Origin of the sequence: Escherichia sp. WS547, from assembly GCF_046486065.1 — a bacterium.
GTDB lineage: Bacteria > Pseudomonadota > Gammaproteobacteria > Enterobacterales > Enterobacteriaceae > Escherichia > Escherichia coli.
Genome location: NZ_JBJQMA010000020.1, coordinates 1 through 55,902, shown reverse-complemented (window position 1 = coordinate 55,902; position 55,902 = coordinate 1). Strand labels below are relative to the sequence as shown.

60 protein-coding genes, 1 tRNA gene and 5 pseudogenes (1 of these 66 only partly in view) are annotated in these 55,902 nt (G+C 51.5%); 25 read left to right on the top strand and 41 right to left on the bottom strand.

The annotated features are described in order from the left end of the window. The 17 genes and pseudogenes from ACJHWK_RS17405 to ACJHWK_RS17325 form a co-directional block, all read right to left on the bottom strand. A protein-coding gene (locus ACJHWK_RS17405) for a polysaccharide biosynthesis/export family protein (protein WP_001332993.1) crosses the window boundary here: on the bottom strand, positions 1–502 show its beginning. It extends 1,175 nt beyond the left edge of the window; 502 of the gene's 1,677 nt are visible here — the first part of the coding sequence; the start codon lies at positions 500–502; its stop codon lies off the left edge, out of view. Between the two features lie 23 nt (positions 503–525). Then, positions 526–1,674, bottom strand: coding sequence for a capsule polysaccharide export inner-membrane protein KpsE (locus tag ACJHWK_RS17400; RefSeq protein WP_000905920.1), 1,149 nt, complete (start codon positions 1,672–1,674; stop codon positions 526–528). Between the two features lie 71 nt (positions 1,675–1,745). Continuing rightward, positions 1,746–2,729 carry an SIS domain-containing protein gene (locus tag ACJHWK_RS17395; protein ID WP_001298261.1) on the bottom strand — a complete coding sequence of 328 codons (984 nt, stop codon included), beginning with the start codon at positions 2,727–2,729 and terminating at the stop codon, positions 1,746–1,748. A gap of 810 nt (positions 2,730–3,539) precedes the next feature. Further along, positions 3,540–3,722 (bottom strand): annotated as a pseudogene (locus ACJHWK_RS17390) (IS110 family transposase); the annotation flags it as partial. 329 nt (positions 3,723–4,051) lie between these two features. Then, complete coding sequence (locus tag ACJHWK_RS17385; protein WP_032292312.1) at positions 4,052–4,897, bottom strand: DUF4942 domain-containing protein; 846 nt, start codon at positions 4,895–4,897, stop codon at positions 4,052–4,054. A gap of 81 nt (positions 4,898–4,978) precedes the next feature. Then, entirely contained in the window at positions 4,979–5,176 is a 198-nt protein-coding gene (locus ACJHWK_RS17380; RefSeq protein ID WP_023563519.1) for a DUF957 domain-containing protein, read from the bottom strand. 48 nt (positions 5,177–5,224) lie between these two features. Further along, positions 5,225–5,401, bottom strand: a pseudogene (locus tag ACJHWK_RS17375) (DUF5983 family protein); the annotation flags it as partial. Continuing rightward, positions 5,398–5,775 carry a TA system toxin CbtA family protein gene (locus ACJHWK_RS17370; RefSeq protein WP_000854692.1) on the bottom strand — a complete coding sequence of 126 codons (378 nt, stop codon included), beginning with the start codon at positions 5,773–5,775 and terminating at the stop codon, positions 5,398–5,400. The pseudogene ACJHWK_RS17375 and the gene ACJHWK_RS17370, both read right to left, overlap by 4 nt. A 46-nt stretch (positions 5,776–5,821) precedes the next feature. Next, the gene (gene cbeA / locus ACJHWK_RS17365; RefSeq protein WP_001605875.1) at positions 5,822–6,196 is read right to left on the bottom strand and encodes a type IV toxin-antitoxin system cytoskeleton bundling-enhancing antitoxin CbeA; all 375 of its coding nucleotides are present in this window, start codon (positions 6,194–6,196) and stop codon (positions 5,822–5,824) included. Between the two features lie 73 nt (positions 6,197–6,269). Further along, positions 6,270–6,491 carry a DUF987 domain-containing protein gene (locus ACJHWK_RS17360; protein WP_000692346.1) on the bottom strand — a complete coding sequence of 74 codons (222 nt, stop codon included), beginning with the start codon at positions 6,489–6,491 and terminating at the stop codon, positions 6,270–6,272. Between the two features lie 68 nt (positions 6,492–6,559). Then, positions 6,560–7,036 (bottom strand): RadC family protein, encoded by a 477-nt coding sequence (gene radC / locus ACJHWK_RS17355; RefSeq protein ID WP_001186725.1) that lies wholly within the window; start codon positions 7,034–7,036, stop codon positions 6,560–6,562. A 15-nt stretch (positions 7,037–7,051) separates the two neighbouring features. Further along, positions 7,052–7,537 carry an antirestriction protein gene (locus ACJHWK_RS17350; protein ID WP_000214392.1) on the bottom strand — a complete coding sequence of 162 codons (486 nt, stop codon included), beginning with the start codon at positions 7,535–7,537 and terminating at the stop codon, positions 7,052–7,054. A 91-nt stretch (positions 7,538–7,628) separates the two neighbouring features. Continuing rightward, complete coding sequence (locus ACJHWK_RS17345; protein ID WP_001234717.1) at positions 7,629–8,447, bottom strand: DUF932 domain-containing protein; 819 nt, start codon at positions 8,445–8,447, stop codon at positions 7,629–7,631. Between the two features lie 117 nt (positions 8,448–8,564). Next, positions 8,565–8,760: pseudogene (locus ACJHWK_RS17340) on the bottom strand (DUF905 family protein). A 70-nt stretch (positions 8,761–8,830) separates the two neighbouring features. After that, positions 8,831–11,677, bottom strand: a complete 2,847-nt coding sequence (locus ACJHWK_RS17335) for an Ag43/Cah family autotransporter adhesin (protein ID WP_112082941.1) — start codon at positions 11,675–11,677, stop codon at positions 8,831–8,833. 371 nt (positions 11,678–12,048) lie between these two features. Beyond that, positions 12,049–12,921, bottom strand: coding sequence for a GTPase family protein (locus tag ACJHWK_RS17330; RefSeq protein ID WP_112082942.1), 873 nt, complete (start codon positions 12,919–12,921; stop codon positions 12,049–12,051). Between the two features lie 84 nt (positions 12,922–13,005). Beyond that, complete coding sequence (locus ACJHWK_RS17325; protein ID WP_000250236.1) at positions 13,006–13,923, bottom strand: hypothetical protein; 918 nt, start codon at positions 13,921–13,923, stop codon at positions 13,006–13,008. Between the two features lie 1,097 nt (positions 13,924–15,020). Between ACJHWK_RS17325 and ACJHWK_RS17320 the strand changes: the two genes are divergently transcribed. Next, positions 15,021–15,218 carry a hypothetical protein gene (locus ACJHWK_RS17320; protein ID WP_001333284.1) on the top strand — a complete coding sequence of 66 codons (198 nt, stop codon included), beginning with the start codon at positions 15,021–15,023 and terminating at the stop codon, positions 15,216–15,218. Here the strand turns inward: ACJHWK_RS17320 and ACJHWK_RS17315 are convergent. After that, positions 15,124–15,726 (bottom strand): hypothetical protein, encoded by a 603-nt coding sequence (locus ACJHWK_RS17315; RefSeq protein ID WP_000813449.1) that lies wholly within the window; start codon positions 15,724–15,726, stop codon positions 15,124–15,126. The genes ACJHWK_RS17320 and ACJHWK_RS17315 overlap by 95 nt on opposite strands. A 94-nt stretch (positions 15,727–15,820) precedes the next feature. After that, complete coding sequence (locus ACJHWK_RS17310; protein WP_000235226.1) at positions 15,821–16,027, bottom strand: helix-turn-helix transcriptional regulator; 207 nt, start codon at positions 16,025–16,027, stop codon at positions 15,821–15,823. A gap of 140 nt (positions 16,028–16,167) precedes the next feature. On the opposite strand from ACJHWK_RS17310, the gene ACJHWK_RS17305 reads away from it, so the two are divergent. From ACJHWK_RS17305 to tnpC, 8 genes and pseudogenes are all read left to right on the top strand, one after another. Beyond that, positions 16,168–16,434, top strand: coding sequence for a hypothetical protein (locus ACJHWK_RS17305; RefSeq protein ID WP_112082944.1), 267 nt, complete (start codon positions 16,168–16,170; stop codon positions 16,432–16,434). 300 nt (positions 16,435–16,734) lie between these two features. Beyond that, positions 16,735–16,908: pseudogene (locus ACJHWK_RS17300) on the top strand (Hha/YmoA family nucleoid-associated regulatory protein); the annotation flags it as partial. Positions 16,909–17,773: 865 nt separating this feature from the next. Then, on the top strand, positions 17,774–18,343 hold the full coding sequence (locus tag ACJHWK_RS17295) for an inovirus Gp2 family protein (RefSeq protein ID WP_001825896.1): 570 nt from the start codon (positions 17,774–17,776) through the stop codon (positions 18,341–18,343). A gap of 259 nt (positions 18,344–18,602) precedes the next feature. Next, positions 18,603–19,004 carry a putative zinc ribbon protein gene (locus ACJHWK_RS17290; RefSeq protein WP_000270986.1) on the top strand — a complete coding sequence of 134 codons (402 nt, stop codon included), beginning with the start codon at positions 18,603–18,605 and terminating at the stop codon, positions 19,002–19,004. After that, complete coding sequence (locus tag ACJHWK_RS17285; RefSeq protein WP_001586600.1) at positions 18,992–19,426, top strand: zinc-ribbon domain-containing protein; 435 nt, start codon at positions 18,992–18,994, stop codon at positions 19,424–19,426. Before ACJHWK_RS17290 ends, ACJHWK_RS17285 begins: the two co-directional genes overlap by 13 nt. Before the next feature lie 354 nt (positions 19,427–19,780). After that, positions 19,781–20,161, top strand: coding sequence for an IS66-like element accessory protein TnpA (tnpA, locus tag ACJHWK_RS17280; protein WP_001171554.1), 381 nt, complete (start codon positions 19,781–19,783; stop codon positions 20,159–20,161). After that, positions 20,158–20,505, top strand: coding sequence for an IS66 family insertion sequence element accessory protein TnpB (gene tnpB, locus ACJHWK_RS17275; RefSeq protein ID WP_001556208.1), 348 nt, complete (start codon positions 20,158–20,160; stop codon positions 20,503–20,505). The genes tnpA and tnpB overlap by 4 nt, the downstream gene beginning before the upstream one ends. Positions 20,506–20,554: 49 nt before the next feature. Next, positions 20,555–21,940, top strand: coding sequence for an IS66 family transposase (gene tnpC / locus ACJHWK_RS17270; RefSeq protein WP_032204298.1), 1,386 nt, complete (start codon positions 20,555–20,557; stop codon positions 21,938–21,940). A 10-nt stretch (positions 21,941–21,950) separates the two neighbouring features. Here tnpC and ACJHWK_RS17265 read toward each other — a convergent pair. The 4 genes and pseudogenes from ACJHWK_RS17265 to ACJHWK_RS17250 all read right to left on the bottom strand — a co-directional run. Next, positions 21,951–22,201 (bottom strand): annotated as a pseudogene (locus ACJHWK_RS17265) (IS110 family transposase); the annotation flags it as partial. 568 nt (positions 22,202–22,769) lie between these two features. Next, the gene (locus ACJHWK_RS17260) at positions 22,770–24,035 is read right to left on the bottom strand and encodes a tyrosine-type recombinase/integrase (RefSeq protein ID WP_001697401.1); all 1,266 of its coding nucleotides are present in this window, start codon (positions 24,033–24,035) and stop codon (positions 22,770–22,772) included. Between the two features lie 196 nt (positions 24,036–24,231). Continuing rightward, positions 24,232–24,307 (bottom strand) — tRNA-Phe (locus ACJHWK_RS17255). A gap of 105 nt (positions 24,308–24,412) precedes the next feature. After that, complete coding sequence (locus ACJHWK_RS17250) at positions 24,413–25,120, bottom strand: DUF554 domain-containing protein (RefSeq protein ID WP_000234514.1); 708 nt, start codon at positions 25,118–25,120, stop codon at positions 24,413–24,415. 152 nt (positions 25,121–25,272) lie between these two features. On the opposite strand from ACJHWK_RS17250, the gene yqgH reads away from it, so the two are divergent. Beyond that, positions 25,273–25,356 (top strand): protein YqgH, encoded by an 84-nt coding sequence (gene yqgH, locus ACJHWK_RS17245; RefSeq protein WP_211180506.1) that lies wholly within the window; start codon positions 25,273–25,275, stop codon positions 25,354–25,356. Between the two features lie 161 nt (positions 25,357–25,517). Further along, positions 25,518–27,653, top strand: a complete 2,136-nt coding sequence (gene speC / locus ACJHWK_RS17240) for an ornithine decarboxylase (RefSeq protein WP_001333295.1) — start codon at positions 25,518–25,520, stop codon at positions 27,651–27,653. Positions 27,654–27,702: 49 nt separating this feature from the next. On the opposite strand, the gene nupG is transcribed toward speC, so the two are convergent. From nupG to mutY, 4 genes are all read right to left on the bottom strand, one after another. Further along, positions 27,703–28,959, bottom strand: coding sequence for a nucleoside permease NupG (nupG, locus tag ACJHWK_RS17235; RefSeq protein WP_001299430.1), 1,257 nt, complete (start codon positions 28,957–28,959; stop codon positions 27,703–27,705). Between the two features lie 201 nt (positions 28,960–29,160). After that, entirely contained in the window at positions 29,161–30,240 is a 1,080-nt protein-coding gene (gene mltC / locus ACJHWK_RS17230) for a membrane-bound lytic murein transglycosylase MltC (RefSeq protein WP_000760323.1), read from the bottom strand. Positions 30,241–30,304: 64 nt separating this feature from the next. Next, positions 30,305–30,580 (bottom strand): oxidative damage protection protein, encoded by a 276-nt coding sequence (locus tag ACJHWK_RS17225; RefSeq protein ID WP_000091700.1) that lies wholly within the window; start codon positions 30,578–30,580, stop codon positions 30,305–30,307. Between the two features lie 27 nt (positions 30,581–30,607). Then, positions 30,608–31,660: an A/G-specific adenine glycosylase gene (mutY, locus tag ACJHWK_RS17220; RefSeq protein ID WP_047663900.1), complete on the bottom strand. Its 1,053-nt coding sequence runs from the start codon at positions 31,658–31,660 to the stop codon at positions 30,608–30,610. A gap of 160 nt (positions 31,661–31,820) precedes the next feature. On the opposite strand from mutY, the gene trmB reads away from it, so the two are divergent. The 5 genes from trmB (at position 31,821) to ACJHWK_RS17195 (ending at position 36,115) form a co-directional block, all read left to right on the top strand. Then, a complete protein-coding gene (trmB, locus tag ACJHWK_RS17215) occupies positions 31,821–32,540 on the top strand; it encodes a tRNA (guanosine(46)-N7)-methyltransferase TrmB (RefSeq protein WP_000786911.1) in 720 nt (239 codons plus the stop codon). Then, entirely contained in the window at positions 32,540–32,866 is a 327-nt protein-coding gene (locus tag ACJHWK_RS17210; RefSeq protein WP_001107564.1) for a YggL family protein, read from the top strand. Before trmB ends, ACJHWK_RS17210 begins: the two co-directional genes overlap by 1 nt. Before the next feature lie 183 nt (positions 32,867–33,049). Then, entirely contained in the window at positions 33,050–33,769 is a 720-nt protein-coding gene (locus tag ACJHWK_RS17205; protein WP_000984796.1) for a DUF2884 domain-containing protein, read from the top strand. A 175-nt stretch (positions 33,770–33,944) separates the two neighbouring features. Further along, positions 33,945–34,991: an L-asparaginase 2 gene (gene ansB / locus ACJHWK_RS17200; RefSeq protein ID WP_000394131.1), complete on the top strand. Its 1,047-nt coding sequence runs from the start codon at positions 33,945–33,947 to the stop codon at positions 34,989–34,991. A gap of 116 nt (positions 34,992–35,107) precedes the next feature. Beyond that, complete coding sequence (locus ACJHWK_RS17195) at positions 35,108–36,115, top strand: DUF1202 family protein (protein WP_000745217.1); 1,008 nt, start codon at positions 35,108–35,110, stop codon at positions 36,113–36,115. Between the two features lie 154 nt (positions 36,116–36,269). Here ACJHWK_RS17195 and hemW read toward each other — a convergent pair whose 3' ends face one another. From hemW to yggS, 5 genes are read right to left on the bottom strand one after another with little or no spacing between them, the layout of a single operon-like run. Further along, a complete protein-coding gene (gene hemW / locus ACJHWK_RS17190; protein WP_000239928.1) occupies positions 36,270–37,406 on the bottom strand; it encodes a radical SAM family heme chaperone HemW in 1,137 nt (378 codons plus the stop codon). After that, positions 37,399–37,992 (bottom strand): XTP/dITP diphosphatase, encoded by a 594-nt coding sequence (locus tag ACJHWK_RS17185; RefSeq protein ID WP_001174735.1) that lies wholly within the window; start codon positions 37,990–37,992, stop codon positions 37,399–37,401. The genes hemW and ACJHWK_RS17185 overlap by 8 nt, the downstream gene beginning before the upstream one ends. Before the next feature lie 7 nt (positions 37,993–37,999). Continuing rightward, positions 38,000–38,290 carry a DUF167 family protein YggU gene (gene yggU / locus ACJHWK_RS17180; RefSeq protein ID WP_001277222.1) on the bottom strand — a complete coding sequence of 97 codons (291 nt, stop codon included), beginning with the start codon at positions 38,288–38,290 and terminating at the stop codon, positions 38,000–38,002. Beyond that, positions 38,287–38,853 (bottom strand): osmotic shock tolerance protein YggT, encoded by a 567-nt coding sequence (gene yggT / locus ACJHWK_RS17175; RefSeq protein WP_001094831.1) that lies wholly within the window; start codon positions 38,851–38,853, stop codon positions 38,287–38,289. The genes yggU and yggT overlap by 4 nt, the downstream gene beginning before the upstream one ends. Positions 38,854–38,870: 17 nt before the next feature. Continuing rightward, the gene (yggS, locus tag ACJHWK_RS17170) at positions 38,871–39,575 is read right to left on the bottom strand and encodes a pyridoxal phosphate homeostasis protein (RefSeq protein WP_000997795.1); all 705 of its coding nucleotides are present in this window, start codon (positions 39,573–39,575) and stop codon (positions 38,871–38,873) included. Positions 39,576–39,592: 17 nt separating this feature from the next. On the opposite strand from yggS, the gene ACJHWK_RS17165 reads away from it, so the two are divergent. After that, positions 39,593–40,573 (top strand): PilT/PilU family type 4a pilus ATPase, encoded by a 981-nt coding sequence (locus ACJHWK_RS17165; protein ID WP_001295381.1) that lies wholly within the window; start codon positions 39,593–39,595, stop codon positions 40,571–40,573. Positions 40,574–40,621: 48 nt separating this feature from the next. Further along, on the top strand, positions 40,622–40,750 hold the full coding sequence (locus ACJHWK_RS17160; protein WP_001278270.1) for a hypothetical protein: 129 nt from the start codon (positions 40,622–40,624) through the stop codon (positions 40,748–40,750). 6 nt (positions 40,751–40,756) lie between these two features. Here ACJHWK_RS17160 and ruvX read toward each other — a convergent pair whose 3' ends face one another. The 8 genes from ruvX to metK form a co-directional block, all read right to left on the bottom strand. Beyond that, a complete protein-coding gene (gene ruvX / locus ACJHWK_RS17155; RefSeq protein WP_000017106.1) occupies positions 40,757–41,173 on the bottom strand; it encodes a Holliday junction resolvase RuvX in 417 nt (138 codons plus the stop codon). Continuing rightward, positions 41,173–41,736: a YqgE/AlgH family protein gene (locus tag ACJHWK_RS17150; RefSeq protein ID WP_001053178.1), complete on the bottom strand. Its 564-nt coding sequence runs from the start codon at positions 41,734–41,736 to the stop codon at positions 41,173–41,175. The genes ruvX and ACJHWK_RS17150 overlap by 1 nt, the downstream gene beginning before the upstream one ends. Positions 41,737–41,844: 108 nt before the next feature. Further along, positions 41,845–42,795 carry a glutathione synthase gene (gshB, locus tag ACJHWK_RS17145; protein WP_000593273.1) on the bottom strand — a complete coding sequence of 317 codons (951 nt, stop codon included), beginning with the start codon at positions 42,793–42,795 and terminating at the stop codon, positions 41,845–41,847. 12 nt (positions 42,796–42,807) lie between these two features. Continuing rightward, positions 42,808–43,539 (bottom strand): 16S rRNA (uracil(1498)-N(3))-methyltransferase, encoded by a 732-nt coding sequence (rsmE, locus tag ACJHWK_RS17140; protein ID WP_410234874.1) that lies wholly within the window; start codon positions 43,537–43,539, stop codon positions 42,808–42,810. Between the two features lie 79 nt (positions 43,540–43,618). Then, positions 43,619–44,326, bottom strand: coding sequence for a deoxyribonuclease I (gene endA, locus ACJHWK_RS17135; protein ID WP_000286500.1), 708 nt, complete (start codon positions 44,324–44,326; stop codon positions 43,619–43,621). A 94-nt stretch (positions 44,327–44,420) separates the two neighbouring features. After that, positions 44,421–44,918, bottom strand: coding sequence for a SprT family zinc-dependent metalloprotease (locus ACJHWK_RS17130; protein ID WP_001300769.1), 498 nt, complete (start codon positions 44,916–44,918; stop codon positions 44,421–44,423). 76 nt (positions 44,919–44,994) lie between these two features. Continuing rightward, the gene (gene galP / locus ACJHWK_RS17125; protein WP_001112301.1) at positions 44,995–46,389 is read right to left on the bottom strand and encodes a galactose/proton symporter; all 1,395 of its coding nucleotides are present in this window, start codon (positions 46,387–46,389) and stop codon (positions 44,995–44,997) included. 423 nt (positions 46,390–46,812) lie between these two features. Beyond that, complete coding sequence (gene metK / locus ACJHWK_RS17120; protein WP_001062128.1) at positions 46,813–47,967, bottom strand: methionine adenosyltransferase; 1,155 nt, start codon at positions 47,965–47,967, stop codon at positions 46,813–46,815. A 55-nt stretch (positions 47,968–48,022) separates the two neighbouring features. Between metK and yqgD the strand changes: the two genes are divergently transcribed. From yqgD to speB, 6 genes are all read left to right on the top strand, one after another. Beyond that, entirely contained in the window at positions 48,023–48,274 is a 252-nt protein-coding gene (gene yqgD, locus ACJHWK_RS17115; protein WP_001326496.1) for a protein YqgD, read from the top strand. Between the two features lie 110 nt (positions 48,275–48,384). Continuing rightward, on the top strand, positions 48,385–48,528 hold the full coding sequence (yqgG, locus tag ACJHWK_RS17110; protein ID WP_001297404.1) for a protein YqgG: 144 nt from the start codon (positions 48,385–48,387) through the stop codon (positions 48,526–48,528). Between the two features lie 93 nt (positions 48,529–48,621). Next, complete coding sequence (gene yqgB / locus ACJHWK_RS17105) at positions 48,622–48,753, top strand: acid stress response protein YqgB (protein WP_001297406.1); 132 nt, start codon at positions 48,622–48,624, stop codon at positions 48,751–48,753. A gap of 8 nt (positions 48,754–48,761) precedes the next feature. Then, positions 48,762–50,738: a biosynthetic arginine decarboxylase gene (gene speA, locus ACJHWK_RS17100; RefSeq protein ID WP_001295380.1), complete on the top strand. Its 1,977-nt coding sequence runs from the start codon at positions 48,762–48,764 to the stop codon at positions 50,736–50,738. Between the two features lie 145 nt (positions 50,739–50,883). Further along, entirely contained in the window at positions 50,884–51,615 is a 732-nt protein-coding gene (locus tag ACJHWK_RS17095) for a hypothetical protein (RefSeq protein ID WP_001521252.1), read from the top strand. 135 nt (positions 51,616–51,750) lie between these two features. Further along, complete coding sequence (gene speB, locus ACJHWK_RS17090; protein WP_000105566.1) at positions 51,751–52,671, top strand: agmatinase; 921 nt, start codon at positions 51,751–51,753, stop codon at positions 52,669–52,671. Between the two features lie 47 nt (positions 52,672–52,718). Here speB and loiP read toward each other — a convergent pair whose 3' ends face one another. Next, positions 52,719–53,477: a metalloprotease LoiP gene (loiP, locus tag ACJHWK_RS17085; RefSeq protein WP_001297457.1), complete on the bottom strand. Its 759-nt coding sequence runs from the start codon at positions 53,475–53,477 to the stop codon at positions 52,719–52,721. Positions 53,478–53,754: 277 nt separating this feature from the next. Between loiP and tkt the strand changes: the two genes are divergently transcribed. Continuing rightward, on the top strand, positions 53,755–55,746 hold the full coding sequence (tkt, locus tag ACJHWK_RS17080; protein ID WP_170886444.1) for a transketolase: 1,992 nt from the start codon (positions 53,755–53,757) through the stop codon (positions 55,744–55,746). Positions 55,747–55,902: the final 156 nt, after the last annotated feature.

Sequence of the window (55,902 nt, the reverse complement as noted above, 5' to 3'; positions counted from 1 at the left end):
TTACTGGCTGCGCCTGTAATAAGGAGGCGTAGACGTTGACGTTGGACTGGTATACTTCCTTCACTTTGGATGTGACCAGGGCATTTAACTGACTATTACTGACGCCAGCAACTTTCACCGGACCAACGTTCGGCAGGAAAATATTACCTTTAGGATCAATCTGTAACGCACCATCAAAGGTGAACGCACCCCATAAGCGGACCTGAATGCTATCGCCCGGATTCAGAATATAATCAGGGTTGAATCCTACCGTCGCACCGCTATCCGCGCTGGTGCCGTTGAAAAGTTGAGCACCAAACATACGGCTCATGACCACCGGCGGTGCGGGCGGCGGGGTATTGTCGAAGCCGCTCATGTTTTGCGTATCCGACTGTTGCCCGTTCAGAATACCGGTAAGCGGCGCGGCTCCTGTCAGGTTTGGGTCAGCGTTAATATCAATGGCCGCGCTGGCCTGCGCCGCGTGACAGGCGGCAATCAGTAAAATTGATTTAAATAATTTCATCACAAACTCATTCAGCGACAGCGTTAGTCTCGGTGATCTTCAATAACAGCCAGCAACAGTTTCAGGGTGCCGAACAGCAGGCAGCACACCAGTAACCAGCAGGCGATCAAATAAGGGATATTTGGAAAAGAGGATTCCTGCGGCAACTGTGGCGAACTGATCACTGACAGCACCTTGAGCTTACGAGCCGCTTCTACACGGGTCTTTTCAATGGAGGTCAGGGTCAGTTTGTACAGCTCGGTGTTGAACTCTACTTTTGATTTGATTTCTTCAAAATCCACCGCCATACGGTTTAGCTTGTCACCCTGCGGCGCTGTGATTTTGCTTTTTTCTTCGTCAATTTGTGCCTGCAATGACTGAATCGCATTACGCGCACTCACAACTTGCGGGGCGTCCTCACGCAGATACGTCAGCAAGTTCCGCAGGTCCGCTTCCATCTGGATCTTCTGGCCCATCAGCGTATTCACTAACGTGCTCGCCGCCTGTGCCTGTGCCTGTGGATCCAGAACGTTGTTGTTGTCCTGATAAGAGAGCAATTCCGCTTTGCTGGCGTCCAGACGCTGGCGTGCCTTTTCCATCTCCGTTTCTGCAAAGGCAAGCTGGTCACGCGCGATGCGATGTGACATCTCATTGATAAAGCGCTCTGACTCTTTCAGCACGGTCTGGTTAAACTTAAGCGCAAACTCCGGGCTAAAGCCCTGCGTCTGAATATTCAGTAATCCGGTTTTATCGTCATACGAGACGTTGATACGGTCCTTGTAGTACTTCAGGAAGCCTTCTGCGGTTTCATCCTTGCTAAGATGATTAAGAAAATCGAGCCCGCTGTGGCTAAACGCTTCACGAAAATTTAGTTGCTTATCCAGCGCCGCCAGCATATCCGGCGAGTTGATGTACTCTTTCAGATACAACGCATCTTCTGCGGAACTGGGGTTAGAGGCACCCAGAAGCAGACCAAAATTCAGGCTGCCGCTGTTTAAATCATCCGAGCGTTTAATGGCGACTTTCGACTCGCTCATATAGCGAGGCTGGCTGAAGATAGCCAGATAGATCAGCAGCACCGCCATCGGTGCCAGAATGATGATTTTCGCCAGGTGTTTTTGGATATCTGCCAGTGAGATGGCAGACAGACGAGCACGCATCCAGGATACGGCAGACTTCACTTTTATCAACATGTAACGATTATCAAAGTTTCAGTGGGGCGCAAACTCAATGAGAGACTAACCTCTCGAACCCCGTTGCTTAATTAGTCGAAAATGCGCACAAGGCCAGTGACTTTATTTGCCTTGTTGGTCACCAATAACGTTGAGACGCGGTGCTTTTGCATTTTTTCTTCCGCTTCAATGATCATGGTGTCTTCCGGTAGCGTCAGCGGTTCACGTGTCATCATCTGCGCAGCCGTAGCGGATGTCAGAGAATCCTCTTTTTCCATAAAGCGACGCAGGTCACCGTCGGTGATAATGCCCGCTAGCCCACCTTCTGCGTCTTCTACCATCACCATTCCCTGGCATCCGCTGGTGATACGTTGAATCACGGTTTTAAATGACGCATCCAGCTGTACCGCAGGAACATCATGCTGCATGACATCAGCAACGCGGGTCAGCAGGCGACGACCTAATGAACCGCCCGGGTGATAGCGCGCAAAATCATTCGGCATAAATTTGCGTTGGTGGATCATGGCAATCGCCAGCGCATCGCCGATCGCCATCGTCAGCGTGGTAGACGTTGTTGGTGCAAGATTATTCGGGCAGGTTTCATTCGCCATGTGGAGTTCCAGCACGGCATCAGCATTTTTCGCCAGCGTGGAATTTCCATTATTGGTAATGGCGATAATTCGGTTGCCGAAATTTTTCAGTGAAGGAACTAGCTTGAGGATTTCATCCGTTTCACCGCTGGCAGAAATAAGGATCAGAAGATCGTAAGGCGTAATCATGCCCAGATCGCCATGGAAAGCTTCTGCAGGATGAATAAAGAAACTAGGCGTACCCGTAGAGGCCAGCGTCGCTGACATTTTACGACCGACATGCCCTGATTTACCCATTCCCGAAAGAATAACGTGCCCTTTACAGTTCATTATCAAATTAAGGACACGCTGGTACTGCCCGGAATCCAGTTGTTTAGACAAGTTTTGTAATGCTGCGCCTTGTTCTGCCAGAGTCTGGCGAACAGAGGTAATTAGATATGGATCGATAGTACTGCTCTGGTCATCAGGTAAATGTCTTTCAGACATATCAGCTCCTTTGCACGGAAATAATGCCACAGTCACAACAAACCCGAACCCACTATAATTTATTTATGCTAAATCAATGGGTTGTAACAAAGTTTTTAATGAATATAAAACCATGGTCAGTCCATGCTTATATGCAGGACTTATCACCTTCTTATTAAGTCGCAATGTCTCATGGAGGTGCGAAGATGCTGCAATATTACAGGCGAGAAGGGGAACCAAATTTTGCCCACCTATTTAACACACACCTACATTATGAACAAGGAATTTAGGATTTTTATCATTTATTAAAATGTTTCCTACTTGACTATTAAACCAAAAAACAATTTATCAATTGATTATTTCCTTGTAAAAAAAGAACGTATGACCATGTTATTAATAAATAAAACACGTAAATAATGGTGATGTTGTTTTGTGATTAACTATTTAAGAGCGGCATAATAAACAGGTTGACAATTTCTATGTAAAGAAGAGGAAAATAATAAAATTTTAGCGGTGACTATTGAATGATATGATAGTTGTGATGTTGATTATTTCTGGTAATGAATGCGGAATTAAATCTGGCCGGATTGTATTTTTGCTATATCTGTTTTTCAGGAGATTATTATTAAATAGAAAAATAACAGTGGTGATTATCTCCGGTTGAGCTGGAGTCACGTATGCCAGCGAGTGCTTTCTTCCGGGCCTTCCTTCACTTCAGATAAAGAGCCTATGGAAAAGAGGCAATCATCAGGCTCTTTTTGAGTCATATGCGCCGATAATCAACTGTCTTGAACGTAAAAATTATGGAGCAACATGATGCTACGATTCATTTCACTCTTCGTTCTTTCTGAGCATTGCGTTCAGGATGGTCAGCAATTTACGCATACAGTCAACCAGCGCCACTTTTTTGGTTTTTCCGGCTGCTGGCAGATGCATGTAAAACGCCTTTATCACCGGATTAAACCAGGTTACCACAAGCGCTGCCATGTGCAGGGCTGCTCTTGCCTCCGTACGCGCACTGGCGTCGTTCGGCCAGCAGATATGTGTGGGATAACAGGGATGTTATGTGAACTGAACTGTGTTTTGTTAGCGGGGGATGTTTATTGATGATTCGGGAGTGTTTAAGACCTGATGGCGTTATGCTCCCAAGTTTATTTTATATAAAGATCCAAAAGCAAAAACCCGCCTTGTGGGCGGGTTCTTTAGAATAGTGGTGCCGGACTCGGAATCGAAAATTTCTTTTATCATATTGATATTAATATAATTTGTTTGGTTTGATTAAAAATGTACCCTCAATTATACCCGCAGTCCCTTTTGATATCGAAAGGGAATCACACTCGGGATCAGGCTGAGAGCACAGAAGGAAAGTACCTGGCTATTATATCGTTAATTCTGTCAATCAGTTCCAGCCTTTTGAAAGTGATGTGTGCAGATCCCTTCTTAAAGTATTTAATGATGAACATCTCGTCTTCATAGCGCTCTTTACCCTGAACGGACTGGATGTGACCATCCAGACGAATAGTGATGTTTTCCCGGTTGTCGGGGATCGGTTTGCCGCTGAACAGATGTAGCATTCTTTCCAGGTCGACGAGTCGGTCAGTCTGTTGCCCGGTGATAAGATGAAACCCCCACCGGTCCCACCTCACCAGGTTGTTGACGATAATTTTACTGCCAAATTTGCAGGGGCAATTGGTTTTGTAATTCCAGCTCAGTCCCCTGAAGACGTTGATCACCCCTCGCTCAAACACCTCATCTTTATTCTGGTGTAGTTGTTCAAATGTGATCAGAATGTTCGCTTCACTGATTTCCGGAAAATTATCGTACTCCAGTGACCGGTACCATGTATCACGGGCCTGTGCATCCATTAAGGAAAGCATCCCTGAACGTTGCATCAGGTCACGCCAGATTTCGCGATCGAGATTGCGTGTGATGGCTTTCATTGCGGTTTCCGGTTTCTCCATCAGCCAGCAGCCGCAGCGAAAATCCTGTTTCATGGCCCAGCCCGGGGCGGCTTTACCGCCAATACTTTCTGTCATTGCTGATATTTCAGCCAGTTGCCGGATAAGTGTGTCGATTTGCAGCAGTGTACTCTTTCGTACAGCCAGAATGTGGCGGATACTGGTTGAGCAGATAACGTCCGTATGCCCGGTGACCACTTCCGGACGGGAGATTGTGATGTCTGACGTTATCGGTTTCCCTTTTGGTTTATAAACGAAAACGCCAGCCCTGTTCAGGCTGACGTCAGTGGAATGAAGTATGGTGAGTGATATTTACCGGTTCTGGTGCAGAAGCTGCAGGTGACGAAGAGTACGGACATCCTCCCGGGCCTGTTCGATACAGGGCAACAGTGCTGCCGAATCCGTTTTATCCTCATCGTTGTCAAAGATAATTCCCGATTCGCAGTCGATATTGTCCTGCAGCCACGCAATGAGGATATCCAGCGCTGTTTCAGTGGTTAATGGCATCACGCTCTGTATCACTGTATTGTCTTCCGGCAACTGATGAGGGCTGGCAGAAGTCGCCGGTGTTTCGGTAGCGTCACGTTCATCCACCACGCGGAGTGAATAACCGTTTTCAGCGACCTTGTTAATCAGTTCAATGAGATTAACACCATCGACGTCAACGACAATTCGCCCCATGTTCAGCGCCTGCACGTTAACGCTGTCGGCTTCCAGCGTCAGGGCCAGTTTCATTGTTTCGCCTCCGGATGCTTACCCAGAGTAATGTTATTTACTGTTCGGTAATTGTCGCGGGTCATCAGGCCGGTCGCCCTGCGAGCCCGGAGGATATCGATGCTGTTTATTAACTGAGAGCGGGTACAGGCGCTGAATCCCGGCTGGTCGGTACGCACCAGCGCGTATTTTTCCACGAGAAAGTTCACCGCATCACACAGTGAAATGCCTGCCTCAATATGCTGCTCAATCACACGTTCATCAGCGAACGGTGTGTCATTCAGTGTGAGGCCGTAATGCTGGTCCAGCAGTCGGGTGAGCAGTGTATGCCAGATGGTGACGGGAGACGGGCAGCACGATGCCTCCCGTACGTGTGTGTCAGGTAATGTTTTCATCTTAAGTTCTCTGTAACTGGTAGTGCTAAAGGTGAGATATTCGGGGTTATGAGGTGGTTGCGGGTGCCAGTGTCGGATAAACAGCCATATAAACGTAACCACAGGAGCCGAGGGTGTCGGCTTCACAGGCCAGCCCCTTCGCATACAGTGTCACGGTATGCTGATGGCGGGGATTCAGTTCACCGCTGGTGAGCATGAGCTCCAGTTGTTTCATCAGCAGCGGAAAGGCCTGGTCCAGGTGGTACGCATCTGCATCGCTGAACAGGCCTCTGATACCGGCGCGGTCGGCAAGGTAATGCAACCGGTTACCCTCCTGCACCAGACGTGCCCCGAAACAGGGCGTCACGGTGCAGGGCAGCCCCCACCAGGGGCGGTCGTGATTGTCGTCGGGAAGTGTTGTCCCGGGGAGTGTGTCTGACACGATAAAGTTCTCACAGAAATCAGTTAAGAATGGTTCGGTGGCAGCGATAATTCGGCTCATCATTTCTCCTGACTCAGTTCAGAGTGACGCTCATCAGCCGGACATACGGGCCAAAACTGTCCTTACGGCGTTCAGCAAACACGGCCAGCACACCGGGAATATCCTGTACTTCACGACCGGTATACGTCTCAGCACTGCCGTGCCAGCGGTACTTACCGGTGCAGAACGGAAAAAGACGGGATGCCGGATGCTGACGGTGAATACGCATGGCTTCACCACGGGTGATGATTTTCATAGTGTGATACCTCTGAAGACAGAAGATAAAAGTGAAAACAGGTGTGATGTGGTTGTGACGGTGACGGGTTAAAGCAGACCGTGTTCCGCAAAAGAGAAAACCTGACTGCCACCAACTATCAGATGGTCCGGTACCCGGATATCCACCAGGGCCAGTGCCTGTACCAGGCGTTCCGTGATAAGGCGGTCTGCCTTACTGGGGGTGACTTCACCGGACGGGTGATTGTGTGCCAGCACCACGGCTGCGGCATTGTGATACAGGGCGCGTTTAATCACTTCCCGGGGATGAACTTCCGTGCGGTTGATGGTGCCGGTGAAGAGGGTTTCACCGGCAATCAGCTGATTCTGGTTGTTCAGATACAGCACCCGGAACTCTTCCCGCTCCAGTCCCGCCATGTTCAGAATCAGCCATTCCCGTGCCGCACGGGTGGAGGTGAAGGCCACGCCGGGTTCATGAAGATGGCGGTCCAGGGTTTTCAGGGCCCGCAGAATGAGACTGCGCTCGCCGGGCGTCATCTCTCCGGGCAGAAAGGAAAGCTGCTGCATTGTCCCTGCCTCCATTCAGTCGATAATGCGCATAATGGCGCTGCATTCCGGATGCTGCAGGGCGTAATCCCGCAACCGGTAATAATGGACCGTCATGGCATAATTCTCCGTACGACAGGCATGATGGCTGTACGTCATCAGACAGGCAGCAATACCGGCGGCTTCCGGGCTCATTTCAGCGCGGTTACCGTTCATAGCATTGAACAGTACCCAGTTTTCGCCATCATCGTCATCCGGTTCGGGTGCCATAAATGCCCCGCCGTTGTTCAGGGTGTACAGATTCCAGATACCACCGCAGTAGTCTTCACACAGACGGTCCATCCAGCCGAAGATACGGGGCTCCAGGGTCACCCACTGTGGAATGAGGCCAAAGTGCTGCGGCCAGAAGCTGATGCGCTGTTCATCAGGGACGGGAGTGGCAACCAGCTGAGGTGGGTTATTCCCTGATGCAGCGGTTACGGAAACAGAAGGTGTGGTGGAATTATGCGAAACGGTTGTCATGAGGTTATTCCTTATAAAAAGTAAATGAATGGAAGAATGCCCGGGGACTGGTACAGCCGTGAGTCAGGGCTGTACTTTCAGGGAAACAGCATCAGCGCATGCTCTCCAGCAGCGTTTCTGCCATCACCCACAACGCCCGGTTGAGCTTAATGTCGGTATCGATGCTGTGAATGGCCCGGGTATGGATACGTTTTCCTCTGGCACTGCGACCGGAAATCCCGCCTTTCAGCATATTTTCCTGGATGGTCTGATAAGCACTCCACAGGTCCTTACCGTAATCCTCCCTGCGTCGTGGCGTCAGAATGTCGGTAGTGGTGACGGGCTGATGTTCATCACCATAACGGTAAGTCAGCGCCGCCTGTGCCAGCGCCTGGCGTGCCGGTGGCGGCAGGACCAGCGACTGCATGGCATCACGCTTTTCCTCAATCCGGTCAAACACGCCCACCACCTCGTAAGCCCCTTCAATGACTCTGTCCACCACATTTCCCCGATGCGGAACACGCACTTCCCCCAGAGACTGACCACAGACGCAGCCGTTCTGGCAGACGAACCTGAAGTAACCCGGCAGCATCTGGTAGCTGGAGGTACCGTCATGGGAGTTGAGCAGAATGATTTCAGGGACATGTTCTCCGTTTATCTCTCCGGCCCGCCGCAGACGCAGCATATGTTTTGTGTATCCCCGGCGGCCCGGGTCGCGCACACGGGTCTGGCAGGCGAAGAATGGCTGAAAGCCTTCCCGCTGCAGGCTTTCCAGTACGGTGATGGTGGGAATGTACGCATATCGTTTACTGCGGGAAGTATGCCGGTCTTCACCGAAAATACCGGGAACATAGTGCATCAGTTCTTCGTGTGTCAGCGGACGGTCACGGCGTATCTGGTTCGTATAACCAAAACGACTGGCTAGTCGCATAATTTGCTCCTTATCGGTGGTTAAGATTTACTGGTGTAATAAATGAAAAAGCCACGTCTCCCGGAGAAGACGCGGCCTGACAGATGAAATGAATGACGTTTATTGTCTGAGAAGCCCTTAACTGGCGAGCTGAGTATTAAGCTGTGTTCCGGCATCACCAGCGCAACTGACCTTCAGCATTACGGATAACCAGCCGGGAATATGTTCCCTGGTCATCTTCAGTAAACACATTGCGGTAAGCTGTTTTGACGGCAACAGCCTGTTCGCGTGAGAAAGGGCCTTCGGGCAATAAACGTGATGTACAACCCGGCATATCTGTTGCTCCCTGAAAGTAAAAAGCCCCGGTCATGATGACCGGGGCCTGAAGGAGAGTGACCTGATTATCAGAAAGTCACATTCAGCGTGGCCTGACCGTTATAACCTTCAGCGCTGCTGCCGCTGACACTGTGGGCATAACCGGCCTGAACGCCCAGGGTGATATTTTCCCGGACACGGGCTTCCAGTCCGGCCTGCAGGTCCAGTGACGTGCCATTCCGGGACGGTGAGAACGTCATGTTACTGCCGGTGGCGGCTGTACCCATGCTCATGTCACCCCGGGAGCTGAAAGTGCGGATAACAGAAGGCTGTACCCACCAGTTCACCGGCAGTTCACGCACACGGTGTTTTGCACTGTCGCGCAGGGTGTCACGGGATGAGGTGCCTTCACCAAAGCTCATATCGTTGTGGCTGCCCAGACGGAAACCGGCACGCACATGTTGTGCACTGCCATGCCCAAACTTCACATAACCGGCGTTATCCTGGCCGTCATCCAGGGAAAGTCCCTGCCAGGTATACTGCAGTTGTGGCTCCAGCATCAGGTTGTCAGTGATACTGAAGGGCAGACCGGTTTCCAGTGAGCCCAGCCAGCCCCAGCCCCGGGCGCGGAAGTCGTTATTGTCCGATGACGCTTTCATGCTGTGGCGGGTTCCCTGTGCCACAATGTCAGCCCACAGGCCGGAGGACGTGTGTGTCAGATTCAGGTATCCGCCCAGGCTGCCGGCATCATCCCGGACCGTGCCGGCGCGGGAACCGTCATCATCCTTAACATCAACGGAAGAATGGCCTGCGGCACCATGCACCCCTGTCGTCAGAGACATACCGGCAACCTCTGTTCTGAGCAGGTCACCCTCCAGACGGACGAAGCCATAGCTGCCGCTGCTTTCCGGCGTGGCTCCACGGGCAATACCGCCGTTGTTATCGTGCCCGAGATGACCGCCCTGAATGCTGAGACGGACGCTGTTATTTTCACCGTTTACACCGGTCTGATGGCTGCGGGAGCCTGCCAGAATCCGGTCATAGTCCATTGCCTGTGTCAGCATGGATGTATACAGGGGGACTTCAGCACGATAAGCATTTTCACTGCGCAGGTACCAGTCTTCATCGCTGTCACGGTTCAGGGTGTAGTTAAAGGCGCCGGCCTGAAGTGGGCGACTCAGGGCAAACGCACCTTCTTCTGTGGTGGCGCCATTCTGTGCATCCACAACCCGGATACCCTGTCCGGAGGTTGCCACCCCGAGGTTACTGTTTCCGACATTTGTAAACGCAAGCCAGGTTTTGCCGGTTGCCTGACCACCATTAATCACCAGCTGGTCAGAGGTATTGCTGCCATCAAGGCGAACACGCATATTGATGGTGCCACCCTGACCGGTGAGGTTATTGGTGGTCAGTTTATGGAACGTTACCGGGGAGTCGCCTTTTGCAACAGCACGGCTCAGCGCGGCATCCGGTGTCGTCTGATTATCAAAGCGAATCTCCCCTGCGTTAACAATATCGCCGGTACTGACCACATCGCCATTCAGTACCATGCTGGCGCCTTTACTGAGCTGTGTTCTGCCACTCAGACTTCCCCCGGCAGCCAGCATCAGTGTTCCACGATGTCCGACAGTGGTGTTGCTGGCCTGTCCCCCGGCATTAACCGTAAAGCTGCCGCCATTTTCCAGCAGCAGGCCGCTGGCCTGACCGGATATGCCATCAATACTGAACTTACCGCTGGCATTGGTCCCCTCAACAGTGGCACCACTGTCTGCAATCAGGGCACCACCGGATGTCATGGTGACACCTGTTGCCTTACCACCGGCAGACACTGCCAGGGTTCCGCCGTCATCCACCCGTGTTTTCTGCGCTGAATGGCCTTCCAGTACATCCAGGCGACCGCCGGACTCCAGAACAACGCCGTCAGCCTTACCGTTTTCCACCGTGAAATTGCCCAGACGGTTGCTGCCAAGAACCATTGCCGCAGTACTGGTAACCAGTGCTCCACCCTGTTTCAGGGTGACATGTGTGGCGGTACCACCGGCGTTCACCTGCAGTTTGCCTTTCTGGTTAACGGTGGTGAAATCCGCCAGACCACCTTCCTTGATAATCTGCCAGCCGTCACTGTTTACAACAGTGCCAGACGCCGTACCGCCGTTGTGCACATACTGGTACCCCCCATTCAGCGTGGTATCCAGCGCATGCCCGTGTACCGTCTGGTCGCCGCCGGCATAAACCACAGTGGTATTTGCTGTTCCTTCAGCAGCCACAATCTGACGACCATTTTTATTGATGGTGGTACGTACGGCATTTCCGCGAACAAACTGCCCGGTATCACCATTTTCTGCATCTGGTCCCCCTTCCGCGCCGGTATTCACAACCGTGTCGGTTGCCACTGCGCCGGATTTGACGGCCTGCCAGCCCTTCTCATTAATGACAGTACCCGTTGCAATCCCGCCTTCATGTACCCACTGCTCACCGCCGTTCAGAGTGGTGTTCACTGCCTGCCCCTGAAGGCTCTGTCCGCCTCCGGCACTGATAACCGTGTCTGAAACGCTTCCTCCGGCATTCACTCTCTGAAGACCACCACCGGTGACAGTAGTGTTGTTGGCGGTACCGCCATTTTGTATCCATTGGCCGCCGGTATTGGCCTCGTTATCCGGCCCATACTCCAGCCCGGTACTGATGGTCATTCCGTTGGCCGTACCGAAGACAATCTGGTTGTCATGATTTGTCAGTGTTCCGCCGCTCACGGTTTCTCCCGCCTGTACGACCGTGTCAGCAGCCAGTACCGGGACTGACGTGACAGCAGCAAGAGACAGCGCAACCGCCACACCGGTGCGTTTTCCCCGTGAGCGCGCCAGTTCGGAAGCCACCACCAGGGTGCCCGTAATGTGATTCCATACCAGCCTGTAGCTGGTGTTCAGATGTCGTTTCATCAGCTTTTCCTTACAGAGGGTGAATAAAAAAGCCGGTACCCACAAATGTGGATACCGGCAGGTACAAAACAGCATGGTCAGATAAAGTGGTTTTTCCCGGACATAAATGCTTCCCCTCTCTCATCCGCCAGAGAAGTATCAGTCCGTTGTGTGCAATTCCGTTCTGCATGATGAAGAGATTCAACTGCCTTTTCGCAGGCCATTAACCACTATAAACGATCGATAGTAACGATCGATACCTGTTTTATCGATCGTTTTATTCTATTAACGACAAGGCGGTCACGCAAGAGAAACAGGAGGAGTATGAGGGGTTTGTGTCATGTTTTCAGTTGGTTAACGTAATGTTATCAGGCATTTCCCTGGCAGACTGTTCAGAAGAAAATCCAGTTCCATACAGCGCGGGCAACAGAGACCACCGTGTCACGGACGGCACGCAGAACCGTACGGGCAACAGAGGCAACACAGACGCTCTCCGCCGTGTCAAATATCCGGTCCACCGCACCGGTAAACTGTTCACGGGCCTGACCCCGGACAGATTCCGTGCGCAGCTCGTCCTGCAGGCGGGTCATCAGGGGACTGGCGGCATGGTCGGGAAGCGCTGTCATGAGCGCACTGACCAGCGTATCCAGTTCCCAGCCGGTGCGGGCCGATACGGCAACAACCGGATGTACGGGCCGGAACAGACGGAATACCGCATCTGTTTTCTCACGAATGTTCTGTGCCTGTGCGGGAGAAGGCTGAATGCCGGCCATATCCCATTCATGGCAGGGCTCCGTTTTGTCGGCCTGCGTCACCACAAACAGCACCTGCTGATGTCCCCGGTGCAGGATGTGTCGCCAGAAATACTCATCCACAGACAGGGCACGGTCATCGGCTTTAATCAGCCACAGTACCAGGTCAAGTTCAGGCAGAATGTCACGGTACAGGGCTTCATACTCTGCATCCCTGTCCCGGCTCTCGCCCACCCCGGGCAGGTCAGTGATAATCATGCTGTGACCGTGGCCACTCAGACGGAAGCGCCGCACTTCCCGGGTGCCGGCGTGAACATCACTGACCGGGGTGACCTCCCCCTGAAACAGTGCATTACAGAGTGAGGATTTACCGGCCCCGCTTTTACCCATAATGCCAATCACGGGTTCGTGACTGGTGAGTTTGCGCAGATGTTCCAGGATGTGACGGGAAAGTGAGTAAGGCAGGGAGGAGAGCGGTTTTTCAATTGCCTCAATGGCATCAGACGGATTCATACATGTATTCCCGGTGAAAAAAGACAAAACCCCCGCACACCGGAAAGGTGGCGGGGGACTCACGGAGATAATATATGTCTGAAATTATCTGGAATGTCGGTACCTTTTATACTCTTCAACAATCAGGTCATGCAGCATTTCGCCGGTACTGAGTCTTCTGACCCTCGATAATTCTTTGAGCTGCGCCCTGGTTTCTGCGTCAAGAAAAAACTGTACATTGACTTTATCTTCCTGCATTTTTTTGTACTTGCGCTGCGCCTTGGCCTTATTGAAACTGTTTCTGAAATTTTTTATATCGTCAGGTGAGGTGAGTGGACAGGTAACCCATATGTCAAATGAAAGGTGAATTGCGTGGTAAATATCAGCAGAACCAGGAAAACTGGCCAGTTTTTCCAGTGCAATATTTTTTCCCTTCAAATAATTCCATGTCCATATGCATTCATGTTCGTTCTCCGGGAGGAGGTAACTGAAAGGACTCTTTGATTTAAATGCCCGCATCCATCTGTCTTTGGTCTGGATTATCCACTCATCCCGCAAATTCTTATCAGAAAGAATATCGAGAACTCTGAGTATTTGTCTGAACTGTGTCGATGAGTCCGACGGGAAGGCATTCCCTTCTAAATACTCTTCTTTAAGATACAGTTTATTCTTTTGAAGCAAGTCTGCGCTTATTTTTGTCCTGTTATTCTGGATAAACTGCATCAACAGATACCAGGAAAATAAGCATGCGCGTTCACTGCCCGCGATCCAGGATATTTTTTCCAGGGGCACCAGGGAGGCCAGTGCCTTCAGACGCATACCAGAAATGATTTGTTCAAGTTCAAAATCTGAAAGTGTGATGTTCAGATTTTCTCTGTTTTTTTTTATGTAAGCGATAAAACGTTCCGGGGGATCATAAACATTAAGGGGCAGTACGGAGATATTACGCTCTCCAAGATAATAAGAGTAATACGCATTTGTTCTTTCATTCATAACCTTATCCGACAAAATTTTCTGAACCATCCTCTTTCTCCGGTTGCTTAAAAATTAAACATAATAAGGTGATAATAACATGATAAAAAGAAGTTTATAATGGTATATTAAGGTGGTCAATAAAAAGGCAATCTGCGCGCTGTACAGTCATTCTGACAGGAAATGCAGGAGGAAGGGAAGGTAACCGGCTTCGTTATGCTGACAGGAATACCTGTTATCATGGAAGTGCACTCATGTGGCCGACGTAGCTTAAGAGGATGGAAGAGTGGAGACTGCAGACAGGGGGTATTGAAAGGTAAACATGTTTCGCCCGCCAGCTGCACCGGGGGCCAGCATCACTTTTTTTACGTTGTAACCCGGTATGCATTCCGGCTTTGATGATTACAGTCAGAGGGCAGCAGACTGACGTTATTTAACCGGACAGAAAAATTATGGACACTGAAATATCGTCTGTTAATACCTCGTTTGTCGGTGTGGTATTCCCTGTATTACCGGCGTCACCGATAAAGAGAGTTATAAACGCCAGAAAGGTACCTCCTTTATGCCGGGGAACACTTACGGAAAATGAAGTCTGAAAAGGAGCACAATGAAAAGAGGCGTGTCCCGTAAATATAACGAATCATCGCAGGATATGCATTATCAGGTGATACCAGAGGGCATTAAACTGTCGCCACGGATAAGAATATACAACATTTCTGATAACAAAACATCATAACGTGTTTCAGATATGTTCCGGCATCAGTCTGACGGATATTATTTCCCGGGAAAACAAACCTGCTACTGTGACGGTTAACTGTATCTGCATAAATTATTTATGATGAAAGAACAGTATTACGGATTCAAATATCATCTTGTTTGCATTCAGGCGGACATTCCCGGATGCCGGAAAGAATATCCTGCAGGCTGAGTGAGTCTCTTCCACAGTGCCGGGATCGCTGTCGCCACGTACATATTGTCACCAGGATGGGTATGTACCGCAGCATGCCATTTCTGGTGAATAACCGCACCTGCACATTCAGTCTGCTGAGAACCTGGCGTGTATCGGGCTGTAAAGAACATCCCTGTCCGTGGCTCCTCTGGTGGTGTTGCCTGCTCAGCAATGACAGGATGCCCTTAAGACGCCCGTCATGGCTCAGTATGATGACGACGAACACGCTCTGCAGGTGAGCATGCGGGGCCGGGAGCATCATCATTTCCGTATTTTGTCACACCTTCCGGAAGCAACCGGCATCAGTTGCGGCTATCGTCAACCGTTGTGCGGTATGCCAGGAGCACGTACTGATCCATCAGATCCGTCAGTGCTGCGCTCTGCCTCTGACGGTTGATGATCCATTCCTCCAGCTCTTTTTCTGATTTCCGTTTCAGGTTCTCTTTCCAGTCTTCAAGGCTGTTTCCGGTCATTAAATCAAGCCAGCAAAGCCAGACCAGTTTGAGGTGCAACTCCGTGCCACCAAACTGACGGAAGAGGCTGATCAGTTTATTTGCCAGAGAACGCTGCCTCAGACGTTCACATTCAGACAGGAGAATGCCTTCCAGCATCGGATGATGAACCAGCAGATGTTCACTGGTGCATAAATTCACAATCAGATCATCATCCAGGGGCGGCGTGGCCCGTTTGTCAGGGCCATAAATCAGCCGGTGCAGGCTCTGGGGTACGATGGCAATCTCCGGTTTTTCACCATTGAATGACACCCAACCGGGCGTCAGATTATGGAAGTAGTAGATATTCGGATGACACACGCCCCAGGATACGGCGTGCCGGGTGAAGCCGGTCAGCCATTTCTGGTAGCTTTCGTGGAGCCATTCGTAGCGGGTCTGATACTGTTGTTTCATTTTCATATTCCTCACGGGGATATAACAGGCAGCAGAATGCCGCCGGCAGGCCGGGGATTACGTCTGCTGCGGGTGAACGGATAACGGTCAGAAATTACGGGCGGGGCTGTGCAATACGCGCCTGTAGCCAGGCTTCCACTTCACTTTTCAGCCAGCGGGAGCTGCGGCCCAGCTTGATGGTAGCCGGAAAGGCCCCATCCCTGATGAGCCTGTAAAACCACTTATCTGTCAGGCCGGTCAGTTGAGTGAGAAATGCCATGTCGACCATCTGGTCATCCATCAGTGAAACTGGGGTAGCCATGAGAATGTTCCTCCGGATGTTGTTAAACCAGCCGGTGTGGTCATGAAAACAGCGCGCCACCTTCACCGGCATAACAACCGGGGAGAAACGTAAAAAATAATCGGGAATGTGACCGCTAGGAAATAAACGGGGAGGTTGCGGTGGCTGAGCCGTACCGGTATACCGGGTGGTTGTTGCGAAAAGATGCTTCCGCACGCACGCGCGATAAAGAGGGGATAGTTTTCGTGAGGACAGGGAGAGAAGCAGGCGTTCTGATAATTGCAGAGTTGTTTTCGGAGGTGGTTACAGTGAGTCAGCCCGTTCCTGGCGAGGAGGAGACTGATATCACCGATGGGATAAGGCTGTCTGATTGGTATTATAAATATAAGAAGTCATCAGAGAGTAACGTAAAGGATTTTCCAGAGTAAGCTAAGAGAGTAAATCTCTCCGGTAACAGAGCGCTGTGAATCGTTCATGTATCAGAGTGCAGATACATGAACGCTGATGCGTAAAATCAGCAGTGACACGCCAGCTCCCCCTGTGCCCATTCCTGTATAAGACATGAACTGAGCGTATTAATGCTCCTGCCCTGAGACTGAGCCGGTGAGTGAGGGGCTGAGAAATCCCTCTTGACACTGCTCTAAACCAGAAATACTTCCCCGGTTGTTGCGGTGCGTCCGGATCCCCGATAACGGAACACTAAGGCTGTATTGCGGGACACCAGGTAAGTGGCAGCCCGTAATACGTCAGGAGACGCGGGAAAAGTGAATTCCCACACGCGTTATAAACTTACCCTTGCGGAGCTGGAAGCCTTTAACTCTGCCGTTGACAACCGGCTGGCAGAACTGACAATGAACAAACTTTACGATCGCGCGCCGGCTTCCGTCTGGAAATATGTCACCTTAATATTGAAGCAGCGCTACGATGACTCCGGTGTTATCTGCACCGGAGGACCGGGAACATTAAGCGGTATAGCGACAACAAAGAATTCGAAATCAAAAGGGAATGGTGCCGGAGGCGTGGGCGGTAATAGGCTGATTTTCAGGTATTACCGGCTTACAACGTGTGGTTGATATTGAGGGGCTGTGAGTTTCGCGTATTTGTCAGAAACCCAGATGAGTTTTCCTGTATGGGACGAAATAAGGCAGCGGCAATACCTGGAAAATTTAATATGGTATGAAGGAGAACCTGTCGGTTACGCTTAATATACACGGTACACTGTCAGCTCAGGGGATACATGAACCGTTATCTCACCAGCTACACAGTATACACACACTGACGCTGACAGTAGTCAGCAGGACCACAATAATCAGCGCCAGCAGTATGGTAACGATACGGTCTGTATTCCGGTAGTAGCCGAAGGGGTCGACAGAACCACAATACGGGCAACACACTGGACGATGCCGTTGAAGGACTGGCGAATGGCAATGAGCCGCTTTATTATCGAGTTCGGTGACCGCCTGGACGGTCACGTCTGAGACAAGGCATTTACACAGAATCTTAAACAGGCTCTGTATTATTAGTAATCGCGTTTCCACAGTCCCTGCACTTCTTTTTGCGTATCACCATAACTCCCTCCTCACAGCCTTACCCGTAACCGGTTTTTTACATTAAAAAACGACGCTGAAAATTCAACCGCCAGTCCGGAGACGACCGTTCGGGTTATCACAGAGTGCCTGAGACAGTGTCCTGCCGGAGGTCACCTCAGGGACTCTGCGCATTTTTTACGACGTGGTTATTCCGTATGAACCATACGGAGATTTAACCATGACCTACAAATACAACCCCTTCTGGCAGCAACGTATTCGTGAGACGGTGCGGCACGCACTGAATGTTCATCCCCGCCTGACGGCATTGCGGGTTGACCTGCGTCTCCCGGATGTACCGGCAGCAACGGACGCAGCTGTGATATCCCGCTTCATCAATGCCCTGAAAGCCCGAATCGACGCTTACCAGAAACGTAAGCATCGGGAAGGTAAACGCGTGCATCCCACAACCCTGCATTACGTCTGGGCCCGGGAGTTTGGGGAGTTCAAAGGTAAAAAACACTATCACCTGATGCTGCTGGTCAACCGGGATACCTGGTGTCGTGCCGGTGATTACCGCGCTCCGGAGTCTCTGGCCGGGATGATTAAACAGGCGTGGTGCAGTGCCCTGGGAGTGGATGTCGGGTGCTATGCCACGCTGGTGCATTTTCCGGCCTGGCCGGCGGTGTGGCTGGCGCGTAATGATGACACCGGCTTTCAGCAAGTGCTGGAACGTGCTGACTATCTGGCGAAGGAGCATACCAAAGCTCACTGCACCGGTGAGCGCAATTTTGGCTGTAGCCGGAGTTGAGCACGACTGGCGCGCCAATATCCGGCAAACCAAAAGTATGGGTTGTTGTCTGGCGGCAACGATGTATCCACTCGTCCACTGACTGTTTTTTACGTCAGTGTTCCATTGTGTGACAACCACAGTGCTGTAACAGCAACCAGCCTGCTTTACCCAAACTCCAGTCCAGATTTTAACTGAACCGCCATTCACACCCTGACCACGCTGCCCGTACCGGGACGGCTGTTGCCTGCGTGTCGTCTGGCGGCTGAGGAATATGACTATGTACGCAAAATCCTTTATCGCTCTTGATAGCAACGGACGTCTGACGGGCGCCCGTACTGCACAGGCCGCACCTTATGCTCACTACACCTGCCACTTGTGTGGCAGTGCACTCAGATACCATCCGCAATACGACACTGAACTTCCCTGGTTTGAACACACTGACGACAGGCTGACAGAGCACGGTCAACAGTGCCCTTATGTCAGGCCGGAGCGCAGAGAAATACAGTTGATTAAACGTCTGCAGCAATTCGTACCGGATGCCTTACCCGTGGTGCGTAAAGCCAGCTGGCACTGCAGACAATGTCACCACGATTATTATGGGGAGCAGTACTGCACACACTGCCAGACCGGAGGATTCAGTATTCCCCGGACAACTCAGGAGGAAATATGCGAATTCTGAACTGTTATATGGCGAATGACAGCAAAGGCCATTTTGTTACGGCGAAAGAAGCTGCGAAGCACAACCGACAGGACGTTTTGTGCTGTGTGTCCTGTGGATGCCCGTTAACACTTCAGCGGGGCAATGACGGACAACCACCGTGGTTTGAACATGACCAGATGACTGTCGCTGAAAAAATCCTGCTGCGATGTACCTGGCTTGACCCGGCAGAGAAAGAGGCCCGTCGTTTGCATCTGCAGGGCATGACGGTTCCGGATTATACGGTGAAGGTGAGAAAGTGGTTTTGTGTGATGTGTGACGAAGATTATGAGGGGGAAAAGTGCTGCCCACGCTGCGGTACCGGGGTATACAGCAGGGCGTGGGGGCGGCAGGAGGTGCCGTCGGAAGATGCCAGGGTTGATAATCCGTTACAGAGGCTGTAATGGTTGCCTCCGGAGCAGTTTGCGGTAATGCCTTTCCCGGGAATGGATTGCCAGTGCGGGGACTGTGGAGCTTAATTCCGGTGTTGGTGGCCTTTCCGTTGATTTTATGCCAACAGCCCCCTGTGACTGACAGGCTGCCTCGTCATTCCATTCGTATCTCCAGTAACAGGGGGTTGTATTGTATTTTATTGTGCCGGTTCAGGTGTGCGTTTCCCGGCGCGTCTGCACCGGCTTAACCAAATTCAACAGGGATAAAATAGTGGTAAGCGTACAGCCTGAACCGTCTGGTCAGAATCTGACGAATTAGACAAAGTGGTGTCCACCAAATAAGTAGTGGGAACCAAAGTGTCAGATATGCAGAAAAATGTGACTCCCGGCAGGCGAAAAGGCTGCCCTAATTATCCTCCCGAATTTAAACAGCAGCTCGTTGCTGCCTCCTGTGAACCCGGGATATCCATCTCAAAACTTGCTCTTGAAAATGGCATTAACGCCAATCTGTTGTTCAAATGGCGACAACAATGGCGCGAGGGAAAGCTGCTATTACCTTCTTCAGAGAGCCCCCAGCTACTTCCTGTGACTCTCGATGCAGCTGCCGAACAGCCAGAATCGCTCGCAGAGGACCCGGAAACCCTCAGTATCAGCTGTGAGGTAACGTTCCGGCACGGGACGCTCCGCTTCAATGGCAATGTCAGCGAAAAGCTCCTGACTCTGCTGATACAGGAACTGAAGCGATGATCCCGTTACCTTCCGGGACCAAAATTTGGCTGGTTGCCGGTATCACCGATATGAGAAATGGCTTCAACGGCCTGGCTGCGAAAGTACAGACGGCGCTGAAAGACGATCCCATGTCCGGCCATGTTTTCATTTTCCGGGGCCGCAGCGGCAGTCAGGTTAAACTGCTGTGGTCCACCGGTGACGGACTGTGCCTCCTGACCAAACGGCTGGAGCGTGGGCGCTTCGCCTGGCCGTCAGCCCGTGATGGCAAAGTGTTCCTTACACAGGCGCAGCTGGCGATGCTGCTGGAAGGTATCGACTGGCGACAGCCCAAGCGGCTGCTGACCTCCATGACCATGCTGTAAATCTCTTTATCCTGGTTGTCACAGAATAAGCCCGGTAAAATACGGGCTTATGAACGACATCTCTTCTGACGACATCTTCCTGCTGAAACAGCGCCTGGCCGAACAGGAAGCGCTGATCCACGCCCTGCAGGAAAAGCTGAGCAACCGGGAGCGCGAAATAGACCATCTGCAGGCGCAGCTGGATAAACTCCGCCGGATGAACTTCGGCAGTCGTTCCGAAAAAGTCTCCCGCCGTATCGCACAAATGGAAGCCGATCTGAACCGGCTTCAGAAAGAGAGCGATACGCTGACTGGTAGGGTGTATGACCCGGCAGTACAGCGTCCGTTGCGTCAGACCCGCACCCGTAAGCCGTTCCCTGAATCACTACCCCGTGACGAAAAGCGGCTGTTGCCTGCGGCGCCGTGCTGCCCGAACTGCGGCGGTTCACTGAGCTATCTGGGCGAGGATACCGCCGAACAGCTGGAGTTGATGCGTAGCGCCTTCCGGGTTATCCGGACGGTACGGGAAAAACATGCCTGTACTCAGTGCGATGCCATCGTGCAGGCACCTGCACCTTCGCGGCCCATCGAGCGGGGTGTCGCCGGACCGGGGCTGCTGGCCCGTGTGCTGACCTCGAAGTATGCAGAGCATACCCCGCTGTATCGCCAGTCAGAAATATACGGCCGGCAAGGTGTGGAGCTGAGCCGTTCACTGCTGTCGGGCTGGGTGGATGCATGCTGCCGGCTGCTGTCTCCGCTGGAAGAGGCGCTTCATGGCGATGTCATGACTGACGGCAAACTCCATGCCGATGATACCCCGGTCCAGGTACTGCTGCCGGGTAATAAGAAGACGAAGACCGGGCGGTTGTGGGCGTATGTTCGTGATGACCGCAATGCCGGGTCAGCGTTGGCACCTGCAGTGTGGTTCGCTTACAGCCCGGACAGAAAAGGCATCCATCCGCAGACTCATCTTGCTTGCTTCAGCGGTGTGCTGCAAGCGGATGCGTACGCCGGGTTCAACGAGCTGTATCGCAATGGTGGGATAACGGAAGCTGCCTGCTGGGCTCATGCCCGCCGAAAGATCCACGATGTGCACGTCCGCATCCCGTCAGCACTGACGGAAGAAGCCCTGGAGCAGATCGGTCAGTTGTACGCCATAGAGGCGGATATAAGGGGAATGCCGGCAGAGCAGCGGCTTGCTGAACGTCAGCGAAAAACGAAACCGCTGTTGAAATCCCTGGAAAGCTGGTTGCGTGAAAAGATGAAGACCCTGTTCTTCGGCTCTGGCCATGGTGGTGAGCGGGGAGCGCTACTGTACAGCCTGATCGGGACGTGCAAACTGAATGACGTGGATCCAGAAAGCTACCTTCGCCATGTGCCTGGCGTCATAGCAGACTGGCCGGTCAACCGGGTCAGCGAACTGCTTCCGTGGCGCATAGCACTGCCAGCTGAATAACACATCCCCGTCAATACGGCCCTCGCTGTACGCTTACATATAAAGCTCCGTCAGATATTATGGTGAACAGAACGTTTCTGCGCTGTCTTGCTAGGGCGATAAACACCTAGCTATGTCGTTTGTGTAGTAGGCCCTGGATATTGGGGCTATGAGTGCAGCGAAGGCTGTCAGGAACAACGACCGCTTAAGAGCTTTATTACCCCGCCTTGACGGATGTTCTCCTCGTATTGACGAACTGGAACGCCGGATTGTCAGCGCCAATGATATAAGACGGTAAATCACCATTTGGATTAGCTCGAACCATCCAACATGTTGTTTCCTAGAGGTTCTTACATCAGAAAGGACATCAACATACTGAGCAGAGAAGACTTTTAGATGGTAAAGCAAATGCGCTAGCAGGGCGAGTACATTGTCGATATTGCGACTCAGGTTGGTTATTCTGAGCGAACTTGTACCGGCGGTCAGTCTGAAGCTGCAGCCACTTATTCTTCCGGATCACAGGTAATCATATATGGCAAACTGTAATACAGTCGCTTGTACTGAAAAGTATTATGTATAAAATAGAATCTGTATTCATATCAGCACAAGGGACCACCAAATCCCGGCAGCATTCCTTACGTCAGTTATCCCGCATCACCCTGTGAGTGCGGGATTTTTTTTTTGAGGTTCCTTTTTATTGAATATATATAAATAATGAATAATCGTGGATTCTGATAATCCCCTGCAGGGTGCAATCAGGTAAACAGTAAATACATCAGTTCATACCGTTTGTCTTTTTTTAACAAAGAAAATAGTCCTGGAGTAGTTCCCGGGCATTTGCCCGGGATGATTACTGTTTTAACGGATTATTAATCTTTGCATATTCAAATGGACTGATAAATCTTTCTCTGTTTGCATTCAGAAAATCGGCCCACCACTGTAGCATCAGTCGGCGTTCTCCCAGATGTTCTGCTTTATGAATGTAAGCAGCACGTACACCATTACGCTCCTGATGACTCATCTGACGTTCCACTGCATCACGGGACCACAATCCTGATTCTATTAACGCGCTACATGCCATCGTCCTGAATCCATGCCCACAGATATCCTGGGTTGTGTCATACCCCATAACTCTGAGGGCTTTATTTACGGTGTTTTCACTGATTGGTTTATGCGGGTCATGTGCTCCCGTAAAGACCAGACCATTTTCACCAGCCCATGTCTGAAGTTCTGTAAGTATAGCTACAGCCTGCTTGCTGAGGGGAACAAGATGCGGAGTTCTCATCTTGGAACCCCGGTGCGAGAAATTTACGCCTGGCAGAGGCTCGCGTTCAGCAGGAATAGTCCACATGGCATTTTCAATATCAATTTCTGACCAGCGGGCATATCTGAGTTCACTGGAGCGAATAAAAACCAGTAAATTCAGCATAACAGCAAGTCGGGTAACAGGCTGACCTTTATAACTGCCAATACGGGACAGAAGTTCAGGAAGACGTGAAAGATCAAGAGCGGGGCGATGCTGGCGTTTTACAGTGGTCAATGCGCCAGCCATATCCAGAGCAGGATTATATCTGATGATGCCAGACTGTACGGCATAACGCATTACAGCAGATATCCTTTGCTGCAGACGACTGGCGATTTCATAAATCTGTTTAGCCTCTGCAGCGCGAACTGGGATAAGCAGGTCCGGAGTGTTGAGTTTTGTGATATCTCGGTTGCCGATAAAAGGGAAAACATGCGTCTCGAGGCTTTTGAGTACTTTATCGCTGTGTGATTGTGTCCATTGTTTATTACTGGCATGCCAGCGTCGTGCAATATGTTCAAAAGAGAGTTGTAAACCAGGGGCTACTTTTTTAGCTCTTTTCTGTTCGCAAGGGTCAATCCCCGCCGAAATTAGTTTTCGGGCCTCATCCCGTTTTGCACGAGCTTCGGAGAGAGAAACTTCTGGATACACACCAAGTGCAAGAGTCTTCTCCTTACCCAAAATACGATAACGGAGACGCCAGTAACGGGAACTATTGGGATGTACCAGCATGAGCATGCCAGCTCCGTCAGTGAGTTTATACGCCTTGTCAGTGGGCTTTGCAGCCCGAATTTTTGCGTCAGTCAGTGCCATATTTCAGCCTTCTGAATGCGTTAAAGAGGGTACAAATTCTGTCGAACTGAGGTATACCCGCAATTATACCCACACAATGGGGTTGATGTGGGGGGAATCTGGTTGAGTTCGGTAGAATTGATTTGGAGGAAGAACACTTAAATCATGGTGTTCTGAAACGAAAACGGACCTCCGTGGAGGTCCGTTGATATGAATTTGGTGCCCGGACTCGGAATCGAACCAAGGACACGGGGATTTTCAATCCCCTGCTCTACCGACTGAGCTATCCGGGCAACGGGGCGCATTAAACCTGATTCGCCTCGTCTCGTCAATCAAATTTCTTCAATTTACTGCAGACTGCACAATCTATCATCACTTTGCCGATATTGCACGCATTGTCAGGCAAACCAGGCGGTCCAGGCGGCGGAAAGCGGCATTGCCAGAAGGAGTGCTGGAAGCATGTTGACCACCGGGAACATTTTAATGCCACAGATGCGTAATCCGGTTGCCAGCAGCAATAAACCGCCTACGGCGCTGAAGTCTGCCATCATCGACGGTGTGGTCAGCGGTAAAATCAGCGCGGCAGCCCACGCCAGCGTTAACTGGATGATCAGTAATGGGATACTAATCACCGATACCGCAATACCCAGCGAGCAGGCGAAGATCATCGCCGTAAAGAAATCAAGAAATGACTTGGCGATTAAAATACTCGGATCGCCGGTCATCCCTTCGTTCATCGCCCCGAAGATCCCGGTGCCGCTGGCGCAAAACAGGACAATAATCGCGACATAATTCTGAATAAAAGATTCATGCGCTGGCTTCTTACGTGAGTGACGAAACAGATTTTGTGCTTTGGCGACTGCTGTATTGACACCTTTCTCCAGCAAACAAATTTCGCCAATTAGAGCGCCAAGTAGCGTAGCTAAAACCATCGCTGGAAGGTTGGCACATTTCACCACTAGTAAAATACCAATCCCCAGCGATGCCAGACCAAAAATAGATGTCATGGAGACGCGGATACGTTCCGGTAAGCGTTGGCTGAGCAGTGCGCCGAGAACGCCACCCAGTAATACTGCACTAGCGTTGATAAAAGGGCCGATGACCACAAGAGTTCCTGTTAACTGTATTGTTTGATTTTCTTATTATGACCGTTTGGTGCCGTCGATGGCTTGTTTGTTCGCAAAGTCCTGGCTTGCACGCTTTAGCGAAAGGTGCCATGATTGCGCGAATTTTCTCCTCTCTGTACGGAGTTTGCCCGATGCACGCCATCTCCTTACATTCTCTCGCTTATCGCCGTTTCGCGCGAAACGTTTCCCTTTCTATGTTACTGCTCATGCGGTGAAGTTAACGCACGCTCACTGCAGGACAACAGTAAAATCAGAGCGTTTCTGCTTTTACTGATGTCTGGCGGTCGGAGCTGGTGACCAGTTTGACCCATATCTCATGGGGCAGGGTTTTCCACCTTGTCCGGTATTCTTACTTCCCCGAAACGGGTTTGCGCTTATGAAATCAATGAATATTGCCGCCAGTAGTGAACTGGTATCCCGACTTTCTTCTCATCGTCGCGTGGTGGCGTTGGGAGATACTGATTTTACGGACGTCGCGGCAGTCGTCATTACCGCTGCGGATAGTCGCAGTGGCATTCTTGCGTTGCTTAAGCGCACCGGTTTTCATCTACCGGTGTTTTTGTATTCCGAACATGCTGTTGAATTACCTGCGGGCGTTACGGCGGTAATCAACGGCAACGAGCAGCAGTGGCTGGAGCTGGAATCCGCAGCCTGTCAGTATGAAGAGAATTTGCTGCCACCGTTTTATGACACGCTGACGCAGTACGTTGAGATGGGCAACAGCACCTTTGCTTGCCCTGGACATCAACATGGTGCGTTTTTTAATAAGCATCCTGCCGGACGCCATTTTTACGATTTCTTTGGTGAGAACGTCTTTCGCGCCGATATGTGTAACGCTGACGTAAAATTGGGCGATCTGCTTATTCATGAAGGATCGGCGAAAGATGCGCAGAAATTCGCAGCCAAAGTCTTTCATGCCGATAAAACCTATTTTGTGCTGAACGGCACATCGGCAGCGAATAAAGTGGTGACGAATGCGCTGTTAACGCGTGGCGATCTGGTGCTCTTCGACCGTAACAACCATAAGTCGAATCATCACGGCGCGCTGATTCAGGCGGGGGCGACGCCGGTCTATCTGGAAGCTTCACGCAACCCGTTTGGTTTCATTGGCGGTATTGATGCGCACTGTTTTAATGAAGAGTATCTGCGCCAGCAAATTCGCGACGTTGCGCCAGAAAAAGCCGACCTGCCGCGCCCGTATCGCCTGGCGATTATTCAGCTGGGAACCTATGACGGCACTGTCTATAACGCCCGTCAGGTGATCGATACCGTTGGGCATCTGTGTGATTACATTCTGTTTGATTCCGCGTGGGTCGGTTATGAACAATTTATCCCGATGATGGCGGATAGCTCGCCGCTGCTGTTAGAACTTAACGAAAACGATCCGGGGATCTTTGTGACTCAGTCGGTGCACAAACAGCAGGCGGGATTCTCACAGACGTCGCAGATCCATAAAAAAGATAACCATATCCGCGGACAGGCGCGTTTTTGCCCGCATAAGCGGTTGAATAACGCCTTTATGCTCCATGCTTCTACCAGCCCTTTCTATCCGCTGTTTGCTGCACTGGATGTTAACGCCAAAATTCATGAAGGGGAGAGTGGGCGTCGGCTGTGGGCTGAGTGTGTTGAGATAGGGATTGAAGCGCGCAAGGCTATTCTTGCGCGCTGTAAGCTGTTCCGCCCGTTTATCCCGCCCGTTGTTGATGGCAAATTGTGGCAGGATTATCCGACATCAGTGTTAGCCAGCGACCGCCGTTTTTTCAGTTTTGAGCCGGGGGCGAAGTGGCACGGCTTTGAAGGATATGCCGCGGATCAGTATTTTGTTGATCCGTGCAAGCTGTTACTCACTACACCAGGTATCGATGCCGAAACCGGCGAATATAGCGACTTTGGCGTTCCGGCGACGATTCTGGCGCACTATCTGCGTGAGAACGGCATTGTGCCGGAGAAGTGCGATCTCAACTCCATTCTGTTTTTATTAACTCCGGCGGAAAGCCACGAGAAGCTGGCACAACTGGTGGCGATGCTGGCGCAATTTGAACAGCATATTGAGGATGACTCGCCGCTGGTTGAGGTGTTGCCGAGCGTTTATAACAAGTATCCGGTGCGCTATCGCGACTACACCCTGCGCCAGTTGTGTCAGGAGATGCACGATCTGTATGTCAGTTTCGACGTCAAAGACCTACAAAAAGCGATGTTCCGCCAGCAGAGTTTCCCGTCAGTGGTGATGAACCCCCAGGATGCGCATAGCGCTTATATTCGCGGTGACGTGGAGTTGGTGCGGATTCGTGATGCCGAAGGGCGAATTGCGGCAGAAGGGGCGTTGCCTTATCCACCTGGCGTGCTTTGCGTGGTACCCGGGGAAGTCTGGGGTGGGGCGGTTCAACGTTATTTCCTTGCACTGGAAGAAGGGGTGAATTTGTTGCCGGGATTTTCGCCGGAGCTGCAAGGTGTTTATAGCGAAACCGATGCGGATGGCATGAAACGGTTGTACGGTTATGTGTTGAAGTAAGAATAAAAAAAACGGGTCACCTTCTGGCGACCCGTTTTTCTTTGCGTAATTAGTGGCTAACCGTCTGTGTGCCTGTCGGGACACGAACGTGTTTATATTTGAACATCGCCATGAACGCGAAGGCCAGAACCACGGAGTAACCAGCGAAAATCAACCATACGGTCTGCCAGTCGGTAATGCCGTTTTGGGTGTACATCTCAACAACTCTACCGCTCACGATGCCGCCGAGGATACAGCCGAAGCCGTTAGTCATCATCAGGAACATCCCTTGTGCACTGGCGCGAATTGCCGGGCTAACTTCTTTTTCGACAAACACCGAACCAGAGATGTTGAAGAAGTCGAATGCGCAACCGTAAACGATCATCGACAGTACCAGCAGTACAGTACCGAACGGAGTCGGGTCGCCGTAAGCAAACAGCGCAAAACGCAGGATCCACGCCACAATACTGATCATCATTACGTTCTTAATACCGTAGCGGCTTAAGAAGAACGGGATGGTCAGAATGAACAGGGTTTCAGAGATCTGCGAAATCGACATGATGATTGACGCATGCTGCACAATAAAGCTGCTGGCAAACATCGGATCTTTGTCGAAGCTGTGCAGGAAGGTATTACCGAACATGTTGGTAATCTGCAGTTCCGCGCCCAGCAGCATTGAGAAGATAAAGAAGATTGCCATACGCTTGTTTTTAAACAGCGCGAATGCATCGAGGCCCAGCAGGGTTGTCCAGCTCTGATTCGCTTGCTGTTTAGCAACCGGAATATGCGGCAGAGTCAGGGTAAACAGAACCAGAATGGCGGAAAGTGCTGCGCCAATATACAGCTGCATGTGGCTTAATTCGAAGCCAGACAGGCTCACCACCCACATTGCCATGATAAAGCCGATGGTGCCCCAGATACGGATTGGCGGGAAGTCAGTAACGATATCCATCCCGGCATTTTGCAGGCGATAGTAAGAGATGGTGTTGATTAACCCAAGCGTTGGCATATAAGCAAACGAGTTAATCAATATCACAAGGAACATCGCCTCCGGTGTCGTGACCTGTGCCGCCATGAACAGCGTGATAGCGCCAATGGTGTGGCAAATGGCATATACCCATTTCGCACTTAACCATTTGTCGGCCACAATCCCCAGCAGCGCAGGCATAAAGACCGCTGCGATACCCAGTGAGCTATAAACTGCGCCAATAGAAGCACCGTCAAACTTCAGGGTAACAAACATATAGGAGCCGAGGGTCGTCAGCCAACTTCCCCACAGACAGAACTGCAGAAAAGAGAGGATTTTCAGCTGCAGCTTAAGATTCATGTTAATTTCCTCACATCGTGATGCGGATGAGTGTTTGAAAAAGCACATTTGACCGTGCGAGATGATGGGATTCTATCAACTTCGCGGACTGGTTTTTTGTTACCTGTGGCAAATAATTGCAAACATTCCCAATTTGCAAAACGAAATTGTGATGTGGATAACATTTTTTCCCCTGAGCATCGTCAGGGGCGGTTAATGGAATTATCGGCGGCGGTAGGATTTTTGCGCGGTATTCACTTTATAAAGATAACGGCGAGATTCCGCAGAGGGATGGCGGGTCGTCAGCGTCTGATAAACATCGCCCGGCGTCATGGTGTTAATAATATTGGCAGCCTGAATCTTATCATTCGAAAAGACTCGCAGCACGCTGCCTGCGCCGCCGTTATAGGCGGTGATGACGGCATAACGCCGCGATGTTGGGTTATCAATTCCGCCGAGATAAACATTGTTCAGCATCGCCAGATACGCGGTGCCGGTATCAATATTGCTGGCAGGATCAAACAAGAAACTGCGGCTCGGCGTGCCGGATTTCCCCTGCGAGCGGAACACATCTTTCCCGGCAGTATGTTGTACCACCTGCATTAATCCCAGCGCATCGGAACGGCTGACCGCATACGGGTTAAAGGAAGATTCGGTCTGCATAATTGCCAGAATCAGCGACTCATCAACGCCATATTTCCGTGACGCCTGGCGGACCATGCCGAGATATTTGTGCGCACGTTTATCAAGGTGGTTCGGCACCATGTTAATGGTGACGCTGTAGATGATACGCAGCCCGTTGCTGCGGCTCTTCAGACGGTTTTTCAGCAGATAATCCGCGAAGTTGCTTGCGCGACCTTCCCAGCGAATCGGCTGCCCGGTGTTGTCCACCACCTGACCGTAAAGGAAAGGTTCTTTCGAAATCGTAATATCATCAACGTCGGAATAGAGATCGACCGAACTCGGATCGTCACCCATCAATAACGTTTTGATAATTGCCCGGCGCAAATGCGCGGCAGGTTCTGTCCCGGCGATGGTTTCGATAGTAATCGTACCGTCATCGAAGTTGATGTGGCTGCGGGTCTGATATTGATCGGTGTATTTCACGTAGTCCTTAGGACCAGCGATCACCACCTCTTTGAAGCCCCAGATGTTCTCAATATTGTGGGCAAATTGCCCCATCAGAATATCAAAACCGTTGGTATCTTTGACCCAGGCTTCGTTATAGGTATCGCCTTTTTTGGTCGTCGAACAGGAGATGAGCAACGGCGCAATCAAAGCCAGCGCGAGATATTTTTTCATCATTCCGGGTGCGTGTTGTGTTTGTTTTTATGCAAGTTGCCGGAGGCGTGCTCCGGCACTGTTTTTATTTTTTATCTTCCGGCGTATAGCCCTCGATATGCACCTCTTTACCCTCGAACAGGAAGTTGACCATCTCCTGCTCAAGCAGCTTGCGGTGCTCGGCATTCATCATGTTGAGTTTCTTTTCATTAATCAGCATGGTTTGCTTGTGCTGCCACTGCGCCCAGGCTTCTTTGGAGATCTCGTTATAGATGCGTTTTCCCAGCTCGCCGGGGTACAGCTGAAAATCCTGACCTTCTGCTTCACGTTGCAGGAAAGTACAAAAAATCGTTCTGCTCATAAATCATCCTCTTTATCGACTCACGCGCTAAACCGGCGCGCCAGTGCGTAACTGCTGTAACAAACGCTCCACGGGAGCCGCCAGGCCAACTGACGGCGGTTGCGCTAAGTTATACCAGAGCGCATTGCCTTCATCCATGCAGCCGGTGAATGACGACACGGGAAGCCACATAGGCACAATATCTAAGTGGAAATGGCTGAAGGTATGCCGAAACGCGGTCAGTTGCGTCAGGTTATCGGCAGCAATCTGCCGTTGCGCCAGCCACTGCCGCAAACTTTCTTCGTCGGCAAACTGCGGGAAACAGTATAAACCGCCCCACAATCCGCTCGGCGGACGCTGCGCCAGCAATACTTCATCTTCGTGCTGTAATAGCAAAAAGTAGCCGGTGCGCTCCGGCAGCGTCTGTTTCGGTTTTTTGCCCGGATAAAGCGCCCAGCTATTGTTGGCGGCGGCAATACATCCGTTTTGTAGCGGACAGAGCGAACATTTCGGTTTCGAGCGCGTACAAAGCATCGCACCCAAATCCATCATCGCCTGATTAAACCGTTCCACGCCAACCGCGGGCGTCACCTGCTCGCTCAAACTCCATAATTTATTCTCGACCTCTTTTTTCCCTGGCCAGCCGCTTACAGCATAGCAGCGCGCCAGCACCCGTTTGACGTTACCGTCGAGAATCGGAAAGTGCTTACCCAGAGAAAGCGAGAGAATCGCGCCTGCGGTGGAACGCCCGACGCCCGGCAGTGCTGCAACTTCCTCAAAGGTTTCCGGGAATTTACCGCCGTGTAAGGTCGCCACTTGTTGTGCCGCTTTATGCAGATTGCGCGCGCGGGCGTAATAGCCAAGCCCGGTCCACAAGTGGAGAACTTCGTCGAGCGGCGCATTGGCGAGATCGGTCACCGTCGGGAAGCGCGCCATAAAGCGTTCAAAATAGGGGATAACGGTCGCAACCTGAGTTTGTTGCAACATCACTTCTGAGAGCCATACTTTGTAGGGCGTCTTGTCAATTTGCCAGGGCAGAGTTTTTCGCCCGTATTTATCGTACCAGTCCAGAACCTGGGCTGAAAATTGCGACGCTTGCATGGTCACCGAATTCACTGTTGTTGGGGGCAAGATTGCAGCACAGCGACGGCAGGGTGTAAACCGGAACTTTCCGCAGCCACGGCCTTATCATGCTTGCATCCGGCAACTAACTTTGGATAATGCCCGTTTTCAGAACACTTTCACAAGCGACTAAACCTTTATGAAAAACGACGTCATTTCACCGGAATTTGATGAAAACGGCCGCCCACTGCGCCGTATCCGTAGTTTTGTGCGCCGCCAGGGGCGACTGACCAAAGGCCAAGAACATGCGCTGGAAAACTACTGGCCGGTGATGGGCGTTGAGTTCAGCGAAGATATGCTGGATTTCCCCGCGCTTTTTGGCCGTGAAGCGCCGGTGACGCTTGAGATTGGTTTTGGCATGGGGGCGTCGCTGGTGGCAATGGCTAAAGATCGCCCTGAGCAGGACTTCCTCGGCATTGAAGTGCATTCACCGGGCGTTGGTGCGTGCCTGGCTTCTGCGCATGAAGAAGGTTTAAGCAACCTGCGCGTGATGTGTCACGATGCGGTTGAAGTGCTGCATAAAATGATTCCTGACAATTCATTGCGCATGGTGCAGCTCTTTTTCCCTGACCCGTGGCACAAAGCGCGCCATAATAAACGCCGTATCGTTCAGGTGCCGTTTGCCGAACTGGTAAAAAGCAAACTGCAGCTGGGGGGCGTATTCCATATGGCGACCGACTGGGAACCTTATGCGGAACATATGCTTGAAGTGATGTCTTCTATTGACGGTTATAAAAACCTGTCAGAGAGCAATGATTACGTACCGCGTCCGGCATCACGTCCGGTGACGAAATTTGAACAACGTGGTCATCGTCTTGGTCACGGAGTATGGGACTTAATGTTCGAGAGGGTGAAATAATGGCAAAGAACCGTAGCCGTCGTCTGCGTAAAAAAATGCACATCGACGAATTCCAGGAATTAGGATTTTCGGTGGCATGGCGATTCCCGGAAGGTACATCGGAAGAACAGATTGATAAAACCGTTGATGATTTTATTAACGAGGTTATCGAACCGAACAAACTGGCCTTTGACGGCAGCGGTTATCTGGCCTGGGAAGGTCTGATCTGCATGCAGGAAATCGGCAAATGCACCGAAGAACATCAGGCGATTGTGCGTAAGTGGCTGGAAGAGCGCAAACTGGATGAGGTACGCACCAGCGAACTTTTCGACGTTTGGTGGGACTAAGAAAGCATACGGGCGATGACAAATGCAAAACTGCCTGATGCGCTACGCTTATCAGGCCTGGAAAGATGCACGATCGAGTAGGCGGGATAAGGTGTTTACGCCGCATCCGGCATGGAAAACGCGTACTTTGTTATCAATCTGGGGCCAGCAAATGCTGGCCTGATTTTTTCTTGAGGGAAGACTATGATGCGCAAAATGCTGCTGGCGGCAGCACTTTCAGTGACGGCAATGACCGCTCACGCCGACTACCAGTGCAGCGTCACGCCGCGTGACGATGTGATTGTCAGCCCGCAAACCGTGCAGGTGAAGGGCGAAAACGGCAATCTGGTGATCACGCCAGACGGCAACGTGATGTATAACGGTAAGCAATATTCCCTGAATGCCGCCCAGCGCGAGCAGGCGAAGGATTATCAGGCTGAACTACGCAGCACGCTGCCGTGGATTGATGAAGGCGCGAAAAGCCGCGTCGAGAAAGCCCGTATTGCTCTGGATAAAATTATCGTTCAGGAGATGGGCGAAAGCAGCAAAATGCGCAGCCGTCTGACCAAACTTGATGCGCAGCTGAAAGAGCAGATGAACCGCATTATTGAAACGCGCAGCGATGGCCTGACGTTTCACTATAAAGCCATTGATCAGGTTCGCGCCGAAGGCCAGCAATTAGTGAATCAGGCAATGGGTGGAATTTTACAGGACAGCATTAATGAAATGGGCGCGAAAGCGGTGCTGAAAAGCGGCGGTAACCCATTACAGAATGTGCTGGGAAGCCTGGGGGGGCTGCAATCCTCAATCCAAACCGAGTGGAAAAAGCAGGAAAAAGATTTCCAGCAGTTTGGCAAAGATGTTTGTAGCCGCGTTGTGACTCTGGAAGATAGCCGCAAAGCCCTGGTCGGGAATTTAAAATAATCCTCTATTTTAAGACGGCATAATACTTTTTTATGCCGTTTAATTCTTCGTTTTGTTACCTGCCTCTAACTTTGTAGATCTCCAAAATATATTCACGTTGTAAATTGTTTAACGTCAAATTTCCCATACAGAGCTAAGGGATAATGCGTAGCGTTCACGTAACTGGAGGAATGAAATGGAGTTTTTCAAAAAGACGGCACTTGCCGCACTGGTTATGGGTTTTAGTGGTGCAGCATTGGCATTACCCAATATCACCATTTTAGCAACCGGCGGGACCATTGCCGGTGGTGGTGACTCCGCAACCAAATCTAACTACACAGCGGGTAAAGTTGGCGTAGAAAATCTGGTTAATGCGGTGCCGCAACTAAAAGACATTGCGAACGTTAAAGGCGAGCAGGTAGTGAATATCGGCTCCCAGGACATGAACGATAATGTCTGGCTGACACTGGCGAAAAAAATTAACACCGACTGCGATAAGACCGACGGCTTCGTCATTACCCACGGTACCGACACGATGGAAGAAACTGCTTACTTCCTCGACCTGACGGTGAAATGCGACAAACCGGTGGTGATGGTCGGCGCAATGCGTCCGTCCACGTCTATGAGCGCAGACGGTCCATTCAACCTGTATAACGCGGTAGTGACCGCAGCTGATAAAGCCTCCGCCAACCGTGGCGTGCTGGTAGTGATGAATGACACCGTGCTTGATGGCCGTGACGTCACCAAAACCAACACCACCGACGTAGCGACCTTCAAGTCTGTTAACTACGGTCCTCTGGGTTACATTCACAACGGTAAGATTGACTACCAGCGTACCCCGGCACGTAAGCATACCAGCGACACGCCATTCGATGTCTCTAAGCTGAATGAACTGCCGAAAGTCGGTATTGTTTATAACTACGCTAACGCATCCGATCTTCCGGCTAAAGCACTGGTAGATGCGGGCTATGATGGCATCGTTAGCGCTGGTGTGGGTAACGGCAACCTGTATAAATCTGTGTTCGACACGCTGGCGACCGCCGCGAAAACCGGTACTGCAGTCGTGCGTTCTTCCCGCGTACCGACGGGCGCTACCACTCAGGATGCCGAAGTGGATGATGCGAAATACGGCTTCGTCGCCTCTGGCACGCTGAACCCGCAAAAAGCGCGCGTTCTGCTGCAACTGGCTCTGACGCAAACCAAAGATCCGCAGCAGATCCAGCAGATCTTCAATCAGTACTAATCACCTCGCCCCGGTATCGTGCCGGGGCTTTTTCACTTCAGACTTACGTCCATTGCCAATTTTCATTACCCTAATGATAATCACCGGAATAAATTATTCCGCGTGAGGTTTTTCGGGTGAAAAAGCAATGGATTGTTGGCACGGCACTGCTTATGTTGATGACTGGTAATGCCTGGGCAGATGGCGAACCGCCAACTGAAAATATCTTAAAAGATCAATTCAAAAAGCAGTATCACGGCATTCTCAAGCTTGATGCTATCACCTTAAAAAATCTTGATGCTAAGGGTAATCAGGCCACCTGGTCAGCGGAAGGCGATGTCTCTTCCAGTGACGATCTCTATACCTGGGTCGGTCAGTTGGCAGATTACGAACTGCTCGAACAGACCTGGACGAAAGATAAACCGGTAAAATTCTCGGCGATGTTAACCAGTAAAGGAACGCCCGCGTCTGGCTGGTCGGTGAACTTTTACTCTTTTCAGGCGGCAGCCAGCGATCGTGGGCGGGTGGTCGACGATATCAAAACGAATAATAAATATCTGATCGTGAATAGCGAAGATTTCAATTATCGCTTTAGTCAGCTTGAATCTGCGTTGAATACCCAGAAGAACTCGATTCCTGCGCTGGAAAAGGAAGTGAAAGCGCTTGATAAGCAAATGGTGGCGGCGCAGAAAGCAGCGGATGCATATTGGGGAAAAGATGCAAACGGTAAGCAAATGACCCGCGAAGAAGCCTTTAAAAAAATTCACCAACAGCGTGATGAGTTTAATAAACAGAACGATAGCGAGGCGTTCGCGGTTAAATATGACAAAGAGGTTTATCAACCGGCGATTGCGGCATGTCATAAACAGAGTGAAGAGTGTTATGAAGTGCCGATTCAGCAGAAACGAGATTTCGATATCAACGAACAACGGCGACAGACTTTTCTGCAATCACAAAAACTCAGCCGTAAATTGCAGGATGACTGGGTAACGCTCGAAAAAGGGCAATATCCGTTAACGATGAAAGTTTCAGAAATAAACAGTAAAAAAGTCGCGATTTTGATGAAAATTGACGATATCAACCAAGCTAATGAACGCTGGAAAAAAGATACCGAACAACTGCGGCGCAATGGGGTGATTAAGTAAGTTTGATATAGTGCACGATTTGTAGCAGGATGCGGCGTTGACCCCGCATCCGGCAATCAACGTCTGATGCGACGCTTGCGCGTCTTATCAGACCTACAACCGCTGCCACATGTCGGCTGGATAAGGCGTTCACGCCGCATCCGGCAATACAAGTTTACTCAGCCAGAAAAAGCTCCAGCAGCGAATTTAAAAACAGCTTCCCATGTTCCGTTATCTGCCAGTAATCCGCACATTCGGTGAGATAACCCTGGGCAATCGCCTCGTCTAACTGTGGGCGAATCACATCTTCGCAAAGCCCGGTATACGCACTAAACTCTGCGCGTGGCGCGGCCTCCAGCAAGCGAAAGCGGTTCATAAAGAACTCAAACGGCTTATCTGCGGCTTCGACATCACGCTGGCTTTCCAGATACCTTCCTTGCATAAAACCACGCGGATGACGCGTTTTAGTGGTACGCAGAATGCGCCCATCCGGGAAGGTCACTTTGCCGTGCGCGCCGCAGCCAATACCGATGTAGTCGCCAAAGCGCCAGTAGTTGAGATTGTGCTGGCACTGATAACTGGGTTTGGCGTAAGCGGAAGTTTCATATTGCTGATAACCCGCTGCGGTTAATAACTGATGCCCCTGTTCGAATATATCCCACAGCGCGTCGTCGTCCGGCAGCACCGGTGGTCGCGAACCAAACAGCGTATTGGGTTCGATGGTCAGTTGATACCAGGAAAGATGCGGCGGATTCAGTTCAATGGCCTGGCGTAGATCGCCAAGCGCCTCTTCCAGTGATTGATCCGGTAGTCCATGCATCAAATCAAGGTTAAAGCTACGTAACCCTAAACCGCTCGCCAGCTTTGCCGCTCGTTTCGCTTCTTGCGGGCCATGAATGCGCCCAAGTCGTTTCAGCTTTTCTTCGCTAAAACTCTGCACACCAATAGAGATGCGGTTCACACCAGCACGCTGATAATCGACAAAGCGATCGGCTTCTACCGTACCAGGGTTCGCTTCCATAGTAATTTCTGCATCCGCTGCCAGCGGCAAACGCGCACGCACGCCGTCCAGCAGCGTTTGCATCGCCGGGCCGGAAAGCAGGCTCGGCGTACCACCGCCAATAAAGATTGTCTTTACTTCACGGCCCTGAGCGTAAGCCACATCATTGTCCAGATCGCAAAGCAGATGCTGAACGTAATCGTCGTGCGGCACTTCTCCTTTCAACGCGTGAGAGTTGAAATCGCAGTACGGGCATTTCTGCACGCACCACGGGATGTGAATGTAGAGACTCAGCGGCGGTAATTTAACCATTACGTAAAGCGTCCAACAGCAGTTTCAATGCCTGACCACGGTGGGAAATGGCGCTCTTTTCTTCGCGGGTCAGTTCGGCAGCGGTTTTCCCTTCGGAAGGTACGAAGAAGATTGGATCATAACCAAAGCCACCAGTGCCCGCTGGTTCACGAGTAATCACGCCCGGCCAGCTACCGTGGCACACCAGCGGAGTTGGATCTTCCGCGTGACGCAGATATACCAGCACGCAGTGGAAACGCGCCTGACGTTGGTCGTCCGGTACGTCTTTCAGTGTTTCCAACAGTTTTTGCAGATTCTTTTGATCGGTCGCGTCTTCACCGGAATAACGCGCGGAGTAAATACCCGGCGCGCCACCCAGCGCATCTACCGCCAGACCAGAGTCGTCGGCAATTGCCGGTAAACCGGTCACTTTTGCCGCATGGCGCGCTTTCAGAATCGCGTTTTCGATAAAGGTCAGGCCGGTTTCTTCAGCGGAATCTACGCCGAGGTCTGTTTGGGCCACGATATCAAGACCGAAGTCGCTAAGCAGCGACGCCAGCTCACGCACTTTACCGGCATTGCCGGTTGCGAGGACAACTTTTTGCATAGGATACCTAATTAATTAACGCCGCGATTTCTGGCGGGATTTGTTGCGGATTAATGATTTTAATTTGTTTGTGGCGGCCAAGTTCGCCTTTTTCAATTACCACCTGGCTTTTGGCTACCCGGAATTGCTTACCGAGAAACTTCACCAGATGGCTGTTGGCCTGGCCGTCAACCGGCGGCGCGGTAATGGCGACTTTAACTTCGTCGCCATGTAAACCGACAATAGAATCACGGCTGGCTTTCGGCTGAATATAGAGCCGTAAAACCAGACCGTCATCATTAACTGTTACGGCACTCATAACGCCATCCACAGCCCCGGCAGCAGCATGTTTCCGGTTGCCTGTAATACTTCTGCGACACCCATATTGATGACATACAGCAGCAGAACGAGGATCATCGGCGAGAAATCAATCCCACCCATTGCCGGTAGCAGGCGGCGAATCGGGCGCAGCAGCGGATCGGCCAGCTGAATCAGCACGTATTCAATCGGACTACGACCCTGGCTTACCCAGCTCATAATCGCCATCACCAGCAGGACCCAGAAAATCAGCAAGCCGATGGTTTTCAGCAGAATCAGTAAACCGGCAATCCAGATGATTGGCAGGAAGGTCACCACTTTAAACAGCACAATGGCTTTGATAAAACTGAGAATATAGGCAACCAGCAGCGAGGCGCTGTCAATGGGACCCATTGCCGGAATAACGCGGCGCAGTGGCCCGATAATTGGCTGCGTTACCTTCACTACAAACTGTGAGAAGGGGTTGTAAAAATCACAATGAGCCCACTGCATCCAGATGCGTAATAACAGCACCATGGTATACAGCTCAATGACCGTTGAAAGCAGGAAAGTCAACGTATTCATGGCGTTTCTTTAATTCCTTATTTTTTAGAGTAATCACGCGCACCAAAAATTGCAGTGCCGATACGAACCATCGTGCTACCTGCCGCAATGGCGGCTTCCATATCGTCCGACATTCCCAGAGAGAGCGTGTCGATATGCGGGTAGCGCGTTTTCAGTCCGGCAAATGCTACAGCCATTTGGCGTGCAACTTCAAACTGCCTTACATATTCTGACTCAGGCGCAGGGATTGCCATCAGCCCGCGCAGACGTAAACGCGGTAGTTCAGCGACCGCCGCTGCCAGCTCGTCCAGTTCTGCCAGTTGAATCCCGGACTTACTGTTTTCATCACTAATATTAATTTGAATCAGTACGTTAAGAGGGGGAAGTTCTGCCGGGCGCTGATCGTTGAGGCGGGTAGCAATGCGCAAACGGTCGATGGTATGACACCAGTCGAAATGCTCTGCCACCAGGCGGCTTTTATTAGACTGCAACGGGCCAATAAAATGCCATTCTAATCCTGTTACGCCCAGTTCCTGAAAGTGGCGAATTTTATCTACCCCTTCCTGAACGTAGTTTTCACCAAATTGACGCTGCCCGGCATCAATGGCTTCTGCGATGGCGCTCGCAGGTTTTGTTTTACTGACTGCAAGCAGCGTAATTTCTTCTGGAGAACGGCCGCAACGCGTTGCAGCCGCTGAGATTTTGTCCCGGACCTGTGCCAGGTTATGCGCAATATCGTTCATTTTCCGAGGATCTTAGTATGAATATGGAAGAAATTGTGGCCCTTAGTGTAAAGCATAACGTCTCGGATCTACACCTGTGCAGCGCCTGGCCCGCACGATGGCGCATTCGCGGGCTAATGGAAGCTGCGCCGTTTGATGCGCCGGACGTCGAAGAGCTACTGCGGGAGTGGCTGGATGACGATCAGCGGGCAATATTGCTGGAAAATGGCCAGCTGGATTTTGCCGTGTCGCTGGCGGAAAACCAGCGGTTGCGTGGCAGTGCGTTCGCGCAACGGCAAGGTATTTCTCTGGCATTACGGTTGTTACCTTCGCACTGTCCACAGCTCGAACAGCTTGGTGCGCCACCGGTATTGCCGGAATTACTCAAGAGCGAGAATGGCATGATTCTGGTGACGGGGGCGACGGGGAGTGGCAAATCTACCACGCTGGCGGCGATGGTTGGCTATCTTAATCAACATGCCGATGCGCATATTCTGACGCTGGAAGATCCTGTGGAATATCTCTATGCCAGCCAGCGATGTTTGATCCAGCAGCGGGAAATTGGTTTGCACTGTATGACGTTCGCATCGGGGTTGCGGGCCGCATTGCGGGAAGATCCTGATGTGATTTTGCTCGGAGAGCTACGTGACAGTGAGACAATCCGTCTGGCGCTGACGGCGGCAGAAACCGGGCATCTGGTGCTGGCAACCTTACATACACGTGGTGCCGCGCAGGCAGTTGAGCGACTGGTGGATTCATTTCCGGCGCAGGAAAAAGACCCCGTGCGTAATCAACTGGCAGGTAGTTTACGGGCAGTGCTGTCACAAAAGCTGGAAGTGGATAAACAGGAAGGACGCGTGGCGCTATTTGAATTGCTGATTAACACACCCGCGGTGGGGAATTTGATTCGTGAAGGGAAAACCCACCAGTTACCGCATGTTATTCAAACCGGGCAGCAGGTGGGGATGATAACGTTTCAGCAGAGTTATCAGCACCGGGTGGGGGAAGGGCGTTTGTGACGTTGCCATGCCCGATGCGCAAGCTTATCGGGCCTACAAAGGCAATAAATGTCTGATGCGACGCTAACGCGTCTTATCAGACCTACAGCCGCTGCCAGATGTGTGCTGGATAAGGTGTTCACGCAGCATCCGGCAAAATGGCCGGATGACGGTAACGACTATCCGCCAGGCTTTTAAATCGCCTTAATATCCCTGCTCGAAATAGCTTTCGAGAATAATAACCGCAGAGGCAGAGTCAACTTTGCCTTTGTTGAGCGCCCGATAGCCGCCCTGTTCAAACAGACCGGAACGGGCTTCCACGGTGCTAAGACGCTCGTCATGGAGCTTTACTTCAACACCGAAACGACCATGAATACGGTTGGCGAATTTACGCGCTCTGGCAGTCAATGGTTGCTCGGTGCCGTCCATATTCAGCGGCAAACCGACGATGATTTCGTCCGGCTGCCACTCTTTCAGTAAACGCTCGATAATGTTCCAGTCCGGCGTACCGTCCTGTGCTTTAATTGCAGGCAAAGGGCGAGCGGTGCCGGTAATGCGTTGGCCGACCGCTACGCCAATGCTTTTGGTGCCGAAGTCGAAGGCGAGTAAGGTTCCACTCATCAGGCGTGTCCTGCCACACCAGGCATGGTGAGAATATCCACACCAATCAGTTTTGCCGCCTCGCGCCAGCGGTCGGCAATCGGCGTTTTGAACAGAATATTCAGATCTGCCGGGGCCGTTAGCCACGCGTTATCGAGAATTTCTTGTTCCAGTTGACCTTTCTCCCAGGAGGCATAACCCAGAGCCACCAATACGTCAGACGGTTGTTTATCGGTGCCGAGCGTTTCCAGCACATCGCGGGAAGTGGTCATTACCGTGTTGTCTGAAATGCGAATGCTGGAAGCAAAATTGGAGGGCGGAGTATGCAAAATAAACCCGCGATCTTCAGCCAGCGGACCGCCGAGCATAACCGGTTTATCCAGACGGATTGATTCATCACGCGGCTCCGGCGTGATCTTCAGCTTTTCCAGAATCCCTTCAATTTTGAGATTTTCCAGCGGCTTGTTGACGATGATCCCCATTGCACCATTGGTATTATGTTCGCAAATGTAGACCACGGAACGACGGAAAATCGGATCCTGGAGAGCAGGCATGGCAATAAGAAAGTGATGCTGTAAATTCATTGTCAGAGGTTCTGTTTCCTGGTTCAAAAAAGCAACAGCGCCCAGTATGCGTGGAAAGAAGGGCGCTGTCACTCAGAGTCTCAACGAGATCCTTCTCGCTAAGGTGGGTTACTGCTGCTGTAAACGTGCTTCGATGGCATCCATTAACATTCCGGTGATCGACACCGGAAACTCTGCTTCAATCTCACGAATACAGGTTGGGCTGGTGACGTTAATTTCAGTCAGACGGTCGCCGATGATATCCAGACCAACAAAAATCAGCCCTTTTTCTTTCAGCGTCGGCCCGATCTGACGGGCGATTTTCCAGTCACTTTCCGTCAGCGGACGAGGTTCACCGCGACCACCGGCAGCCAGATTGCCACGGGTTTCGCCCCCCTGCGGAATACGCGCCAGGCAGTACGGTACCGGCTCGCCATCCACCACCAGCACGCGTTTGTCGCCATCTTTAATGGCTGGCAGGTAATTTTGCGCCATGCAGTAGCGAGTGCCATGCTCAGTCAGGGTTTCGGCAATCACGCCGAGGTTTGGATCGCCTTCTTTCACGCGGAAAATCGACGCGCCGCCCATACCGTCCAGCGGCTTAAGAATGATGTCGCTGTGTTTCTCCCAGAACGCTTTTAGCTGCGCTTTATTGCGCGTAACCAGCGTTTCTGGCGTTAAGTCAGAGAACCAGGCGGTAAACAGTTTCTCGTTACAGTCGCGCAGGCTCTGCGGCTTGTTAACGATCAGCGTCCCTTTCTCTTCGGCACGTTCCAGAATATAGGTCGCGTAGATAAACTCGGTATCAAACGGCGGGTCTTTACGCATCAGGATCACATCGAGATCGGCCAGCGGCAGATCCTGTTCACCGACGAACGAAAACCACTCTTCGTAGTTCTGCTTCACGTTCAGCGTGCGGGTATGGGCGCGGGCTTCACCATTGATCAGATACAGATCGCCCATCTCCATATAGTGAAGTTCGTAACCACGACGCTGTGCTTCCAGCAACATAGCAAAACTGGAATCTTTCTTGATGTTGATGTTTGCGATGGGGTCCATCACGATGCCGAGCTTGATCATTATTCTTCTCCGTTAGCCCAAATCGCCAAATCGTACTTGTAGCGCGGTAATGGCGGTGAGCGCAGTTGTCTCTGTACGCAAAACGCGAGGTCCCAACAGGATATCAGTAAATTGATAGCGGGCAGTCATGGCAATTTCATCTGCCGATAAACCGCCTTCCGGGCCAATCAGCAGGCGGACGCGTTCAACCGGTAACGGCAACGTATTGATGCTGTTACTGGCGCGCGGGTGAAGATTCAGTTTCAGTCCTTCATCCTGCTCTGCACACCAGGCTTCCAGATCCATCGCTGGACGGATTTCCGGCACCCGGTTACGACCACACTGCTCACAGGCAGCAATTGCAATCTTCTGCCACTGCTGAAGCTTCTTGTTCAGACGTTCACTATCCAGTTTAACGCCGCAGCGCTCAGAAAAAAGTGGCGTAATGAGGCTTACACCGAGTTCGACCGATTTCTGGATAGTAAATTCCATTTTTTCACCACGCGACATCACCTGACCGAGGTGAATATGCAGCGGAGATTCGCGATCGTCGATCTGGCCTTCCAGCACCTTCACTTCCACGCTTTTTTTGCTGGCGCCGGTAATTTCGGCGTCAAAGACCTGGTTGCTACCGTCAAACAATTGCAACGCCTGCCCCGGCCCCATGCGCAGTACGCGCCCGATATGGTTGGCGGCATCTTCGCAAAGCGCGATGTGAGAATGGCTGGTCAGTGGTTCAGGATGATAAATGCGGGGGATACGCATAGTTAAAAATCCGCGTCGTCTCCCCACGCGGTTGTACGCGTGGGGTAGGGGTTAACAAAAAGAATCCCGCTAGTGTAGGTTAGCTCTTTCGCGCCTGGCAAGCGCGTTGCACATACGGGTTATGATTGCCCTGCACCTTCGCGATGCGTTCATCGCGCTCGCACTCCCAGTCGGTAACCGGATACATCTTGTTCCATGCGTTGAACAGCTGCGTTTGCTGGCGAGAGAGTGTCAGGTTGTATTGGTCGCGCATATAGAAGTAGGTGCGCGCAATGGCACCGCGTGCACGCGCTGGTGGTTCGGCAGCTTTTTCTTTGAAATCGACCTTCATGGCGCATTGACCGTACTGGCCTTCACCGCCATTCCACTGGCTGTACATAAAGTTGCCGCGATCGCCATTCACCTCACCGACTGACGGCTGCAGGTTATGCATATCGCTTTCCATCTTGCGATAGACCGGATCTTTAGCGCAGTTTTTACGTCCACCGTCCTGCCAGCACTGGCGCTGGTGACCGAACTGCCAGGCGGGAACGACATGTTCCCACTCTACGCGGCTGGCGCGGTTTTCATTTTTGCGCACCTGATAGCCGCACGATTGCAGATCAACAACGCCTTTTTTGCCCTGCCAGTTAATTTTACATCCGCAATAAAACGTACCGGGCGCGTCAGCGTGGACTTTTACCGCCGCGGCTTTCGCCTGAGAAAAACTATTGATACCTTCGGCCAACGCCGGGCCGGAAAATGCTGCGCTCAGTACCACCGCAGCAATAGACAAATAACGGTACATCACTTACTCCGTGTTAAAACGAGCCAGCAACGTAGCGAAAGTTGTTTTGGTATGCAATCAGCCAGATCAGGAAAGTTCCTGATAGTTCAGATGGTTATTTCGCAACCAGCTGTTCACCGCAGTGAACACAGCGATAGACGGCCTCGCCACGAACTACGCGATTATGGCGGCGTACGGTAAGCTGATGCTCCTGGCACTTGCAGCGGTAGGGGAAGGTGTTGCGACGCACGGATTGCAGTTCGAACTGATGCGTACGACGGGCGGGAACACCCAGCACGTTTTCCATCATCCACTTCCACTCTTTGCCATGTGGCGCTACGCGGCCGAAATGTTTCCATACCAGCAAATGTGCCAGTTCGTGCGGTACCACTTCTTCAATAAAAGCTTCACTGTTTTCCAACAGCAAAACGGGATTGAGGCGAATTTCATAGCTTTCCAGCCAGGCCGTTCCGGCGGAGGTTCCGCGCTGGGTGTAAGAGAGTTTTGGCTCCGGGTAGTTACGCCCTAGCTTCAGGTTGGCCTGGGCGAGTTTTTCCCGCAGGCGACGCATAACGGCCTGTTGGATGGCGATAGGGAGACGGGATGTTTTCATAGCGGCAGAGGATAGAGCGAAGAAAAGATGACTGCAAGAGGTGGCTTCCTCCGCGATGGGAGGAAGCTTGGGGAGATTAATCGTGAGCGCCTATTTCGCGCAGTTTACGACCTTTCATCAGATTACGTTCAATATGTTCCAGCGAAACGTGTTTGGTTTCCGGTACCAGCCACAATGTCAGCAGGATAAACAGTACGTTCAGAGCCGCATACACCCAGAAGGTGTTGGCGTTACCCAGCGTGTTGAGCATGGTCAGGAACGTTGCGCCAACGATCATGTTGGCAATCCAGTTGGTGGCAGTGGAGCAGGTGATGCCAAAATCGCGGCCTTTCAGCGGCTGAATTTCGGAGCACAGTACCCAAATCAGCGGACCGGCACTCATGGCAAAACCGACAATAAACATCAGCAGCATGGCGATGGCGAAATACTGCGCCGACGGAGAGTGAATACCGATATGCATCATTGTACCGAGTACGCCCATGCCAGCAGCCATCACCAGGAAGCCCAGCGTTAGCGTTGGTTTACGTCCCCAGCGGTCAACAAGGCCGATTGCGATAAAGGTGGCAAGTACGTTGGTCAGGCCGACAATCACGGTCCCCCACATTTGCTCGGTAGTGTTGGTATAACCCGCCAGTTCGAAGATTTTCGGCGCGTAATACATGATGACGTTCATCCCGGTGAATTGCTGCATTACCTGCAACAGTACGCCAAGGAACACCGCGCGGCGGAAGTTGCTGTTCTCTTTAAACAGCGCCCAGCCACTCTGTTTAACCTGCAAACTTTCACGGATTTCATCCAGTTCGCGTTTCGCTTCCGCGCTGGTGTCACGCAGGCGTAGCAGCACGCGTTCGGCATCAACAAAACGGCGTTTGGCGGCAAACCAACGTGGGCTGTCTGGCAGGAAGAAGACACCAATCAGCAGCAAAATTGCCGGGATGATAATCACACCCAGCATCCAGCGCCATGCACCGGTGTAGCTGAAGGCGGTATCAGAAAGATAAGCACCGAGGATCCCGATAGTGATCATCAACTGATACATCGAGATCATACTGCCACGAATTTTTTCCGGCGCAATTTCAGAGAGGTACAGCGGTGCGGTATAAGAGGCCACACCCACCGCCAGCCCCAGTAGAACGCGGGAAAGAATCAGTACTTCAACGTTTGGCGCAGCCGCAGAGAACAGCGAACCGGCAACAAACAAAATTGCGCCGATCATCAGGCTCTTTTTGCGCCCGAGTTTAAAGGAGAGCCAGCCGCTGCCCACCGCACCGACTGCCGCACCGAACATCATGGAGCTTACGACCCATTCTTGCGTGTGCGAAGTAATCTGGAATTCATCTGCAATAAACGGCAGTGCGCCAGCAATTACACCGATATCCAGGCCAAAGAGTAATCCCGCCAGAGCGGCAAGGAAGCAGACGAAAAACGTCATTGCCTTGTTTGACCGCCCCTGTTTTTTAGCGTCAGGCATGATGCCCTCCAATATGGTTATTTTTTATTGTGAATTAAGATAGGTGAGTACGACGTAAAAAGATGTGAAGCAAATCACATCAGTGTAATCGCTTACACTAACATTTATCTTAGTTATGATTTAAGTGCATGAAAATAATTGAGTTATATCATCATAGATTAAACGCTGTTATCTGCAATTAAGACTTTACTGAAAAGAAATGTAACAACTGTGAAAACCGAATAATAATATGAAAATATTACAAATCTTTGTCTGTTGTGGTTGGTGTAATCGGTTTCAGTTGTGATGATAATCTGCGGTGAAACGTGATCAGGAAGAATGATGTTATTGTGCGGGCGGTTTTTTTGCCGGATGCGGCGTGAACGCCTATCCAAAAGAAAAAGGCCAGCGCGAGGCTGGCCTTTGAACGCAGGTGAAGAAAGATTACTTCAGACCGGCAGCATCGCGCAGCAGCTGCGCTTTGTCGGTTTTTTCCCACGGGAAATGTTCACGACCAAAGTGACCGTATGCTGCGGTTTCTTTGTAGATCGGGTGCAGCAGATCCAGCATCTGAATCAGACCGTATGGGCGCAGGTCGAAGAACTCACGTACCAGCAGGGTCAGTTGTTCAGAAGGCACTTTCTCAGTACCGAAAGTTTCTACCATGATGGAGGTCGGTTCAGCCACGCCGATTGCGTAGGAAACCTGAATTTCACAACGATCGGCCAGGCCAGCAGCAACGATGTTTTTCGCGACATAACGTGCTGCGTAGGCTGCGGAACGGTCCACTTTTGATGGATCTTTACCAGAGAATGCACCGCCACCGTGACGCGCCATGCCGCCGTAGGTATCAACGATAATTTTACGACCAGTCAGACCGCAGTCACCCATTGGGCCACCGATAACGAAACGACCGGTCGGGTTGATGAAGAATTTGGTGGCAGAAGTCAGCCATTCAGCGGGCAGAATTGGCTTGATGATCTCTTCCATTACCGCTTCTTGCAGCGATTTCTGGTCGATCTCTTCAGAGTGCTGAGTGGAAAGCACGACAGCATCGATACCAACGATTTTGCCGTCGTCATACTGAAAAGTCACCTGGCTTTTCGCGTCCGGGCGCAGCCACGGCAGAGTGCCGTTTTTACGCACTTCAGCCTGACGCTGTACCAGACGGTGTGCATAGGTGATAGGTGCTGGCATCAGCACGTCGGTTTCATTAGTTGCGTAACCAAACATCAGACCCTGGTCACCCGCGCCCTGTTCCAGCGGATCGGCACGGTCAACGCCCTGGTTGATGTCAGGAGACTGTTTGCCGATAGCGCTCAGAACCGCACAGGAGTTAGCGTCAAAGCCCATGTCGGAATGCACATAGCCAATTTCGCGAACGGTGTTACGGGTGATCTCTTCGATGTCTACCCAGGCGCTGGTGGTGATTTCGCCGCCAACTAAAACCATGCCGGTTTTTACGTAGGTTTCGCAAGCAACGCGTGCTTTCGGATCCTGTTCGAGGATCGCGTCTAAAACGGCATCAGAAATTTGGTCAGCAATTTTGTCAGGATGCCCTTCAGAGACGGACTCGGACGTAAAAAGGTGTTTTGCCATATTTAATATCACCTAAAGAGAATTTGGTTAGCTCAAACTGTTGTGTGGATTTTCTGTGGTAGCGGATCCTACCACGACTCTGCAGGTTAAAAACACTGGCAGTCTGAGTGTTAATCGGTATGGATGGATTAACATCTGGATGGCTATTTTAGGTCAATTCTTCACCCTATTTCCACTTTTTTTTGAATCGTGTCTCATTCTGTTAAAAACGTGGCTGGAAATTTTTCCTGACAATGCCGGCATTCTGCGTATTTATCTTTTGCAATTTTCTGCCATTGTGGGGTATAAAACGCGGCGCGCGGCTTAAATAAAAAGCACACGACGTTTCTTTCGTGTTGCCACTTCCAGCCGGGTTGAAATCAGAGTTTTGGCTTGTGGGTTCGTCTTAACAGGCGGCCGTGGAGGTGATACGAAATAATGAACCGTTGTCTGCTGCTTAACCTGTCTCACCGTTCTGGTGAAGATTCGTTCCCCGCACTCTGCATCTCTGCTTTGCATACCTGCCGATGTTATACCCATCTCGGCGCTTCTCAGGATTCAAGAGCTGGTTACAGTTACTGAGGACTGAACAAGGGCGCTCTTGTAAAAACAAGAGTTTTCTCGTGGTTTCGCCGAACTGTCACACTTACGTTCGGTTATGTGCTTAATAATGTTATGAAAAAGAAACCGGTTGCGCAGTTGGAGCGTCAGCATTCACTGCTGGAAAATCCATGTGCTTATGGGTTGTTATCGCAGTTCCAGGCTGCGATAGTCGTTAACTGTTTTACACTTAATAAAATAATTTGAGGTTCGCTATGTCTGACGACATGTCTATGGGTTTGCCTTCGTCAGCGGGCGAACACGGTGTACTACGCTCCATGCAGGAGGTTGCAATGAGCTCCCAGGAAGCCAGCAAGATGCTGCGTACTTACAATATTGCCTGGTGGGGCAATAACTACTATGACGTTAACGAGCTGGGCCACATTAGCGTGTGCCCGGACCCGGACGTCCCGGAAGCTCGCGTCGATCTCGCGCAGTTAGTGAAAACTCGTGAAGCACAGGGCCAGCGTCTGCCTGCACTGTTCTGTTTCCCACAGATCCTGCAGCACCGTTTGCGTTCTATTAACGCCGCGTTCAAACGTGCGCGGGAATCCTACGGCTATAACGGCGATTACTTCCTCGTTTATCCGATCAAAGTTAACCAGCACCGCCGCGTGATTGAGTCCCTGATTCATTCGGGCGAACCGCTGGGCCTGGAAGCCGGTTCCAAAGCGGAGTTGATGGCGGTGCTGGCACATGCTGGCATGACCCGTAGCGTCATCGTCTGCAACGGTTATAAGGACCGCGAATATATCCGCCTGGCATTAATTGGCGAGAAGATGGGCCACAAGGTCTATCTGGTCATTGAGAAGATGTCAGAAATTGCCATTGTGCTGGATGAAGCAGAACGTCTGAATGTCGTTCCTCGTCTGGGCGTGCGTGCACGTCTGGCTTCGCAGGGCTCGGGTAAATGGCAGTCCTCCGGCGGGGAAAAATCGAAGTTCGGCCTGGCGGCGACTCAGGTACTGCAACTGGTTGAAACCCTGCGTGAAGCCGGGCGTCTCGACAGCCTGCAACTACTGCACTTCCACCTCGGTTCGCAGATGGCGAATATTCGCGATATCGCGACAGGCGTTCGTGAATCCGCGCGTTTCTATGTGGAACTGCACAAGCTGGGCGTCAATATTCAGTGCTTCGACGTCGGCGGCGGTCTGGGCGTGGACTATGAAGGCACCCGTTCGCAGTCCGACTGTTCGGTGAACTACGGCCTCAATGAATACGCTAACAACATCATCTGGGCGATTGGTGATGCGTGTGAAGAAAATGGTCTGCCACATCCGACAGTAATCACCGAGTCGGGTCGTGCGGTGACTGCACATCACACCGTGCTGGTGTCGAATATCATCGGCGTGGAACGTAACGAATACACGGTGCCGACTGCGCCTGCAGAAGACGCACCGCGCGCCCTGCAAAGCATGTGGGAAACCTGGCAGGAAATGCACGAACCGGGCACTCGCCGTTCTCTGCGTGAGTGGTTGCATGACAGCCAGATGGATCTGCACGATATTCATATCGGCTACTCTTCCGGCACCTTTAGCCTGCAAGAACGCGCATGGGCTGAGCAGCTTTATTTGAGCATGTGCCATGAAGTGCAAAAGCAGCTGGATCCGCAAAACCGTGCTCATCGTCCGATTATCGACGAGCTGCAGGAACGTATGGCGGACAAAATGTACGTCAACTTCTCGCTGTTCCAGTCGATGCCGGATGCGTGGGGGATCGACCAGTTGTTCCCGGTTCTGCCGCTGGAAGGGTTGGATCAAGTGCCGGAACGTCGCGCTGTGCTGCTGGATATTACCTGTGACTCTGACGGTGCTATTGATCACTATATTGATGGTGATGGTATTGCCACGACAATGCCAATGCCGGAGTACGATCCAGAGAATCCGCCGATGCTCGGTTTCTTTATGGTCGGCGCATATCAGGAGATCCTCGGCAATATGCACAACCTGTTCGGTGATACCGAAGCGGTTGACGTGTTCGTGTTCCCTGACGGTAGCGTAGAAGTAGAACTGTCTGACGAAGGCGATACCGTGGCGGACATGCTGCAATATGTACAGCTCGATCCGAAAACGCTGTTAACCCAGTTCCGCGATCAAGTGAAGAAAACCGATCTTGATGCTGAACTGCAACAACAGTTCCTTGAAGAGTTCGAGGCAGGTTTGTACGGTTATACCTATCTTGAAGATGAATAATTAAGATTATTCCGCTGGCGGGTCAATTTATTTACGTAAATCGGCCCGCTTTCTTTTTATATATTCTTAAAAATAATTTAGCTGCTTTTCTTATTAAATAATCCCCCTACAATCGCTGCATTAATTAAATACAGAGGGAACGGTTATGAAAAAAGGGAAAGTACGTAGCGCGTTGATAGCATTAGCCGTGCTGCTGGCCGGTTGTTCCAGTAATGCGCAGTATAATAGCAGTGCATCAGGCAATGTCGGCACCGCCTGGGGTGGGGATGTACACTCATCGGTTCAGGGCGTATCTGCTGAACGAGTCTGGCGCGATCCGGCAGAGATGATCGTTATTAGTTATTCGACTAATGTTCCTTCCGGCTACGACCGCGTTTATAGCATTCGTATTAACGAACTGGAATATGCTATTCGCGATGGTAATTTTAATTCTCTACCTATTACGCGGGTTTATGATTCATCAAATAATGAACCACGCTATATTATCCATGCCAGAGTAGGAATGAATTATCAATTATATGTCCGCAATTACAGTCGTAACACCAACTACGAGATCGTTGCTACGGTTGATGGCCTGGATGTTCTGAATGGTAAACAAGGTTCGCTGAATAACAACGGTTATATTGTGAATGCCGGAGATTCGTTAGCGATTAAAGGATTTCGCAAAGATAAACATACCGAAGCGGCTTTTCAGTTCGCCAACGTTGCTGATTCCTACGCAGCCAATTCGGCGCAAGGCGATGTGCGTAATACCGGGGTAATCGGCTTTGCCGCCTTTGAATTACAAGGCTCGGCGCAAAACGCGATGCCGCCGTGCTCTGGACAAGCCTTTCCGGCAGATAACAATGGCTATGCGCCGCCACCGTGTCGGAAATAGCAACCTCGCTTGATGCCTCGTCCATTTAAGGCGATAATTAGCACAAACTTGTGTTTCGCAAATCCAACCCTTCCTCGTCGGGCCTAACGACGCGGAAGGGTTTTTTTATATCGACTTTGTAATAGGAGTCCATCCATGAGCACCTTAGGTCATCAATACGATAACTCACTGGTTTCCAACGCCTTTGGTTTTTTACGCCTGCCGATGAACTTCCAGCCATATGACAGCGATGCTGACTGGGTGATTACTGGCGTGCCGTTCGATATGGCCACTTCTGGTCGTGCGGGGGGACGCCACGGTCCGGCAGCGATCCGTCAGGTTTCGACGAATCTGGCCTGGGAACACAATCGCTTCCCGTGGAATTTCGACATGCGTGAACGCCTGAACGTCGTGGACTGCGGCGATCTGGTATATGCCTTCGGAGATGCCCGTGAGATGAGCGAGAAGCTGCAGGCGCACGCCGAGAAGCTGCTGGCTGCCGGTAAGCGTATGCTCTCTTTCGGTGGTGACCACTTTGTTACGCTGCCGCTGCTGCGTGCTCATGCTAAGCATTTCGGCAAAATGGCGCTGGTACACTTTGACGCCCACACCGATACCTACGCGAACGGTTGTGAATTTGACCACGGCACCATGTTCTATACCGCGCCGAAAGAAGGTCTGATCGACCCGAATCATTCCGTGCAGATTGGTATTCGTACTGAGTTCGATAAAGACAACGGCTTTACCGTGCTGGACGCCTGCCAGGTGAACGATCGCAGCGTGGATGACGTTATCGCCCAGGTGAAACAGATTGTGGGTGATATGCCGGTTTACCTGACCTTTGATATCGACTGCCTGGATCCTGCTTTCGCGCCGGGAACCGGTACGCCGGTGATTGGCGGCCTGACCTCCGATCGCGCCATTAAACTGGTACGCGGCCTGAAAGATCTCAACATTGTTGGGATGGACGTAGTGGAAGTGGCTCCGGCATACGATCAGTCGGAAATCACTGCTCTGGCAGCGGCAACGCTGGCGCTGGAAATGCTGTATATTCAGGCGGCGAAAAAGGGCGAGTAAGCGCCGGATAAGATGCGTTATGCGTCAAACCCGGCGTAATAAAATGCTTACTTAACTCCATCCGCGCTCATACGATCGCGAATATGCTGGGCGCGTTCGGCGGATGCTGGATGGTCGTCAAACATTGAGCTTTGACGGCCTTCTTCCAGCTTCGCCAGTTTTTCAAAGCTGGTGGCAAGACCTGCCGGGCTGATGCCGCGTTGGCGCAGAAGATCGTAAGAATAATCATCGGCTTCTGCTTCCTGGCGCTGGGAGAATTGCGAATTGACTAATTTCTCGCCCAGATCACCGAGTTGTGATTGCGATAAACTGCCGACAATCCCGCCCGCAGAGGCCGCAGCTACTCGTACGGCATTTGTACCAAGTGCCACCTGCATCCCTTTCTTCACATGGCCTAACGCTACGTGCCCCATCTCGTGACCGATCACCGCTTCGACTTCGTTATCTGTCATCATATCCATCAGCCCGCTATAGACGCGGATACAGCCGTTAGCCATTGCAAAGGCGTTCACATCCTTCGCCATATACACTTTGTAATTCACCGGCTGACCGTTGATATTGTTGCCTAGCGCATTGGCAATAGTTGTCAGACGTTTAGCGTATTCGCTATTGGCTGGCGCAATCGTCGCCTTGCTGTCCATCTCCTGACATGCCTGATCGCTCAGGGTTTTCACCTGCGCATCACTCAAACTGTAAGCCTGAAAAGCTTCCGCTCCTGATGAGAGCAGTCCGTTGGAGTCCATATTCTGGCAACCGGTCAGTACCGTTGCCACGCTCATTGCTACCAATAAGGCGCGAATTTTCATGTTTTCTCTTCCGCACAAGGTCAGGATTATTCTAAAAATGCGCCGTTTGCAGGTGAATCGACGCTTAGTCTCAGTATAAGGAAAAGCGCAGCGGACGGGCGAGTAGATTGCGCAACATGCGAGCATGATCCAGAGATTTCTGAAGCAGCAAAAGGATGTTCCATGTACATGACGCGCGGCTTGCGGTAAATTGTTGGCAAATTTTCCGGCGTAGCCCAAAACGCGCTGTCGTCAAGTCGTTAAGGGCGTGCCCTTCATCATCCGATCTGGAGTCAAAATGTCCTCACGTAAAGAGCTTGCCAATGCTATTCGTGCGCTGAGCATGGACGCAGTACAGAAAGCCAAATCCGGTCACCCGGGTGCCCCTATGGGTATGGCTGACATTGCCGAAGTCCTGTGGCGTGATTTCCTGAAACACAACCCGCAGAATCCGTCCTGGGCTGACCGTGACCGCTTCGTGCTGTCCAACGGCCACGGCTCCATGCTGATCTACAGCCTGCTGCACCTCACCGGTTACGATCTGCCGATGGAAGAACTGAAAAACTTCCGTCAGCTGCACTCTAAAACTCCGGGCCACCCGGAAGTGGGTTACACCGCTGGTGTGGAAACCACTACAGGTCCGCTGGGTCAGGGTATTGCCAACGCAGTCGGTATGGCGATTGCAGAAAAAACGCTGGCGGCGCAGTTTAACCGTCCGGGCCACGACATCGTCGACCACTACACCTACGCCTTCATGGGCGACGGCTGCATGATGGAAGGCATCTCCCACGAAGTTTGTTCTCTGGCGGGTACGCTGAAGCTGGGTAAACTGATTGCGTTCTACGATGACAACGGTATCTCTATCGATGGTCACGTTGAAGGCTGGTTCACCGACGACACCGCAATGCGTTTCGAAGCTTACGGCTGGCACGTTATTCGCGACATCGACGGTCATGACGCGGCATCCATCAAACGCGCAGTAGAAGAAGCGCGCGCAGTGACTGACAAACCGTCCCTGCTGATGTGCAAAACCATCATCGGTTTCGGTTCCCCGAACAAAGCCGGTACGCACGACTCCCACGGTGCGCCGCTGGGCGACGCTGAAATCGCCCTGACCCGCGAACAGCTGGGCTGGAAATATGCACCGTTCGAAATCCCGTCTGAAATCTATGCTCAGTGGGATGCGAAAGAAGCAGGCCAGGCGAAAGAATCCGCATGGAACGAGAAATTCGCTGCTTACGCGAAAGCTTATCCGCAGGAAGCCGCTGAATTTACCCGCCGTATGAAAGGCGAAATGCCGTCTGACTTCGACGCCAAAGCGAAAGAATTCATCGCTAAACTGCAGGCTAATCCGGCGAAAATCGCCAGTCGTAAAGCGTCTCAGAATGCGATTGAAGCGTTCGGTCCGCTGTTGCCGGAATTCCTCGGCGGCTCTGCTGACCTGGCACCGTCTAACCTGACCCTGTGGTCTGGTTCTAAAGCAATCAACGAAGATGCTGCGGGTAACTACATCCACTACGGTGTTCGCGAGTTCGGTATGACCGCGATTGCTAACGGTATCTCCCTGCACGGTGGCTTCCTGCCGTACACCTCCACCTTCCTGATGTTCGTGGAATACGCACGTAACGCCGTACGTATGGCTGCGCTGATGAAACAGCGTCAGGTGATGGTTTACACCCACGACTCCATCGGTCTGGGCGAAGATGGCCCGACTCACCAGCCGGTTGAGCAGGTCGCTTCACTGCGCGTGACCCCGAACATGTCTACATGGCGTCCATGTGACCAGGTTGAATCTGCAGTGGCATGGAAATACGGTGTTGAGCGTCAGGACGGCCCGACTGCGCTTATCCTTTCCCGTCAGAACCTGGCGCAGCAGGAACGTACTGAAGAGCAGCTGGCAAACATCGCGCGCGGTGGTTATGTGCTGAAAGACTGTGCCGGTCAGCCGGAACTGATCTTCATTGCCACCGGTTCTGAAGTTGAACTGGCGGTTGCTGCCTACGAAAAACTGACTGCCGAAGGCGTGAAAGCGCGCGTGGTTTCCATGCCGTCTACCGACGCATTCGACAAGCAGGATGCGGCTTACCGTGAGTCTGTACTGCCGAAAGCGGTTACTGCACGCGTTGCGGTGGAAGCTGGCATTGCTGACTACTGGTACAAGTATGTTGGCCTGAACGGTTCTATCGTCGGCATGACCACCTTCGGTGAATCTGCTCCGGCAGAACTGCTGTTTGAAGAGTTCGGCTTCACCGTTGACAACGTTGTTGCGAAAGCCAAAGCGCTGCTGTAATCGGTAAGATGCTTTGTGAGAAGGGCCGCGAAAGCGGCCCTTTTTTTGTGCACAGAAAACCCCCAGCTAGGCTGGGGGTTCCGGAAAGCTTTCAGCTTTGAGCCAGTTATTAAAACCCCTTTTGATTTGTTAAAACACCTTGCGGTCTGGCAACTG

Bases quoted from the DNA above. Each gene is read 5' to 3' on its own strand.
- ACJHWK_RS17315 (WP_000813449.1), bottom strand. From the start codon at position 15,726: ATGAAACAACAGTATCAGACCCGCTACGAATGGCTCCACGAAAGCTAC.
- endA (WP_000286500.1), bottom strand. From the start codon at position 44,326: ATGTACCGTTATTTGTCTATTGCTGCGGTGGTACTGAGCGCAGCATTT.
- ACJHWK_RS17290 (WP_000270986.1), top strand. From the start codon at position 18,603: ATGTACGCAAAATCCTTTATCGCTCTTGATAGCAACGGACGTCTGACG.
- ACJHWK_RS17130 (WP_001300769.1), bottom strand. From the start codon at position 44,918: ATGAAAACATCCCGTCTCCCTATCGCCATCCAACAGGCCGTTATGCGT.
- yqgB (WP_001297406.1), top strand. From the start codon at position 48,622: ATGAAAAAGAAACCGGTTGCGCAGTTGGAGCGTCAGCATTCACTGCTG.
- ACJHWK_RS17320 (WP_001333284.1), top strand. From the start codon at position 15,021: ATGGCTCAGTATGATGACGACGAACACGCTCTGCAGGTGAGCATGCGG.
- ACJHWK_RS17345 (WP_001234717.1), bottom strand. From the start codon at position 8,447: ATGCGACTAGCCAGTCGTTTTGGTTATACGAACCAGATACGCCGTGAC.
- ACJHWK_RS17285 (WP_001586600.1), top strand. From the start codon at position 18,992: ATGCGAATTCTGAACTGTTATATGGCGAATGACAGCAAAGGCCATTTT.
- ACJHWK_RS17295 (WP_001825896.1), top strand. From the start codon at position 17,774: ATGACCTACAAATACAACCCCTTCTGGCAGCAACGTATTCGTGAGACG.
- ACJHWK_RS17395 (WP_001298261.1), bottom strand. From the start codon at position 2,729: ATGTCTGAAAGACATTTACCTGATGACCAGAGCAGTACTATCGATCCA.
- trmB (WP_000786911.1), top strand. From the start codon at position 31,821: ATGAAAAACGACGTCATTTCACCGGAATTTGATGAAAACGGCCGCCCA.
- ACJHWK_RS17225 (WP_000091700.1), bottom strand. From the start codon at position 30,580: ATGAGCAGAACGATTTTTTGTACTTTCCTGCAACGTGAAGCAGAAGGT.
- rsmE (WP_410234874.1), bottom strand. From the start codon at position 43,539: ATGCGTATCCCCCGCATTTATCATCCTGAACCACTGACCAGCCATTCT.
- ACJHWK_RS17205 (WP_000984796.1), top strand. From the start codon at position 33,050: ATGATGCGCAAAATGCTGCTGGCGGCAGCACTTTCAGTGACGGCAATG.
- ACJHWK_RS17335 (WP_112082941.1), bottom strand. From the start codon at position 11,677: ATGAAACGACATCTGAACACCAGCTACAGGCTGGTATGGAATCACATT.
- ACJHWK_RS17260 (WP_001697401.1), bottom strand. From the start codon at position 24,035: ATGGCACTGACTGACGCAAAAATTCGGGCTGCAAAGCCCACTGACAAG.
- tkt (WP_170886444.1), top strand. From the start codon at position 53,755: ATGTCCTCACGTAAAGAGCTTGCCAATGCTATTCGTGCGCTGAGCATG.
- ACJHWK_RS17165 (WP_001295381.1), top strand. From the start codon at position 39,593: ATGAATATGGAAGAAATTGTGGCCCTTAGTGTAAAGCATAACGTCTCG.
- yggT (WP_001094831.1), bottom strand. From the start codon at position 38,853: ATGAATACGTTGACTTTCCTGCTTTCAACGGTCATTGAGCTGTATACC.
- ACJHWK_RS17150 (WP_001053178.1), bottom strand. From the start codon at position 41,736: ATGAATTTACAGCATCACTTTCTTATTGCCATGCCTGCTCTCCAGGAT.
- ruvX (WP_000017106.1), bottom strand. From the start codon at position 41,173: ATGAGTGGAACCTTACTCGCCTTCGACTTCGGCACCAAAAGCATTGGC.
- yqgH (WP_211180506.1), top strand. From the start codon at position 25,273: ATGCACGCCATCTCCTTACATTCTCTCGCTTATCGCCGTTTCGCGCGA.
- ACJHWK_RS17370 (WP_000854692.1), bottom strand. From the start codon at position 5,775: ATGAAAACATTACCTGACACACACGTACGGGAGGCATCGTGCTGCCCG.
- loiP (WP_001297457.1), bottom strand. From the start codon at position 53,477: ATGAAAATTCGCGCCTTATTGGTAGCAATGAGCGTGGCAACGGTACTG.
- ACJHWK_RS17325 (WP_000250236.1), bottom strand. From the start codon at position 13,923: ATGGTTCAGAAAATTTTGTCGGATAAGGTTATGAATGAAAGAACAAAT.
- ACJHWK_RS17210 (WP_001107564.1), top strand. From the start codon at position 32,540: ATGGCAAAGAACCGTAGCCGTCGTCTGCGTAAAAAAATGCACATCGAC.
- metK (WP_001062128.1), bottom strand. From the start codon at position 47,967: ATGGCAAAACACCTTTTTACGTCCGAGTCCGTCTCTGAAGGGCATCCT.
- speA (WP_001295380.1), top strand. From the start codon at position 48,762: ATGTCTGACGACATGTCTATGGGTTTGCCTTCGTCAGCGGGCGAACAC.
- ACJHWK_RS17160 (WP_001278270.1), top strand. From the start codon at position 40,622: ATGTCTGATGCGACGCTAACGCGTCTTATCAGACCTACAGCCGCTGCC.
- ACJHWK_RS17350 (WP_000214392.1), bottom strand. From the start codon at position 7,537: ATGACAACCGTTTCGCATAATTCCACCACACCTTCTGTTTCCGTAACC.
- speC (WP_001333295.1), top strand. From the start codon at position 25,518: ATGAAATCAATGAATATTGCCGCCAGTAGTGAACTGGTATCCCGACTT.
- ACJHWK_RS17310 (WP_000235226.1), bottom strand. From the start codon at position 16,027: ATGGCTACCCCAGTTTCACTGATGGATGACCAGATGGTCGACATGGCA.
- gshB (WP_000593273.1), bottom strand. From the start codon at position 42,795: ATGATCAAGCTCGGCATCGTGATGGACCCCATCGCAAACATCAACATC.
- ACJHWK_RS17360 (WP_000692346.1), bottom strand. From the start codon at position 6,491: ATGAAAATCATCACCCGTGGTGAAGCCATGCGTATTCACCGTCAGCAT.
- ansB (WP_000394131.1), top strand. From the start codon at position 33,945: ATGGAGTTTTTCAAAAAGACGGCACTTGCCGCACTGGTTATGGGTTTT.
- tnpB (WP_001556208.1), top strand. From the start codon at position 20,158: ATGATCCCGTTACCTTCCGGGACCAAAATTTGGCTGGTTGCCGGTATC.
- hemW (WP_000239928.1), bottom strand. From the start codon at position 37,406: ATGGTTAAATTACCGCCGCTGAGTCTCTACATTCACATCCCGTGGTGC.
- radC (WP_001186725.1), bottom strand. From the start codon at position 7,036: ATGCAGCAGCTTTCCTTTCTGCCCGGAGAGATGACGCCCGGCGAGCGC.
- galP (WP_001112301.1), bottom strand. From the start codon at position 46,389: ATGCCTGACGCTAAAAAACAGGGGCGGTCAAACAAGGCAATGACGTTT.
- ACJHWK_RS17330 (WP_112082942.1), bottom strand. From the start codon at position 12,921: ATGAATCCGTCTGATGCCATTGAGGCAATTGAAAAACCGCTCTCCTCC.
- ACJHWK_RS17185 (WP_001174735.1), bottom strand. From the start codon at position 37,992: ATGCAAAAAGTTGTCCTCGCAACCGGCAATGCCGGTAAAGTGCGTGAG.
- ACJHWK_RS17095 (WP_001521252.1), top strand. From the start codon at position 50,884: ATGAAAAAAGGGAAAGTACGTAGCGCGTTGATAGCATTAGCCGTGCTG.
- tnpC (WP_032204298.1), top strand. From the start codon at position 20,555: ATGAACGACATCTCTTCTGACGACATCTTCCTGCTGAAACAGCGCCTG.
- ACJHWK_RS17400 (WP_000905920.1), bottom strand. From the start codon at position 1,674: ATGTTGATAAAAGTGAAGTCTGCCGTATCCTGGATGCGTGCTCGTCTG.
- yggU (WP_001277222.1), bottom strand. From the start codon at position 38,290: ATGAGTGCCGTAACAGTTAATGATGACGGTCTGGTTTTACGGCTCTAT.
- mltC (WP_000760323.1), bottom strand. From the start codon at position 30,240: ATGAAAAAATATCTCGCGCTGGCTTTGATTGCGCCGTTGCTCATCTCC.
- nupG (WP_001299430.1), bottom strand. From the start codon at position 28,959: ATGAATCTTAAGCTGCAGCTGAAAATCCTCTCTTTTCTGCAGTTCTGT.
- mutY (WP_047663900.1), bottom strand. From the start codon at position 31,660: ATGCAAGCGTCGCAATTTTCAGCCCAGGTTCTGGACTGGTACGATAAA.
- speB (WP_000105566.1), top strand. From the start codon at position 51,751: ATGAGCACCTTAGGTCATCAATACGATAACTCACTGGTTTCCAACGCC.
- yqgG (WP_001297404.1), top strand. From the start codon at position 48,385: ATGAACCGTTGTCTGCTGCTTAACCTGTCTCACCGTTCTGGTGAAGAT.
- yggS (WP_000997795.1), bottom strand. From the start codon at position 39,575: ATGAACGATATTGCGCATAACCTGGCACAGGTCCGGGACAAAATCTCA.
- tnpA (WP_001171554.1), top strand. From the start codon at position 19,781: ATGCAGAAAAATGTGACTCCCGGCAGGCGAAAAGGCTGCCCTAATTAT.